General features: G+C 61.2%; 49 protein-coding genes, 2 tRNA genes and 1 pseudogene (1 of these 52 only partly in view). 25 read left to right on the top strand and 27 right to left on the bottom strand.

Annotated features, from left to right (window positions below):
- A protein-coding gene (locus PG897_RS20160; RefSeq protein ID WP_042007430.1) for a putative bifunctional diguanylate cyclase/phosphodiesterase crosses the window boundary here: on the top strand, nt 1-315 show its 3' end. 1,659 nt of this gene lie to the left of the window's left edge; 315 of the gene's 1,974 nt are visible here — the last part of the coding sequence; its start codon lies off the left edge, out of view; its stop codon occupies nt 313-315.
- A 78-nt stretch (nt 316-393) separates the two neighbouring features.
- Here PG897_RS20160 and rraB read toward each other — a convergent pair whose 3' ends face one another.
- Nucleotides 394-741 carry a ribonuclease E inhibitor RraB gene (gene rraB / locus PG897_RS20155; RefSeq protein ID WP_080628938.1) on the bottom strand — a complete coding sequence of 116 codons (348 nt, stop codon included), beginning with the start codon at nt 739-741 and terminating at the stop codon, nt 394-396.
- Nucleotides 742-1,205: 464 nt separating this feature from the next.
- Between rraB and PG897_RS20150 the strand changes: the two genes are divergently transcribed.
- The 3 genes from PG897_RS20150 (at nt 1,206) to PG897_RS20140 (ending at nt 3,776) form a co-directional block, all read left to right on the top strand.
- Nucleotides 1,206-3,437 carry an immune inhibitor A domain-containing protein gene (locus PG897_RS20150; RefSeq protein WP_236660678.1) on the top strand — a complete coding sequence of 744 codons (2,232 nt, stop codon included), beginning with the start codon at nt 1,206-1,208 and terminating at the stop codon, nt 3,435-3,437.
- Nucleotides 3,438-3,620: 183 nt separating this feature from the next.
- Nucleotides 3,621-3,696 (top strand) — tRNA-Phe (locus tag PG897_RS20145).
- A gap of 4 nt (nt 3,697-3,700) precedes the next feature.
- Nucleotides 3,701-3,776: transfer RNA gene (locus PG897_RS20140), tRNA-Asn, on the top strand.
- Between the two features lie 43 nt (nt 3,777-3,819).
- Here the strand turns inward: PG897_RS20140 and PG897_RS20135 are convergent.
- Complete coding sequence (locus PG897_RS20135; RefSeq protein ID WP_080631843.1) at nt 3,820-3,954, bottom strand: hypothetical protein; 135 nt, start codon at nt 3,952-3,954, stop codon at nt 3,820-3,822.
- Nucleotides 3,955-4,180: 226 nt separating this feature from the next.
- Here PG897_RS20135 and PG897_RS20130 point away from each other — a divergent pair, with 226 nt between their 5' ends.
- Nucleotides 4,181-5,458: an alpha/beta hydrolase gene (locus PG897_RS20130; RefSeq protein ID WP_201885143.1), complete on the top strand. Its 1,278-nt coding sequence runs from the start codon at nt 4,181-4,183 to the stop codon at nt 5,456-5,458.
- A 98-nt stretch (nt 5,459-5,556) separates the two neighbouring features.
- A complete protein-coding gene (locus PG897_RS20125) occupies nt 5,557-9,117 on the top strand; it encodes an ATP-binding cassette domain-containing protein (protein WP_270829310.1) in 3,561 nt (1,186 codons plus the stop codon).
- Between the two features lie 55 nt (nt 9,118-9,172).
- Here PG897_RS20125 and PG897_RS20120 read toward each other — a convergent pair whose 3' ends face one another.
- From PG897_RS20120 to trmB, 6 genes are all read right to left on the bottom strand, one after another.
- Nucleotides 9,173-9,382 carry a YgdI/YgdR family lipoprotein gene (locus PG897_RS20120; RefSeq protein ID WP_010632998.1) on the bottom strand — a complete coding sequence of 70 codons (210 nt, stop codon included), beginning with the start codon at nt 9,380-9,382 and terminating at the stop codon, nt 9,173-9,175.
- A 114-nt stretch (nt 9,383-9,496) separates the two neighbouring features.
- Nucleotides 9,497-10,678, bottom strand: coding sequence for a S8 family peptidase (locus tag PG897_RS20115; protein ID WP_201881354.1), 1,182 nt, complete (start codon nt 10,676-10,678; stop codon nt 9,497-9,499).
- A 119-nt stretch (nt 10,679-10,797) separates the two neighbouring features.
- Nucleotides 10,798-12,090, bottom strand: coding sequence for a sulfurtransferase (locus PG897_RS20110; RefSeq protein ID WP_017785962.1), 1,293 nt, complete (start codon nt 12,088-12,090; stop codon nt 10,798-10,800).
- 28 nt (nt 12,091-12,118) lie between these two features.
- Nucleotides 12,119-13,039: a glutaminase B gene (glsB, locus tag PG897_RS20105; protein ID WP_026142053.1), complete on the bottom strand. Its 921-nt coding sequence runs from the start codon at nt 13,037-13,039 to the stop codon at nt 12,119-12,121.
- 123 nt (nt 13,040-13,162) lie between these two features.
- Entirely contained in the window at nt 13,163-13,495 is a 333-nt protein-coding gene (locus PG897_RS20100; RefSeq protein ID WP_005297793.1) for a YggL family protein, read from the bottom strand.
- A gap of 14 nt (nt 13,496-13,509) precedes the next feature.
- Entirely contained in the window at nt 13,510-14,223 is a 714-nt protein-coding gene (trmB, locus tag PG897_RS20095) for a tRNA (guanosine(46)-N7)-methyltransferase TrmB (RefSeq protein ID WP_010632994.1), read from the bottom strand.
- A gap of 348 nt (nt 14,224-14,571) precedes the next feature.
- On the opposite strand from trmB, the gene PG897_RS20090 reads away from it, so the two are divergent.
- On the top strand, nt 14,572-15,639 hold the full coding sequence (locus tag PG897_RS20090; RefSeq protein ID WP_201881356.1) for a M28 family metallopeptidase: 1,068 nt from the start codon (nt 14,572-14,574) through the stop codon (nt 15,637-15,639).
- Between the two features lie 194 nt (nt 15,640-15,833).
- A complete protein-coding gene (locus PG897_RS20085) occupies nt 15,834-17,015 on the top strand; it encodes an aminotransferase-like domain-containing protein (protein ID WP_005297787.1) in 1,182 nt (393 codons plus the stop codon).
- A 66-nt stretch (nt 17,016-17,081) separates the two neighbouring features.
- Here PG897_RS20085 and PG897_RS20080 read toward each other — a convergent pair whose 3' ends face one another.
- Complete coding sequence (locus tag PG897_RS20080) at nt 17,082-18,614, bottom strand: EAL domain-containing protein (protein WP_054545481.1); 1,533 nt, start codon at nt 18,612-18,614, stop codon at nt 17,082-17,084.
- A gap of 246 nt (nt 18,615-18,860) precedes the next feature.
- Here PG897_RS20080 and PG897_RS20075 point away from each other — a divergent pair, with 246 nt between their 5' ends.
- A complete protein-coding gene (locus tag PG897_RS20075; RefSeq protein WP_139752202.1) occupies nt 18,861-19,766 on the top strand; it encodes a TIGR01777 family oxidoreductase in 906 nt (301 codons plus the stop codon).
- A 93-nt stretch (nt 19,767-19,859) separates the two neighbouring features.
- Here PG897_RS20075 and PG897_RS20070 read toward each other — a convergent pair whose 3' ends face one another.
- Nucleotides 19,860-22,307 (bottom strand): ABC transporter permease, encoded by a 2,448-nt coding sequence (locus PG897_RS20070; RefSeq protein ID WP_201881357.1) that lies wholly within the window; start codon nt 22,305-22,307, stop codon nt 19,860-19,862.
- Nucleotides 22,307-23,029: an ABC transporter ATP-binding protein gene (locus PG897_RS20065; RefSeq protein WP_201881359.1), complete on the bottom strand. Its 723-nt coding sequence runs from the start codon at nt 23,027-23,029 to the stop codon at nt 22,307-22,309. Before PG897_RS20065 ends, PG897_RS20070 begins: the two co-directional genes overlap by 1 nt.
- Here PG897_RS20065 and PG897_RS20060 point away from each other — a divergent pair.
- A complete protein-coding gene (locus PG897_RS20060; RefSeq protein ID WP_126881207.1) occupies nt 23,028-23,627 on the top strand; it encodes an arylesterase in 600 nt (199 codons plus the stop codon). The genes PG897_RS20065 and PG897_RS20060 overlap by 2 nt on opposite strands.
- Before the next feature lie 85 nt (nt 23,628-23,712).
- Here PG897_RS20060 and PG897_RS20055 read toward each other — a convergent pair whose 3' ends face one another.
- From PG897_RS20055 to PG897_RS20025, 7 genes and pseudogenes are all read right to left on the bottom strand, one after another.
- Nucleotides 23,713-24,657, bottom strand: a complete 945-nt coding sequence (locus PG897_RS20055) for a chemotaxis protein CheV (RefSeq protein ID WP_270829305.1) — start codon at nt 24,655-24,657, stop codon at nt 23,713-23,715.
- Between the two features lie 316 nt (nt 24,658-24,973).
- A pseudogene (locus PG897_RS20050) lies at nt 24,974-25,385 on the bottom strand (IS3 family transposase); the annotation flags it as partial.
- A gap of 116 nt (nt 25,386-25,501) precedes the next feature.
- A complete protein-coding gene (locus PG897_RS20045) occupies nt 25,502-25,690 on the bottom strand; it encodes a hypothetical protein (RefSeq protein WP_080628999.1) in 189 nt (62 codons plus the stop codon).
- A 57-nt stretch (nt 25,691-25,747) separates the two neighbouring features.
- On the bottom strand, nt 25,748-27,679 hold the full coding sequence (locus tag PG897_RS20040; RefSeq protein WP_017785684.1) for a putative bifunctional diguanylate cyclase/phosphodiesterase: 1,932 nt from the start codon (nt 27,677-27,679) through the stop codon (nt 25,748-25,750).
- Nucleotides 27,680-27,702: 23 nt separating this feature from the next.
- Nucleotides 27,703-28,200: a molybdopterin-binding oxidoreductase gene (locus tag PG897_RS20035; RefSeq protein WP_021464683.1), complete on the bottom strand. Its 498-nt coding sequence runs from the start codon at nt 28,198-28,200 to the stop codon at nt 27,703-27,705.
- 95 nt (nt 28,201-28,295) lie between these two features.
- A complete protein-coding gene (gene groL, locus PG897_RS20030) occupies nt 28,296-29,930 on the bottom strand; it encodes a chaperonin GroEL (protein ID WP_043170383.1) in 1,635 nt (544 codons plus the stop codon).
- 42 nt (nt 29,931-29,972) lie between these two features.
- Nucleotides 29,973-30,266 (bottom strand): co-chaperone GroES, encoded by a 294-nt coding sequence (locus PG897_RS20025; protein ID WP_005309514.1) that lies wholly within the window; start codon nt 30,264-30,266, stop codon nt 29,973-29,975.
- A gap of 181 nt (nt 30,267-30,447) precedes the next feature.
- Here PG897_RS20025 and PG897_RS20020 point away from each other — a divergent pair, with 181 nt between their 5' ends.
- Nucleotides 30,448-31,848, top strand: a complete 1,401-nt coding sequence (locus PG897_RS20020) for an MATE family efflux transporter (RefSeq protein WP_019839813.1) — start codon at nt 30,448-30,450, stop codon at nt 31,846-31,848.
- Between the two features lie 23 nt (nt 31,849-31,871).
- Here PG897_RS20020 and PG897_RS20015 read toward each other — a convergent pair whose 3' ends face one another.
- Nucleotides 31,872-32,348, bottom strand: coding sequence for an FxsA family protein (locus PG897_RS20015; protein ID WP_019839814.1), 477 nt, complete (start codon nt 32,346-32,348; stop codon nt 31,872-31,874).
- Nucleotides 32,349-32,798: 450 nt separating this feature from the next.
- Between PG897_RS20015 and aspA the strand changes: the two genes are divergently transcribed.
- From aspA to PG897_RS20000, 3 genes are all read left to right on the top strand, one after another.
- Nucleotides 32,799-34,241: an aspartate ammonia-lyase gene (gene aspA, locus PG897_RS20010; RefSeq protein WP_005309505.1), complete on the top strand. Its 1,443-nt coding sequence runs from the start codon at nt 32,799-32,801 to the stop codon at nt 34,239-34,241.
- Nucleotides 34,242-34,368: 127 nt separating this feature from the next.
- Entirely contained in the window at nt 34,369-35,688 is a 1,320-nt protein-coding gene (locus PG897_RS20005) for an anaerobic C4-dicarboxylate transporter (protein ID WP_005309503.1), read from the top strand.
- 200 nt (nt 35,689-35,888) lie between these two features.
- The gene (locus PG897_RS20000; protein WP_095592096.1) at nt 35,889-36,983 is read left to right on the top strand and encodes a porin; all 1,095 of its coding nucleotides are present in this window, start codon (nt 35,889-35,891) and stop codon (nt 36,981-36,983) included.
- Between the two features lie 61 nt (nt 36,984-37,044).
- On the opposite strand, the gene mdtH is transcribed toward PG897_RS20000, so the two are convergent.
- Entirely contained in the window at nt 37,045-38,238 is a 1,194-nt protein-coding gene (gene mdtH / locus PG897_RS19995) for a multidrug efflux MFS transporter MdtH (RefSeq protein ID WP_005309498.1), read from the bottom strand.
- A gap of 209 nt (nt 38,239-38,447) precedes the next feature.
- On the opposite strand from mdtH, the gene PG897_RS19990 reads away from it, so the two are divergent.
- Nucleotides 38,448-39,347 carry a LysR family transcriptional regulator gene (locus PG897_RS19990; protein WP_201885141.1) on the top strand — a complete coding sequence of 300 codons (900 nt, stop codon included), beginning with the start codon at nt 38,448-38,450 and terminating at the stop codon, nt 39,345-39,347.
- A 52-nt stretch (nt 39,348-39,399) separates the two neighbouring features.
- On the opposite strand, the gene PG897_RS19985 is transcribed toward PG897_RS19990, so the two are convergent.
- Nucleotides 39,400-41,178, bottom strand: a complete 1,779-nt coding sequence (locus tag PG897_RS19985; RefSeq protein WP_270829300.1) for a M4 family metallopeptidase — start codon at nt 41,176-41,178, stop codon at nt 39,400-39,402.
- Between the two features lie 352 nt (nt 41,179-41,530).
- On the opposite strand from PG897_RS19985, the gene PG897_RS19980 reads away from it, so the two are divergent.
- Together PG897_RS19980 and rimJ are read left to right on the top strand one after the other, a co-directional pair.
- Nucleotides 41,531-42,085: a GNAT family N-acetyltransferase gene (locus tag PG897_RS19980; RefSeq protein WP_201885140.1), complete on the top strand. Its 555-nt coding sequence runs from the start codon at nt 41,531-41,533 to the stop codon at nt 42,083-42,085.
- Nucleotides 42,085-42,636, top strand: a complete 552-nt coding sequence (gene rimJ / locus PG897_RS19975; RefSeq protein WP_017764726.1) for a ribosomal protein S5-alanine N-acetyltransferase — start codon at nt 42,085-42,087, stop codon at nt 42,634-42,636. Before PG897_RS19980 ends, rimJ begins: the two co-directional genes overlap by 1 nt.
- Before the next feature lie 99 nt (nt 42,637-42,735).
- Here rimJ and PG897_RS19970 read toward each other — a convergent pair whose 3' ends face one another.
- From PG897_RS19970 to PG897_RS19960, 3 genes are all read right to left on the bottom strand, one after another.
- Nucleotides 42,736-42,981, bottom strand: coding sequence for a hypothetical protein (locus PG897_RS19970; protein WP_005309486.1), 246 nt, complete (start codon nt 42,979-42,981; stop codon nt 42,736-42,738).
- A 309-nt stretch (nt 42,982-43,290) separates the two neighbouring features.
- Entirely contained in the window at nt 43,291-44,340 is a 1,050-nt protein-coding gene (locus PG897_RS19965; RefSeq protein ID WP_201885138.1) for an oxidoreductase, read from the bottom strand.
- A gap of 108 nt (nt 44,341-44,448) precedes the next feature.
- Nucleotides 44,449-45,612 (bottom strand): multidrug effflux MFS transporter, encoded by a 1,164-nt coding sequence (locus PG897_RS19960; protein ID WP_195879583.1) that lies wholly within the window; start codon nt 45,610-45,612, stop codon nt 44,449-44,451.
- 221 nt (nt 45,613-45,833) lie between these two features.
- Between PG897_RS19960 and rdgB the strand changes: the two genes are divergently transcribed.
- A complete protein-coding gene (gene rdgB, locus PG897_RS19955) occupies nt 45,834-46,430 on the top strand; it encodes an RdgB/HAM1 family non-canonical purine NTP pyrophosphatase (protein ID WP_201885137.1) in 597 nt (198 codons plus the stop codon).
- A gap of 133 nt (nt 46,431-46,563) precedes the next feature.
- Nucleotides 46,564-47,709: a radical SAM family heme chaperone HemW gene (gene hemW / locus PG897_RS19950; protein WP_201885136.1), complete on the top strand. Its 1,146-nt coding sequence runs from the start codon at nt 46,564-46,566 to the stop codon at nt 47,707-47,709.
- 253 nt (nt 47,710-47,962) lie between these two features.
- On the opposite strand, the gene PG897_RS19945 is transcribed toward hemW, so the two are convergent.
- The 3 genes from PG897_RS19945 to zntR form a co-directional block, all read right to left on the bottom strand.
- Entirely contained in the window at nt 47,963-48,181 is a 219-nt protein-coding gene (locus tag PG897_RS19945; RefSeq protein ID WP_043125097.1) for an alternative ribosome-rescue factor A, read from the bottom strand.
- A 127-nt stretch (nt 48,182-48,308) separates the two neighbouring features.
- Nucleotides 48,309-48,845, bottom strand: coding sequence for a dihydrofolate reductase family protein (locus PG897_RS19940; protein ID WP_201881448.1), 537 nt, complete (start codon nt 48,843-48,845; stop codon nt 48,309-48,311).
- On the bottom strand, nt 48,835-49,272 hold the full coding sequence (gene zntR / locus PG897_RS19935) for a Zn(2+)-responsive transcriptional regulator (RefSeq protein WP_005309469.1): 438 nt from the start codon (nt 49,270-49,272) through the stop codon (nt 48,835-48,837). Before zntR ends, PG897_RS19940 begins: the two co-directional genes overlap by 11 nt.
- Before the next feature lie 409 nt (nt 49,273-49,681).
- Here zntR and purH point away from each other — a divergent pair, with 409 nt between their 5' ends.
- The 6 genes from purH (at nt 49,682) to PG897_RS19905 (ending at nt 56,416) form a co-directional block, all read left to right on the top strand.
- Nucleotides 49,682-51,274: a bifunctional phosphoribosylaminoimidazolecarboxamide formyltransferase/IMP cyclohydrolase gene (gene purH, locus PG897_RS19930; protein ID WP_201885135.1), complete on the top strand. Its 1,593-nt coding sequence runs from the start codon at nt 49,682-49,684 to the stop codon at nt 51,272-51,274.
- Between the two features lie 110 nt (nt 51,275-51,384).
- The gene (gene purD / locus PG897_RS19925; protein WP_024941404.1) at nt 51,385-52,674 is read left to right on the top strand and encodes a phosphoribosylamine--glycine ligase; all 1,290 of its coding nucleotides are present in this window, start codon (nt 51,385-51,387) and stop codon (nt 52,672-52,674) included.
- A 255-nt stretch (nt 52,675-52,929) separates the two neighbouring features.
- Nucleotides 52,930-53,304: a cytochrome b562 gene (locus tag PG897_RS19920; RefSeq protein ID WP_005309462.1), complete on the top strand. Its 375-nt coding sequence runs from the start codon at nt 52,930-52,932 to the stop codon at nt 53,302-53,304.
- Entirely contained in the window at nt 53,285-53,851 is a 567-nt protein-coding gene (locus PG897_RS19915) for a cytochrome b/b6 domain-containing protein (protein WP_201885134.1), read from the top strand. The genes PG897_RS19920 and PG897_RS19915 overlap by 20 nt, the downstream gene beginning before the upstream one ends.
- A gap of 621 nt (nt 53,852-54,472) precedes the next feature.
- The gene (locus PG897_RS19910) at nt 54,473-55,699 is read left to right on the top strand and encodes a reverse transcriptase family protein (protein WP_270829295.1); all 1,227 of its coding nucleotides are present in this window, start codon (nt 54,473-54,475) and stop codon (nt 55,697-55,699) included.
- Nucleotides 55,700-55,738: 39 nt separating this feature from the next.
- Nucleotides 55,739-56,416, top strand: a complete 678-nt coding sequence (locus tag PG897_RS19905; RefSeq protein WP_270829294.1) for a retron Ec48 family effector membrane protein — start codon at nt 55,739-55,741, stop codon at nt 56,414-56,416.
- Nucleotides 56,417-57,030 lie beyond the last annotated feature (614 nt).

The raw sequence follows: 57,030 nt of genomic DNA, 5'->3' as shown, positions 1-57,030 counted from the left end.
CAGCTCGCCATCGACGACTTCGGCACCGGCTACTGCAGTCTGGCCTATCTGCCACGGCTGCAGGTAGCGACCCTCAAGCTCGACAAAAGCTTCACGCAGGAGCTGGTCACCAACCAGGCCACCACCGCCATCGTGCGCTCCGTCATCGGGCTGGGCCACGAGCTCGGCATCAAGATCACCGCCGAAGGTGTGGAGACGCAAGAGCAGCAGGCGTGGCTGGTGCAGGCCGGCTGCGACCGGTTGCAGGGCTACCTGTTCAGCCGCCCGCTGCCCCCCGCCGAGTTTGCCCGCTGCTACCAGTTGCCACAGGCGTGATGCTCACAACAACAAGGCCACCCGAGGGTGGCCTTGTTGTTTCTGGCGCGCAGCAGTAGCTGGCACACATCAGGCAACTTACTCCTGGAAGTAGGTGCCCCAGCCGTCGTAATCCACACCATATTTCTCGAGGATGGGCAGCATGGTGGCGATGTCCGCCACTATGGTCTCGATGTCCAGCTTGCACTCGACGGTGGCGTCGAAGCAGAAGATGGTGGCGCCGTCATCCAGCTCCATCTCTTCGGCATCGGTCACTTCGAAACCGGCCTTGAACAGGTCGACCGCCGCCTTCTCCAGCAGATCGAAATCCTGGCAGGCAAAGTGGTGCTCAATCTCGTACTCCAGATCCGGGTTGCTGCCATCGGCCAGCAACTCGTTGACGATGGCGGTGGTCTCTTCGCGCCACTCTTGCATATCAAGACTCATATTAACCCCAGATGCGACTGTGTTGTGATCAAATGCCAGCGCGGACGGTGCCATCTCGGCCATCTGCCGCCCCGCAGGCCCGGTTGCGGCAAAGCATACTCGCACAGCCCATCCGGCTCAATGCGGCAGACCAAGATAAGCCGTCGTCGGCAGCCACCCCAAATGGGGTGCCATCACAAAAGGTTAATAAAGGGTAATCTGCCGCCAAAACAGAATTGCTCCATATGGAGCTTTGCTCGGATGTGTCAAAACCACGCGACACCGCCAGCAAGCCGTTTGAAATCAGCAGGATCCACCAGCAGCGCGACGGTGACAAGGCCATCCACGGAGTGTATCAAGGGACGCGGGCAATCCATCGCCCGTACGGAAAGAGGAGCCAGTGAGGCTCCCTTTTTATCATGTGAAGGAGCACATAGATAATGCCTAAAAAAACAATAATGAGCCTGCTTGTCGGCTCAACCCTTATGATTGGAAACCATGCCATAGCCGCCCCGGTCCACGGTCCGTTCGATGCCCCCCTGGCCGACGAGGTGAAGGTGCTGGAGATGCTCAAGAAGAGCGGCCGCATCCCGACCCTGGCCTCCCCCGAGCAGGAGCAGGCGGCCCTCGCCAGCTACTATCGCGAGAAGTCGCGGGCCTATCAGGGCAACAGCGGTACCCTGGCGGTGAAAGAGGGCAAGGTGCGGGAGACCATCCTCAAGAAGATCCGCCTCAACGGCACCGCCCGTCCTGGCGATCGGGTGCCCACTCTGCTGCTCAAGTCCATCGAGCGGGAGCACTATCAGGGCAAGATGCGCAAGGACAAGATCCTCGCCATCCTGGTGGACTTCCCCGACTACCCGAAAAACAGCATCCGCCCCGAGCTCACCAAGATGTACTACCCGGATTACACCCCGGAGCACTACAACGACCTGCTGTTCTCGTCCAAGGGCTATGCCGGCCCGAACGGCGAGCAGTTCATCTCCATGCGCCAGTTCTACGAGCAGCAGTCAGGCAAGAGCTACAGCGTGCGCGGCCAGGTGGCGGGCTGGTATACCGCCAGCAAGAACGCCGCCTACTACGGCGCCAATGCCACTCCGAACACCATCCGGGAGCTGGTGAAGGAGGCGCTGATCCAGGTGGCGGGCGACCCCTCCATCGATCTGTCCGAGTTTGACCAGGAGGATCGCTACGATCTCAACGGCAACGGCAACCGGGACGAGCCGGACGGCCTCATCGACCACCTGATGATCTTCCACTCCAGCGTCGGCGAGGAGGCCGGTGGCGGCGATCTTGGCGAAGACGCCATCTGGGCACACCGCTGGAACCTGGGTGCCCCCTACCCCATCCCGGGCACCAGCAGCCCGAGCCAGAACTTCGGTGGCAAGTTTGCCGCCTACGACTACACCATCCAGCCCATCGATGCGGCGGCCGGGGTCTGCGCCCACGAATATGGCCACGATCTGGGGCTGCCGGACGAGTACGACACCAAGTACACCGGCAAGGGCGAACCGGTGGCGACCTGGTCCATCATGTCCTCCGGCTCCTGGGCCGGGGTCATCGGCGGCACCGAGCCAACCGGGTTCTCCGCCTGGGCCAAGGAGTTCCTGCAGGCCTCCCTCGGCGGCAACTGGCTGCACGGCAGCAATGTGCAGCTCGCCGATCTCAGCCCGCGCGGCAACGTCTACATGCTGGATCAGGCCAACGACAAGGGGCGCAACGACGACGTGGTGCGCATCAACCTGCCGGCCAAGCAGATCCCGCTCAACCCGCCCTACGCCGGCCAGTACGAGTACCACGGCGGCAAGGGCAACAACCTCGACAACCGCATGAGCCTCAAGCTGGATCTGAGCGGCAAACAGAGCGCCAGCCTCAACTTCAAGGCCTGGTATCAGATTGAAGAGGGGTACGACTACGCCAGGGTGCTGGTCAACGGCCAGCCCATCGCGGGCAACCTGACCACCAGTGACGATCCCAACGGGGTCGGCTTCGGGGTCGGCATCACCGGCAACTCCAATGGCTGGACCGATGCCGAGTTCGACCTCACCCCCTGGGCCGGTCAGCAGGTCACCCTGACCCTGCAATACCTGAGCGACGGCGGCGTGGCCGAGAACGGGCTGTTCGTGGACGAGCTGCAGATCCTCGCCGATGGCGACACCCTGCTGAGCGACGGTGCCGAGGGCAACTCCCCCTTCACCCTCGCCGGCTTCGTGAAGAGCGACGGCAACGAGGCCAAGGATCACTACTACCTGGCCGAGTGGCGCAACCATGCGGGAGTGGACAAGGGGCTGGCCCACATCAATGTGGCCGACCAGCTGATGCGCTACGAGCCGGGCATGCTGCTCTGGTACGTGGACAACAGCCAGGTCAACAACTGGGTGGGAGTCCACCCGGGTGAGGGCTTCCTCGGGGTGGTGGATGCGGATCAGCGCACCCTCAAGTGGAGCGACGGCGCCGTGGCCGGTACCCGCTACCAGATCCACGACGCCACCTTCAGCCTGGGCTTCCAGCAGCCGCTCAACCTCAAGCACCCGAGCGGCTCCCTGCTGCGCGACTTCTGGATCACCCCGAACCGGGTGTTCAAGGATTCCCGCAGCTACCAGAGCAAGGAGATCCCGGATGCCGGTCGCCTGCTGCCCGAATACGGGCTCAAGATCAGCGTCACCGGTCAGGCCCGTGACATGAGTACCGGGCGGATCATCGTCAGCCGCCACTGAGCACGACAGCCATGACAAGGGGCCCCAGGGCCCCTTTTTTCATCTGCCGACCCGCCGCCCAGGATGAAAACAGGCCAAACCGCCCAACAAACACCCTGATTGCTCACTTGTCGAGCGAACGATGCGACTATCTGCGCCATGCGGTTGACACATCCGTTCAGAAAGGGTTTAATGCGCGCCGTTGCCCAGATAGCTCAGTCGGTAGAGCAGGGGATTGAAAATCCCCGTGTCGGCGGTTCGATTCCGTCTCTGGGCACCACAATTCCTCCTTAGTTCAGTCGGTAGAACGGCGGACTGTTAATCCGTATGTCACTGGTTCAAGTCCAGTAGGAGGAGCCAAATTTGAAAAGCCCGCTCATCGAGCGGGCTTTTTTCATTCCGGTCAGCTGCCGTTGCAGGTTGCCAGCAGCAGGGTCGCGCCGCAGGTGGCACTGAACAGCAACAAACCGGTCTGCAGCATCCCCTCCGGGTTCACCCGTTTCTCTTTTTTGCGCAATCGTCTCCACCCAGGCTTCATCGCGCCCACCTCATCCTGTTACGACCCCTGCCCCGTCGGCAGGCGAGCCATCTTTGTGCAGCCGGCCCGCCACCGTCAACTCCCTTGCCGACAATAAATTCATCACCCTGCGGCCCCCCGTTTTCACTTGGCAACAATGTTAACAATTTGGAAAACCGGCGTGACCCGCTCCTGCGCCAGGGCTATGATGAGGCCGACGATTTTCCTACCCTCAGGGAGACCCCAGATGAGCAGCCCGTTGCGTTACGTGCTGGACGGCATCCATTGCGAGCCCCGCTTCTTCACCGTGCCCCTCGACCACCAGCGACCGGATGAGGAGGAGACCCTCACCCTGTTTGGCCGCACCCTCTGCCGCCAGGACAGGCTGCATGACGATCTGCCCTGGCTGCTGTTCCTGCAGGGCGGGCCCGGCTTTGGCGCCCCGCGCCCGACCGCCGCCAGCGGCTGGATCAAGCGGGCTCTACAGGAGTTTCGGGTGCTGCTGCTCGATCAACGTGGCACCGGTCACTCCAGCCCCATCAGCGCCGAGGCACTGGCCCAGCTCACTGGCCGGCAGCAGGCGGAGTACCTCGGCCATTTTCGCGCCGACAGCATAGTGCGCGACGCCGAGTACGTTCGCGAAGTGCTGAGCCCGGGTCGCCCCTGGAGCCTGCTCGGCCAGAGCTTCGGCGGCTTTTGCAGCCTCACCTACCTCTCCCTGTTCCCAGGCAGCCTGCACGAGGTCTACCTCACCGGCGGGGTGGCCCCCATCGGTCGCAGCGCGGACGAGGTCTACCGTGCCACCTACCAGCGGGTGGCAGACAAGAACCGCGCCTTCTTCGCCCGCTTCCCCCATGCCCAGGCCATCGCCAACCGGCTGGCCAACCACCTGCATAACCACGAGGTGCGCCTGCCCAACGGCCAACGTCTGACGGTGGAGCAGTTGCAGCAGCAGGGGCTGGATCTGGGTGCCAGCGGCGCCTTCGAAGAACTCTATTACCTGCTGGAAGACGCCTTCATCGGCGAGCGGATCAACCCCGCCTTCCTCTATCAGCTGCAGGCGATGCAGCCGTTCAACACCAACCCGGTGTTCGCCATCCTGCACGAGTCCATCTATTGCGAAGGGAGCGCCAGCAACTGGGCGGCCGAGCGGGTCAGGGGCGAGTTCCCGGCCCTGGCCTGGGCGCCGGGCAAGGACTTCGCCTTCACCGGCGAGATGATCTTCCCCTGGATGTTCGAGCAGTTCCGCGAGCTCATCCCGCTCAAGGAGGCCGCCCACCTGCTGGCCCAGAAGGCCGACTGGGGCCCCCTCTACGACCCGGTGCAGCTGGCCCGCAACCAAGTGCCGGTGGCCTGCGCCGTCTATGCCGAGGACATGTACGTGGAGTTCGACTACAGCCGAGACACCCTCAAGGGGCTTGGCAACAGCCGCGCCTGGATCACCAACGAGTACGAGCACAACGGCCTGCGGGTCGATGGCGAGCAGATCCTGGACCGGCTCATCCGCATGAATCGGGATCGCTGATCCCGCCGGGCTCGCGCCCGCAGCAAGACGACAATATCGAGGGCGGCCCATGAGCCGCCCCGCCCCCTGGAAGCAGCACAAAATAATAAGGACACCCATTGGATCATCCGGAAATATCGGCCGGCTGGCTGAGCCGCCTCTTCTATCACTGGACCGGCCCGTTGCAGCGCAAGGGGCTGACCGAGCCCCAGGTCAACCTCGACGATCTCTATCCCCTGTTGCCGGAAGACAGGCGCGATGGCCGCGCCGACGCCTTCCTCGCGCTCACCGCCGCCCAGCCGGTGCGCCCCTGGCCCATCACCGCCTTTATCTGGCGCCAGTATCGCGGCCGCATCGGCCTGCTCACCCTGCTGCAGCTGCTCGGCATGCTGGCCACCCTGGCCAGCCCCTGGCTGCTCAACCACAGCATGACCCAGCTTGGCACCGGCGCTGACACCGGCCACAAGCTGTTGCTGGCCCTGGCCTTGTTCGCCTCCGTGCTCGCCTCCGGCATGCTGGCGGAGCACTCGCTGCAGCTGGCACTCAAGATGCACATGCCCATCCGCCGCCTGTTGGCCGAGTCCCTGCTCGCCAAGGTGATGAAGCTGGGTGGCAAGAGCTTCGACGACCGGGCCGGTGGCCGGGTGCAGAACCTCATCAACCGGGACGTGTGGGACATCACCTGGATTCTGGCCGACCCCGCCATGCCGCTCACCATGCTGCTGCAACTGCTCGGCACCATCGCCCTGCTGGTGTGGCAGGTGGGCAGCGCCGGCCTGGTGGGCTTTGCGGTGCTCACCCTGCTGCTGCTCATCTCTACCCGGGTGGTGCGACGCATGAATCAGCAGGAGCAGCAGCTCAAGCGTCAGCAGGACGAGCGCAACGGCATACTGGCGGAGTACATCAAGAAGCTGCGGCTGGTGCGCCAGAACGGGCTCGGTGCCTTCTTCACCCGGGCCGCCGGCCACAAGCGCCAGCAGGAGCTGGGGGTGCTGGGGCGGGTGCTCAGGCTCGATGCCATCAACGAGAGCCTGATGTTGAGCACCCCGCTGCTGGTGACCCTGGCCACCTTCACCACCTATCTGGTCTCGGGCAGAGAACTCACCCTGCCCCAGGTGTTCACCACCATCGCCCTGTTCACCGTGCTGCGCATCCCCATGATGCGGCTGCCCTACCTCATCCGCACCCTGATCAACTTCAACACCGGCTTCAACCGGCTGTGCGAGTTTCTCAACAGCCCCGAGCAACACAGGGATCTCACCGACCCCAGCTTGCCGGTGGGCGGCCTGCGGCTCGACAACGTCACCGCCTTGCACCAGCAAAAAACCGTGCTGCAGGGAGCCAGCCTGTTTATCCAGCCGGGGGAACTGGTGGGGATCACCGGCGCCACCGGGGCGGGCAAGAGCTGCCTGCTGCACCTGGTCGCCGGCTTTGACGACAGCTTCGAGGGCAGCATCCGCCGCCACGGCCGGGTCGCCCATCTGGGCCACAAGCCCTGGCTGATGAACGACACCATCCGCAACAACATCCTGTTTGGCCAGCCCTGGCACGCCGAGCGCTATCGCTGGGTGCTGGGGGCCTGTGCGCTGGGCGCCGACCTCGAACTGCTCAGCCACGGCGATCAGACCCTGGTGGGCGAGCTCGGCACCCGCCTCTCCGGCGGCCAGCAGCAGCGAGTCGCCTTGGCCCGCGCCCTCTACGCCCAGGCCGACATCCTGCTGCTGGACAACCCCCTCTCGGCGCTCGACCCCATCGTCTCGGCCCAGGTGCTGCAGCGGGGGCTCGCCTTCAAGCCGGGGCCGACCCGGCTCCTTGTCAGCCACGACCCGGACGTGCTGGCTCACTGCGATCGGGTGATCCGCATCGAGCAGGGCGAACTGGTGGAGCTCGATGCCCACCAGCTGGCGGATCTTATCCAGCATCCCCAGCCCACCCCGCCGGTGCCGCCCCAGGAGGCGGAGCAGTTCAATGAAGAGAAGGTGGTGGAGGGCAAGGTGGACTGGGGGCTGTTCGGTTTCATGTGGCAGCGCCTGGCCGCCCCCGGCGCCATCCTGCTCGCCCTGCTGCTCACCCTGGGTCAGGAGGGGCTGCGCATCGCCTCGGATCTCTGGCTCGGCGGCAAGGCCGGGGTGACCGAGGTGAGCGAGCTGCTCGGCATCTATGTGCTGCTTGGAGCGGGCTCCCTCACCTGCATCATGGTGGTGCGGGTCATCAACTACAAACTCGGCCTCAAGCTGGCCTGGACCCTGTTTGACGGCATGCTGGGGCGCATCAGCCGCGCCCCCATGGCCTTCTTCGACAAGGTGCCGCAGGGGCGCATCCTCAACCGCTTCGACCGGGATCTGGGGGAAGCCCAGGAGATCCTGCTGTCGATGCTGATGGGGCTGTTCGGCATGCTGGTGTCGGTGGCGCTGCAGGTGGTGGTGATCGGCGTCAACATGCCGCTGTTGCTGCTCATCGCCCCCCTGGTGGGCTGGGCCCTCTACGTGCTGCAGCGCCGCTACCGGGCGGTGCAGCTCAAGCTGCGGCGACAGGCGTCGGTGCTGCGTTCGCCGCTCTATATCAGCATCAGCGAGACCATCCGCGGCGCCCCCGCCCTGCGCCTGGCCGGGGCCGAGCGCTTCGCGCTGGATCAGGTGCTGCTGCACTATGACAACAACCTGCGCAGCTGGTACACCACCACCTCCATCAACCGCTGGCTCGGCATGCACCAGACTCTGCTCTCCGCCGCCCTGGTGGGCGCCGTGGCGCTGATGGTGGCCTTTGGCAACAGCTCGCTGCTGGGGGCCGTGGCCATCACCTACGCCTTTACCGCCTCCGCCATGCTCAACTCCCTCATCCGCACCTTCGCCGAGGTGGAGCAGGTGATGAACGCGGTGGAGCGGGTGCGCGAATACAGCGAAATAGAGAGCGAGCGCCAGGAGGGGGAGGCCCTCGCCACCCCTCACCCCAAGGTGCGCTTCGACAACCTGGGGCTGCGCTATCCCCAGACCAGCCAGTGGGCGCTGCACAAGGTCAACTTCGAATTGGCCCCCGGCGAGAAGGTGGGCGTGTGCGGCCGTACCGGCGCCGGCAAGAGCTCGCTGCTGGGGGTGCTGCAGGCCATGTATCCCGCCACCCAGGGGGAGATCTACTACGGCGAGCAGCCGCTCTCCCGGCTGGCGCCGGAAGCGGTGCGCGATCTCTACGACACCGTCTCCCAGATCCCGCTCACCTTCTTCGGTACCCTGCGAGCCAACCTGGCGCCCCTGACCGAGCACGACGACGCGGCACTGGAGCAGGCACTGGCCCGGGTGGGGCTGGCCGAGCGCTGCGCCGGCCGGCTGGACGAGGAGCTCGACAAGCTGCAGCTCTCCGCCGGCGAGACCCAGCTGCTGGTGATCGCCCGCATCCTGCTGTCGCGCCGCCCGCTCATCGTGCTGGACGAGGCCACCTCGGACCTCGACCACGGCGGCATGCGCAAGATGGCAGAGCTGCTCTATCGCTACCGACCGGAGGCCAGCTACCTGGTGATCGCTCACCATCTGGAGCCGCTGCTGTCGGTGGACAAGGTGGTGGTGATGGAGGCCGGCACAGTAGTGGAGCAGGGTTCGCCGGTCAGCCTGCTGGCCAACTCCCACTCCCGTTTCCATCAGCTGTTCGTGGGTCAGGTGAACCGCCAGGTGCCCCAGACGGCCTGAGCACCAAAAATGACAAGGGCTGCCCGCGGGCAGCCCTTGTTGCTTGAGCAGAGCCTCAACGCTCCATGATCTGGGTGACGTCATCCTTCTTAATCATCACCTCCCGCCCCTCGGTGTCGTAGTAACGGTACATGCCGGTACTCTCATCCAGCTTGGGTTTGCTGTCGGTGGTGATCATCTTGCCATCCTTGGTGCTCATGATGTATTGCGAGCTGCACCCCGCCAACGCCAGGGCACACACCAGGATCATCATCAGTTGCTTCATCGCCTGTTTCGCCTCCCGCTTCACCCTCACCACGAGGGTGGTGACTGAAGCCTAGCTCAACCAGATGAGCCCGTTTGCCGCCCTTGCCGCAACGGGATCAACGCCAACAATCAGTTACTTGCGCCCACCCGGTTTGCTACTGCCACCGCCTCCGGTCCCGGACCCGCAGCCAAGCGCCAGCTTGTCAGCGGCCGCCTTCGCCTGCACCAGACCGTAGCCGAAGCTGTTGTCGCGCCCCAGAGCCCCCAGATCCTGGGCGCTGCTGCGCAGGGTCTGGCGCAGCTGATCGTTGCTGCACTCCAGTCGTTGTGACCAGACCAGCGCCGCCACCCCGACCACGTGCGGCGTCGCCATCGAGGTGCCGCTGTAGTAGGCGTACCCAGTCGGCACTGTGGAGAGCACAGAGACGCCGGGGGCGGCCAGCTCCACCTGATCGTTGCGCTGGGAGAAATAGGCCAGCTGCTTGTTGGCATCGATGGCAGCCACGCTCACCACGCTGCTGTAGGAGGCGGGATAGGACTTGCTGGTGTTGCCCGCATTGCCCGCCGCCGCCACGCTCAGCACGTTCTGGCTGTAGGCCTGGTTGAAGGCTCTCTCTTCGGTCTTGCTGGGTACGCTGCCCCCCAGGCTCATGTTGATGACCATGCGGGTGAAGCCGCGGCTGCTCATCCCCTGCTTGCAGGCATTGAGCGCCCCCACCAGGTTGGAGGAGTAGGCCCAGCCGTTGGCCCCGAACACCTTGACGATCTGCAGCGGCACGCTCTGGTTTGGCAACACCCCGAGCACGCCCAGATCATTGCCCCCCACTGCGGCTATGGTGCCCGCCACATGGGTGCCATGGCTGTTCTCGTCGCTATCCCAGTTGCCGGTACCGGCATCGTCATAACCCTGCACCTGGGGGCCGTGAGGCAAGTCCGGGTGACCACCGCTGTAGCCCGAATCTATGATGCACACCAGCACTTCGCTGGCGGCGGCATCACTCAGTTGCGGCGCCTGCACCATGGGAATGCCGTAGGGCAGGGTCTCGGCGCTGACATAGCGCTTGGCATCCGGCTCAACCCAGAGCACGTTGGGATTGTGCGCCAGCGCCGTGGCCGCCGCCGATGGCAACCAGAGTGCCAGGGCATTTTGCTCCTTCAGCGCCAGGGCCAGCTCGCCGCCCATCCCCTGGCTCTGGGCCAGTACGGCCGCCTCCGCCCCCGGCTTGAGCTGCACCAGATAACGCGCCCGCTCGGCGGCCATCGCCCCCTGTCCCAGCACGCCCGCGACCAGCAGGCCTATCCATATCCGTTTCATCAGTCACTCCTCACGTCGATCTGATATCCCTTCGCAAAAAGTGTAGTGTCCCCTCGCCCGAGCTACGAATGCGGCAACAAAAAGGCCGGACATGGGTCCGGCCTGCTCTGGATTATCAATTACTTGGCTGGCTTGCGCTCGCCGGTCACCGTGGGGTTCTTGGGATCGGCACTCCACTCGTACCAGCCGCCGTCGTAGACGCTGATCCGCTTCCAGTCCATCAACCAGGCGTAGAAAAAGGCCTCGGAGGCGCGCCAGCCGGTACCGCAGTAGAAGGCGGCCTGCTGGGTCGGTTCTATGTTCCACTCATCCCACATGGCAAGGATCTCGCGGGCCGGCTTCATGGTGCCGTCCGGGTTGTGGAAGTCGCTCATGCTGTTGGCATCCACACCACCACGCCCCCACTTGGCGCCCGGAATGTCGCCCTTCGGCTTGATGTAGCTGTAGCCGGAAGTGTTGCCGACGAACTCGTCCCAGGTGCGCACGCTGACCAGGGCGCCGTCGGGCTGCTTGAGCAGCTTTTTGGCCTGACTCAGGGTGGTGTAGTACTCGGGATGAGCCGGGATGGCGACGCCAAACTCCTTGGCTGGCTTGAAGGTGTTGGCCAGCCCGGTCTCGGTGCGCAGATGCTGCACGAACCAGGCATCCAGGCCGCCGTCCAGCAGCCGCACGTCCTCGACACCCGCATACATCATCAGGTGGGCCGCGCGGGCCGCCGCCATGGTGTTGCGACCGTAGAGGATGACGGTGGTGTCGTGGCGGATGCCGTTCTCCAGCAGCAGCTTTTTGAGCGCCTCGTCAGAGACCTTGTTCCACAGCGGCTCCTCTTCCAGCCGGTTGGTGTCGATGTAGCCGGCCCCCGGGATATGGCTCAGCAGATAGGCCTTGGGTGAACCCCACGCCACCTCGAACAGCTTCCAGTCGCCCTTGGGCGCAGCCACCACCGGCTTGCCCTCCTGCAGATCGGCCAGCCAGCGCGGATGGACCAGCTGCTGCCAGCGGGCCAGATGCTCGCGCGGCGCACTTTTCCAGCCCTGCAGCTCGAACAGCTGCTTGATGCCCTGCTGGCGCAGCAGGCGGGCCACTTCGGCCACCTCGCGCGGCGCACCGTAGAGCGCCACCGGCCGATCGGCCTGCAGCCCCTTGGTCGCCAGCGCCGCCGGCCACTCTTCATCACTGTACTTCCAGTCGGCGGAGAGGTTCTCGGCACCGGCCACGTGGCCGCCCTGCTGCTCGCCCTCCATGGGCCAGCCCTGGTAGAAGTAGCTGGCGCGGGTATCCAGAATGACCGCCGCCTTGGCCTTGGCGTCAGCCAGCGAGAGCGGTGGCAGCTCGGCAGCCAGGGTCGGCAGGGCATGCCAGAGCAACAAGGTCGCCAGGGTGGCCCGTAACAAGCTCATTATTCGTTTCATGGTGATCTCTCGATTCAGAGTGACAAGGTTAAAAAATGGAGCGGCCCAGACGCTCGGCCAGCAGTTCCAGCGCCGCCGTGCCCGCCAGCGAATTGCCCGCCTTGTTGAGCTCGGGCGACCAGACACAGACGCACAATTCACCCGGGATGAGGGCGATGATGCCGCCACCGACCCCCGACTTGCCCGGCATGCCGACCCGATAGGCGAAATCCCCCGCCTCGTCATAGAGGCCGCAGGTAGCGAGCAGGGCATTGACCTGCTTGGTGGTGCGGGCCGGCAGCAGCGGGGAGCTTTCTCCAAGCGGCACGCCGCGGTTGGCCAGATAGATGAAAGCCCGCGCCAGATCGACGCAACTCATGCGGATGGCACAGGCATTGAAGTAGCTCTGCAGCACCTTGTCCACTTCGTTCTCGAAGTTGCCATAGGCCTTCATCAGATAGGCGATGGCTGCATTGCGGGCAGAGTGCTGATATTCGGAGCGGGCCACTACCTGATCCGCCATAATGGCCGGGTTGCCCGAGAGGCGGCGGACCAGCTCCAAGGTGCGCTGACGCGGGGCGGTGAGGCGGGTTTCCAGCAGATCGCTCACCACCAGGGCACCGGCGTTGATGAAGGGGTTGCGGGGAATGCCCTGCTCGAACTCGAGCTGCACCAGGGAATTGAAGGGCTGACCTGAGGGCTCCTTGCCGACCCGGGCCCAGATCTCCTCTTCCTGATAGAGGGTGAGCGCCAGGGTCAGGCTCAAGGCCTTGGAGATACTCTGGATGGAGAAGGGCTCGAAGGCGTCACCTGCGGTGAACAACTCCCCTTCGACGGTACAGACGGCGATCCCGAGCCGATCGGCCGGCACCTGGGCCAGTGCGGGAATATAGTCGGCCACCTTGCCCTGTCCGAGCAGCGGGCGCACCTCATCCAGGATGCTGGCCAGTAATTCGGATGACAACACCATAAGCGATTCCATAACTAACGTGGAGATCCCATCACCACCGACAAAAATCCCGCCAGCGGCGGGACTTGTCTATCTGCTGTCGCAGGCTGTCGAACCGGGGCGCCTGCCACAGCCGGCCTGATATCAGGCGGGTTCGCCGTACCAGAGGTCGAACAGCTCGGAAACCACCACGGCTTCCATCCCCTTGCCTTCCAGCCAGGTTTTGACGGCGGCGCGGTCTTCTTCGCTGCATTTGCCCAGCTGCTGGGTGCAGATCATCCCTTCCCAGGCCAGGTGGCCAGAGCCGGCGAAGGCCAGTTTGCGGGGTTCGATCACTTCATCGATCATCGCATCGACTACGGCATCGATGGTCTCTTCGGCAGTGCCGACCGGGAAGTTGAAACTGATGTCGAAGCCCATTTCCTGGAATTCATCGACACGCAGTTTCTTGCGCAGGCGGCGGCTACGGTTGGCCATGATAGCTCCTTCAGTTAGTTGACACGTTTGAAAATCAGATCCCACACCCCGTGACCGAGACGGTGGCCACGTTGTTCGAATTTGGTCAGCGGACGCCAGTCCGGACGCGCCACCCAGTTACCGGTGGCGGAGGTGTTCTCGTACCCCTCGGCGGCGCTCATCACTTCCAGCATGTGCTCGGCGTAGTTTTCCCAGTCGGTGGCCATGTGGAACACGCCACCGATGGCCAGCTTCTGGCGAATGTCCTGGGCAAAGGCCGGCTGGACGATACGGCGCTTGTGGTGACGGCTCTTGTGCCAGGGGTCCGGGAAGAACAGCTGCAGGCAGGCGAGCGAGCCGTTCGGGATCATGTGCTCCAGCACCTCGACCGCGTCGTGGCAGATGACACGCAGATTGGTGACCCCCGCTTCCTGGGCGGTGCCCAGGCAAGCACCGACACCCGGTGAGTGCACCTCGATACCGATGAAGTTCTTCTCGGGGGCATTCTTGGCCATCTCCACCAGGGAGGCGCCCATGCCAAAGCCGATCTCCAGCACCACCGGGGCCTCGCGGCCAAACAGGGCAACCAGATCGAGCGGCTCCGGTGCGAAATCGATGCCCATGACCGGCCACAGCTCCTCCAGAGCCTTCTCCTGCCCTTTGGTCAGGCGGCCTTCGCGACGGACAAAGCTGCGGATCTTGCGCATGAACTTGCCGTCTTCGTTAAATACATCTTGGGTCACAGGCATAATCAAATTGCTCGTTTATTGCATCGGTCTGGGTCACAGACGACATAAATGGATTGCTAGCTATCTCGTCGTGCTGGTCACAGACGACCGAGATGAATTGCTCGTTGTTTCATCGCTCCACCTCGCCGATGAACGCGAAATTGCTCGTCATTTCATCGCTTGGCGAAACAGGGTAGCGAATTATCCCAAGATAGGCCCAAGGCGCAAGTGTTTCACGCAACAAATCCCCCGACACAGACCAATTCCGCCACCGCAATTGACAAATGCCACCCCGTTCACAGAATCTGCCGGGGCTCGGGCGCATCCTGACCTGCGCAAATAAAACCATACACAACAAAGGATTGCAGTATGAAACACACAGCATTGGCGTTTGCCATCACAGCCCTGCTGGCCGGGTGCAACACCTCCAGCAACGATTCACAGGCCCCCTCCGCCGCCGAGCAGGCCTATGAATACCTGGTGCAGCTGAGCTCCACCGCCGAGGGGATCGGCGCCAGACCCACCGGCAGCGAGGCCGAGACCCGTGCCGCCGCCTGGATCCAGGACCATCTGGCCGGCTGGGGCTACGAGGTGCAACGACAGCCCTTCACCTACACCCAGAGCGGAACCAGCAAGGCCTCCCAGAACCTCGTCGCCGAGCTCAAGGGCAAGAGCGACAAGGTGATCCTGATCGGTGCCCACTATGACAGCACTGGCGACAAACAGGGCTCCGAGGGAGCCACCGACAACGGTGCCGGGGTCGCAGCCCTCTTGGCAGTCGCCGAAGAGCTCAAGGGGCAGACCCTTCCCTACACGGTGCGCTTCGCCTTCTTCGGCGCCGAGGAGAACGGCCTCAACGGCTCCAAGGCCTATGCCGCCAGCCTCGACAGCGCCGCCGTTGCCAAGCTGCTGGCCATGGTGAACTACGACACCATCGCCGGGGGCGACCTTGTCTACGTTCACTCGGCCCACTCCAACGTGGCCAAGTACAAGTGTGCCGACCCGAGCCGCTACAGCTTCGATCCCAAGGTGCGGGATCGCCTGCTGGCCATCTCCAAACAGACCGCCACCCCGTTTGCCATTCATCCCAGCTATGATGGCTACCCTGAGGGGGAGACCGGCGGCTGGTCCGATCATGCGCCGTTCGCCTGTCTGGGGGTGCCCGTCGCCTACGTGGAGGCCACCAACTTCACCATCAACGGGGAAGATGGCTATGACGGCTACTCCCAGACCACCAATCCGGCGCTGTGGGACTGCTACGACGAGGCCACCAAGAGCGCCTGCGATCGGGGCAGCGAAACCCAGTGGGGCAAGATCTGGCATACCCAGTATGACCGTCTCGACAAGATGGCCGAGCTGTTCCCGGGCCGGGTACAGCAGCAACTCGGCGCCAACACCGAGCTGATGCTCCGCTTCCTCAGGGAGCCGGGTCTGTAACCCTGCCATCTCGCCGCTGAACCGGGGCTTTTGCGACTCGCGGCCTTCCCCGGCCGATAAAATTCGGGCAGGTGCCAAACCTGCCCTTTTTTATCGATTTTTGTTACAGCCATTGCCTCATTTTTTAAATCTGATACAAACGGATAACTTGGCGGTCGAATGGAGCGACCGCTCACCACGCCAGAGAGAATCCTATGCAGCCCTTTTTTGCCCAGCGCTTCGAGAAGGTAGAACCTTCCTTCATCCGCGAGATCCTCAAAGTTGCCGCCAATCCGGAGATCATCTCCTTCGCCGGCGGCCTGCCCAATCCGCACCTGTTCCCGGTCAAGGCCATCGAGCAGGCCTGCCAGGACGTGCTGCGCGAGCAGGGCGCCGCGGCCCTGCAGTATGCGGCCACCGAGGGCTTCGCCCCGCTGCGCCAGTACATCGCCGACCGCTATCTGGCCCGCCACGGCATGCAGGTCAATCCGGACAACATCCTCATCACCAGCGGCTCCCAGCAGGCGCTGGATCTGCTGGGCAAGGTGCTGATCGACGAGGGACAAGACCTCATCATCGAGGAACCTGGCTATCTTGGCGCCATCCAGGCCTTCTCCGTCTATCAACCTGCCTTCAAGCCCATCACTCTGGGTGAAGAGGGGCTGGATCTGGCGGCGCTGGATGCGCTGCTGGCGAGCGGCTCCAACGCCAAGCTGCTCTATGGCGTACCCAACTTCCAGAACCCGAGCGGCGTCTCCTACAGCCGCGCCAATCGCGAGGCGCTGGCCGAGCGGCTGGTACGCCACGAGCTGCTGATGGTGGAAGACGACCCCTACGGCGAGCTGCGCTTCGAGGGCGAGCATCTGCCCCCCATCGCCAAACTGGCGCCGAACAATACCGTGCTGCTCGGCTCCTTCTCCAAGACCGTCGTCCCGGCCTTCCGCCTCGGCTGGATGCTGGTGCCGGACTGGTTGCGCAAGAAGGTCACCATCGCCAAGCAGGCGACAGACCTGCACAGCAACGCCTTCAGCCAGCAGGTGCTGCACCGCTTCCTGATCGACAACTCGCTGGATGCTCACCTCGAGAAGATCAAGGAGGTCTATGGCCGCCAGCGCGCCGCCATGGAGGCCGCCCTGGCCCGTCACTGCCCGCCCGGCGTCAGCTATACCCGGCCGGAAGGGGGCATGTTCCTCTGGCTGACCCTGCCCGCCAGCGTCAGCGCCATGGCGCTGTTTGACGAGGCGATCAAGGAGAAGGTGGCCTTCGTACCGGGCGCCCCCTTCTATGTGCGCCCCGAGATCCAGAACACCCTGCGCCTGAGCTTCTCCTGCGTGGATGAAGCCACCATAGAGGAGGGGGTCAAGCGTCTGTGCCGCGCCCTCGCCCGCATGCTCTGACAGGCCTCGGGATGAAAAAAAACCAGCGACCAAGGTCGCTGGTTTTTTTATGGGTGGCGGGCTGGCTCAGGCCTTCGCCAGCAGGGCGGCAAACTCCTTCATCGGCATCGGCCGGCCAAAGAAATAACCCTGCAGGAAGGTCACCTGACGCGCCCGCAGATAGGCGGCCTGCACCTCGTTCTCCACCCCTTCGGCCACCAGTTGCAGGCCGAGCCGGGTCGCCAGATCGATGACGTTTTCGACGATATGGCTGGAGAGCGCGTCCGAGCCGATCATGCCGACGAAGCTCTGATCAATCTTGAGAAAGTCCACCTGGAACTGCTGCAGGTAGGTGAGGCTGGAGTGGCCGGTGCCGAAGTCGTCGATGGCGATGAAGACGCCCAGCTGATGCAGCTCGGCAAACAGCCGGTCGGTCGTCTCGTCCGCCACGATCAGCTCCCGCTCGGTCAGCTCCAGCACCAGCTTGACGGGGTTCTCCCGAAACGCGTTGATGAACTGGCGACAATCCTCCACCAGGCTCAGATCCTTGCAGTGACTGGCGCTGATGTTGAAGCCGAAGTGGAACCCTCTGGGCAGGCTGTGCACTCGGCCTGCGAACTGTTCGCGCACCTGCTCCATCAGCAGGCGGGTCATGGGCACGATGAGGCCGCTGTCTTCGGCCAGCGGGATGAAGCGATCCGGCGAGATGAGGCCCTGACGCGGATGCTGCCAGCGCATCAGCACCTCGCAGCCGCTCCAGTGGGCGTCGTCACCGGTCACCACCGGCTGCAGGTAGGGGATGAACTCCCGCTGATCCAGCGCCCGCCGCAGCTCCTGGGAGGGAGAGGTCGAGCGGCCGGTCAGCCAGTAGACCAGACAGCCCACCACCAACCCCAGCAGGGGATAGATGATGAGGCTGGCGCGGGAGTAGGTCCAAATATGGCTGCCGTACTCGTCATAGGAGAGCTCGGTGACGACCCGAAACGGGTACTTGCCGGAGATCTGCTCCAGCGAGCCCAGCACCACGGGCGGCACCTCGTCGTGGATCTGGCCGTTGGCCAGCATGCTCTGCGCCCCGATCACCAGGGTCAGCGGCGAGTTGCGGCTGAGCATGTCGAGGATGTTGTGCAGATAGTAACCGTCGACCCCGACCAGCACGCTGTACTCCCCCACCGGCTGGCGATAGACCACCAGAGGCCGATCCGGGGTCACCGGGTTGCCCCGCATCAGATCCAGCTGGCCGTTGGCGTAGTCGGCCAGCTTGAAGGGGCCATGATAGGAGCCATAGAGCGAGGTGCAGTAAACCACTTCCCCCCTGGCCAGGTTGACGGTGCGCACGTCCGGTATGGTGGCCACCTGATCCCGCAGCCCCTGCACCACCTCCTCGCAGGGGCGCCCGACGCTGCCCTCTACCATGGCGGCCGCCTGGTGAGCGTGATCCAGGGTGCGCTCCAGCATGTTGCGAGCATGGAGCAGGCGCTCTTCGGCATCCTGTTTCATGCCGGCAAAGGTCTGCCAGGAGACGATCAACACGCCGAGCAGCAGGGGCAGCAGGCCGGCCAGCAGTGCCGCCCCCAGCCGGGTATAAAACTGGCGCAACCTCAAACGACGAAACGGCATACTCCCCCTCGCGGCAACGGTGAAAAAGCGGACGAGTCTACTCCTATCCCCTTTCCTGACAAGCATCTTCTGATGCATTGGACAACAGGGCAAGGCGCCCCGTCAGGGCAGGCGACATGACGGCTTACACCCTGGGTGGGCGCCGCCCACGTCTGCAGTGACGATTATAATCTTTGCAAAAACAGTTGCTTGTTCATCTTGCGCAGGCCCACTAGAGTAGAGCCAACAGCGTCAGGGAGTCTGGATATGAAAATATTGATCACGGGCGGGACGGGCTTTATCGGTCGCCGCCTGGTGGCCCACCTCAAGGTGGCGCACGAGGTGCTGGTGCTTACCCGCCAGGGCAGCCGCGCCTACGATCTGCTCGGCCACGACGTCAAGCTGATCGATACCCTGGACCGGCTCGACAACCTCAACGACGTGGATGCGGTCATCAACCTGGCGGGAGAGCCCATCGCCGCCGGCCGCTGGAGCGAGCGGCGCAAGCAGCAACTCTGCGACAGCCGCTGGCTGCTGACCGAGCAGCTGGTCGATCTCATCAAGCTCTCCGACACCCCGCCCAGGGTGCTGATCAACGCCTCCGCCATCGGCTGGTATGGCCGCCAGGGCGATGCGCCGCTGGACGAGCAGTACCAGACCCCTCACGACGAATTTACCCATCAGCTCTGCCAGCAGTGGGAAACCCTGGCCCGCGAGGCCCGCAGCAAGCATACCCGGGTCTGCATCGTGCGCATCGGGCTGGTGCTCGGCACCGACGGCGGCGCCCTACCCAGGATGCTGCCTCCCTATCGCCTCGGCCTCGGCGGCCCCATGGGCACGGGAAACCAGATCATGAGCTGGATCCACATTCAGGATCTGGTGCGCGCCATCCTGTTCCTGCTGGATCACGAGGAGTGCGACGGCCTCTTCAACGGCACGGCGCCGCAGCCGGTCAGCAACCGCGAGTTCAGCCAGACTCTGGCCGGCACCCTGCACCGACCGCACCTCTTCTTCGTGCCAGCCCCCCTGTTGCAACTGCTGATGGGCGAGGCGGCCGATCTGCTGCTCACCGGCCAGAAGGTGCTGCCGACCCGTCTGCAGCAGGCCGGCTTCCACTTCACCTACCCGGAACTGCCCCAGGCCCTTGCCAATCTGCTCAGCACAGCCCGCTGACCGGGCTCATCAGCCAACCGGACAACAATCAGCCCGGCCATTGGCCGGGCTGATTGTTGTTGTGCCTCGCGGCATCCGCGCAGGATCTGGAGCTCAGAGCAGGCCCTGCCCCAGTCCCCGCAGCCGATCGCTCAGGGTGCCCGCCAGCAGTTGGCGCTGCATGCCCTGCCCGGCCAGCGTCACCAGCACGGCCCCCAGCAGCGGCAGACCGGCCCAGATGGCCCAGTGGAACTGCCACTGCCCCTCGAACCACCACCACTGCAGGCCGAAGGAGCATAGCTCGACCACCATGGCGGCGCACAGCCCCGCCAGCAGACCGCTGGCAACCAGCTCCCAGCGCAGCATCTTCCTGAGCAGCTCGCTGCCGGCCCCCAGGGTGCGCATCAGCAGCAGCTCCCGGCGCCGGTGGGCCATGCTGGCCTGGGTCTGGGTCAGCAGCACCAGCAGCGCCGCCACCGTCACCAGCCCCAGCATCAGCCCCAGCGCCCGGCTCACCTGATCCGACACCGCCGTCAACCGCACAATCAAATCGTCCACGTCGATCAGGCTCACCGTGGGGTGCCGGCGGATCAGCTCCACTTCGGCCACCCGGCCCTGCTCCGGCAGACGATAGCTGCCGAGCCAGGTCTGGGAGAAGGGAGCCAGCACGTCCGGCGAGAAGATCATGTAGAAGTTGGGGCGCATGTTGTCCCACTTGATGGCCCGCAGGCTGGTCACCTTTGCCTTGAAGCTGCGCCCCTCGATGGTAAAGCCCAGGGTGTCGCCGAGGGCGATGTCGAGCCGCTTGGCCAGATCCTTGTCCACCGATACCTGGCCGGGGCCATCCAGCCAGCGTCCTGCGGTCAGGGTATTGTCCGGCGGCAGGGTGGCGGTGGTGGTGAAGTTGAGCTCGCGATTGACCCCTTCGCGGCCATCTTCATCCGTGTCGCGCACCGCCTCGCTGGCGATGCTGACCAGCCGGCCGCGCACCATGGGGTAGAAGTCCGAAGTCACGGCCCCCGCCTGGCGCAGATCGGCCAGGATCCCCTCCCGCTCCCCGTCTGCCACGTTGACCAGGAAGCGGTTGGGGGCATCCGCCGGCAGCCGGGCCGAAAACTCGCCGAGCAGGTCGACCCGCGCCGCCCACAGCAGACCGAACAGCATGAGTGCCAGCGCAAAGCCCGCCAGCTGGAACAGACCACTGCCCCGCTCGCGGGAGAGGTGGCTGATGGCCAGCCGCAGCGCATGGGGGCCCTGTACCCGCCGCCCCAGTCGCAACAGCAGGGAGGCGATCACCGCCAGCAGCCCCATCAACAGACCCATGCCGCCGATCAGCCCCAACGCCAGGGTCGCGTCGGCGGTGAAGCCCCACACCAGCCCAAACAGGCCGAGCAGCGCCACCGGCAGCGCCAGCCAGGGCGGGATCCCCGCCTCCAGCTCGCGGCGCAGCACCCTCAGCGGCGGCACCTTGAGCAGGCGCAGGAAGGGCACGAAGGCCAGCAGCAGGGTGATGAAGAAGGCCACCGCCAACCCCAGCGCAAAGGGTCGCCACGACGGCGGCGGTAGATCAGCTGGCAGCAGGTTGCCCAGCAGATGCAGGGTCAGCCACTGCATGGCGCTGCCCGCCACCAGACCGAGCAGGGCGCCCGCCAGGGTCAGCGACAGCAGCAGGGTGCCCATCAGTTGCCAGAGCGTGCGCCGCGACGCGCCGAGCGTCTTGAGCAGCGCCACCATGTTGGTCTGGCGCTCGGCGAAGTGACGCACCGCGATGCCCATGGCCAGCGCCCCCAGCAGCACTCCCGCCAGGGAGGCGAGCCGGAAGAAGCGCTCGGCATTGGCCAGCGAGCGTCCCACCTGGGAGACCTGGTCATCCGGCTTGATCAGCTTCTGTCCCGCCTTGAGTCTGGGTTTGAGCCAGCGTTCATACTCGGCCACCTGCTCGCGGGAGCCCTTGAACAGGTAGCGCCACTGCTGGCGGCTGCCTGGCAGCAGGGCGCCGGTCGCCTCCACATCGGCGCTGTGGATCAACGCCCTCGGCGCCAGCAGGAAGGGGCTGAAGCCCTGATCCGGCTCCTGACCCAGCACTCCCGCCACCTTGAGCACCGTATTGCCCACTTCCAGCTCATCCCCCAGCTTGGCCGCCAACAGCTGCATCACCCGGGCGGAGAGCCAGATCTCGCCAGGCGCCGGTGCCCGCTGCGGGGTCAACTCCAGCTTGCCGTAAAAGGGGAAATCCTCAGGCACGGCGCGGATGGACGCCAGCTGCAGGGCATCCCCATGAAACAGCATGCTGTTGAAGCTGACCGTGGTCTGCACCGCCAGACCCGTTTTGGCCGCCTGTTCGAGCCAGACGGCCGGCGCCGGCGTGGCCGAGCGCAGCGCCCGGTCGGCACCGATAAAGTCTCGCCCCGAGGCTTTGAGCCCGGCATCCAGCCGATCAGCCACCAAGGCCACGCTCAGTACACAGGCCACACTCAGCGCCAGCGCCAGCACGAACCAGCGCAGCTCGCCGTTGAATCCTTCGCGCCGCAACAGGCGCAATCCCAGTCGCCACTGACTCATCACAGCTCCCTGACTCTTGCTGCAGAGGCGTCTTCGGATGCTGACGCATCCGCCTCCAGTCGCCCCGCCGCCATCACCAGCTGCCGCTGGCAACGCCGGGCCAGGTCGTGATCATGGGTCACCACCACGAGCGTGGTGCCGTGCTCGCGGTTGAGCTCGAACAGCAGCTCGATCACCCGCTCCCCGGTCTTGCTGTCGAGGTTGCCGGTGGGCTCGTCGGCCAGCAGCAGACTGGGTCTCGTCATAAAGGCGCGGGCGATGGCCACCCGCTGCTGCTCGCCGCCGGAGAGACGCGGTGGCAGATGGTGCAGCCGTTCACTGAGGCCGACCGCCGCCAGCAACTCGCGGGCCCGCGGCTCGCAGCGGGTCTCGCCGCGCAGCTCGGCTGGCAGCATGACGTTCTCCAGCGCACTCAGGGTGGGCAACAGCAGGAAAGACTGGAAGATGAACCCCACCTGCTCGGCCCGCAGCCGGGCACGCCCCTCCTCGTCCAGTTGCAGCAGCGACTGGCCGAGGATCTCGATATCCCCCTGGCTCGGCAGATCCAGCCCGGCCAGTAGCCCCAGCAGGGTGGACTTGCCGGAGCCGGAGGCACCGACCAGCGCCACCGTTTCGCCGCTATTGACTTGCAGGTCGATCCCTTCAAGGATGGTGAGGCTTTCCTGGCTCAGGCGCACTGTCTTGCCCAGGCCCTTGACGTTGATAATGGGAGTTGAATTCATGACGCGTTTCCTGTTTGCCTTGTGCTGCCTGGTGTCATCGGTGCAGGCCCAGACCTTGCTGGTGCTGGGCGACAGCCTGAGTGCGGGTTATCAGATGCCGGCGGAGCAGAGCTGGCCTGCCCTGCTCAATCAGAAATGGCAGCAGCAGGGGGGTAAACATCAGCTTATCAATGCCAGCATCAGTGGTGAAACTACGCAAGGGGCGCTGGCTAGATTACCCGCCCTGCTCAAGGAACATCAACCGGACTGGGTGCTGATCGAACTGGGTGGCAACGATGGGCTACGCGGGTTTGCACCGACCATCACCCGGGACAACCTGGCCAAGATGGTGGCCCTGACCAAAGCGCAGCAGATCAACACTGTACTGACCCAGATCCAGCTGCCCCGCAACTACGGCGCCCGCTACCTGCGCCAGTTCGAGCAGATCTTCCCGGAACTGGCCAGCGCCAATCAGCTGCCGCTAATGCCCTTCTTCATGGATGATATTGCGCTGCGCCCTGAACTCATGATGAACGATGGCATCCACCCCACCGCCGCCGCTCAGCCGCAGATCCGCGACCGGGTGGCCAGCTTCATCGAGCCGCTGCTGACCCAATGAACCCGCCATGGCGCCTCGTCCGCCATCCGGGTCTAACGGCCCAATAAAAAATCCCGCCTTGGCGGGATTTTTTATTGCTCCTGAATCAGCGCTCCAGGATCTGGCGCAGCCGCTCCTGAGCCACGCCGACCAGCAAGTCTGGCTGGAACTTGGAGATGAAGCGATCGCAGCCCACCTTCTTGACCATGGCCTCGTTGAAGTTGCCGCTCAAAGAGGTATTGAGGGTGATGAAGAGATCGGACATGCGAGCATCGCTGCGAATTTCGTGGGTCAGCCGGTAGCCGTCCATCTCCGGCATCTCGGCATCGGTGATCATCAGCAGGATCTCGTCGGTCACCTTCTTGCCCGCATCGCACCACCCCTTGAGCAGATTGAGCGCCTGCAGGCCATCCTGGCATTCGATCACCTCCAGTCCCAGCTGGCCGAGGGTCTCGCGCACCAGGTTGCGGGCCGTGCTGGAGTCGTCGACGATGAGCACCTTGCGGCCGTGCATTTCCGGCAGGATATCCCGATCCAGCACCTCTTCCGAGATGCGGATGTCGTAGGTGATGATCTCGGCCAGCACCTTCTCCACGTCGATGATCTCGACAATCTGATCGACACCGTCCTCCGGAATGCGGGTGATGGCGGTCAGGTAGTTCGCCCGCCCGGCCGAGCGCGGTGGCGGCAGTATGTCCTTCCAGGTCATGTTGACGATGTTGGCCACCTGGCCGACCAGAAAGCCATGAATGGTGCGGTTGTACTCGGTGATGATGAGGTTGGATTCGGCATCGATGGGCATGGGGCGCATGCCGATGGCGCTGCGCAGGTTGATCACCGGAATGGAGGTGCCACGGATGTTGGCCACCCCGCTGATGTTGTGGTGTGCACCGGGCATCTTGTTGAGGTGAGGCAGCTTGACTACTTCCCGTACTTTGAACACGTTGATCGCAAACAGCTGCTGGGATCCCAAACGGAACATCAACAGCTCCAGGCGGTTCTCCCCTACCAACTGGGTACGCTGATCCACCGAATCCAATATGCTCGCCATATAAAGCCCTTACGTCCGTTGCCCGAGTCTCGCCATAGTATAGAAGGGTCAGAATCCCAACACGACCCGTATTCTTATCCTATGTCGGCCAGATGATGGCTGAACTTGATTAAAAAAAGCGAGACCCCGCTCGCGCCCATGCTCTCTTCAAGCCTGTCAGTAATTATTCATCTCAAGACTTACTATTCCAGGTCAACTCGGAAAGGAAACAAGGGGTTCACCCAGTTCTATTGCATGCATAGTTCTGAAAGAGGTTTATACATTTTCAGCTAACTTTTTGTTACTCAGCCGCTTGATGCGCCGCATCGGGGATGATTAGGCCACTACAAACCCTGACGATGGTCAGCCTGTTGGCTTGCTGCTGCGAGAGGATCTGCCGGGTCGCTTTTTACGATAGAAACGCCGTAGTCATTCTTCAGTACATCGACAACTGCCTCAAAGAACTGGGCCTTCTGGCTCATCTGCGCCAGCTGCTGCTCGAGCTCCTTGATACGCTGTTCAGGCGTCAGGTTGTCGGGGTCAGGCATGGTGATACTCCTGCCGGCTAGCACAGAAGCCCCTTGGTTCTAATCCTTCCGACCATGTTTACGCAACCATACCAGAACGGTGGAGCGATCCTGAATGCCGTAATGCGACTGTGCCTGTTTGTAGGTGAGCTCGCCTTTTTCAATCTGTTCGACCAGCGCCAGTTTAAAAGTCAGCAAGTAATCGAGCTGTGTTCGTTTCACACCTTATCCCATCAGAAGCTCCATTTATTCGGGAAAGAAGGTGTAAACCATATTCAGGACGTGACACAGGTATAAAAAAAGCCCCCATCGACGAGATGGGGGCTTTTTCGTTAGGGTCAGACGCGAATATCGATTTTACTTCCCAGAGAAGCGTTGGCCGATGTCGGTGCAACCGGTGCTGATTGAGCCGCTGTTTGCAGCAGTTTCAATGCAGATTCACCTTCTTGGGTCTGCTGTTTCTTGGCCAGGCTGGCCGTCATCAATGCAGAACCAAATGACGCAGATGCAGAACTAGATATATCCATGGTGTACCTCCTGCCCTAAGACTATCGGCCATCTTAGGCCAGACATGAGCACTTTGGCTAAATTAAATACGCCTTGTCGGGTTGACGCCGCTCCAGCCACTCCTCTTCCATCTCCAGCAGGGTCTGATAGACCTTCTCCGCCTGCTCCGGACGGCTGAACAGATAACCCTGACCATAGAGATGGATGTCGGTCAAGGTGCGCAGCACGTCGAGCTGGGCCTGGGTTTCAATCCCTTCGCACACCAGACTCTTGCCCAGCATGGAGCCCATCCGGCAGATGTTGGCGACCAGCTCGGACGCTTCGATGGAGGTATCGATCCCCTGAATGAAGGAGCGATCGATCTTCACCTTGCTGACCGGCAGTTTCTGCAGATAACTGAGGGACGAGTAGCCCGTCCCGAAGTCATCCAGCGCCAGCTGTACCCCTTGCTGGTTGAGGTCCTGCATCAGCTGCAGGGAGTTTTTCACCTCGCGCATGGTGGTGTCTTCCGTCACTTCCAGCACCAGGCTGGCAGCCGGGATATGGTGGTCCATCAGCGCCTTGGCCACCAGCTTCAGCAGGTTGCGCTGATACATGCCGGGAGAGATGTTCACGCACATCTGCAGATCCACCAGGCCCAGCTGCTGCCATTGATAGAGCTGCTCACAGGCGGTGTTCAGCACCCAGCTACCCAGCTTTTCGGCCAGCTGAAACTCTTCGGCGACCTGGATCACCTCGTTGGGCGGGATGAAACCAAGCTCAGGGTGACGCCAGCGCAGCAGGGCCTCGACCGCCTCGCAGCGGCCGCTTTCCAGGTTGACGATGGGCTGGTAGTAGAGCTCGAGCGCATTGTGCTCCAGCGCCATGATCATGTCGCTGGCCAGATGCTTGCGGCGCGCTGTCTCATTGAGCAGCGAGCTGTCGTAGATGACGTACGGCACATGGGTCTTGCGGCTGTGGAACAGTGCCTGCTCGGCCCGGCTGAGCAGTTCCTGGGCTTGTTTACTGTCCATCGGGAAGAAGGCGATGCCGATGCCCACCTCCAGCCGGAATGGATAGTTGTCGATGATGATGTCCTGCTTGAGCGCGTGCAGCAGACGGGCTACCAGCTCCCTCACCTGACGCAGATCACTGCTCTCGCGCTGGATCATAGCGAACTGGTCACCGCCAAGCCTGGCCACCCACTCACCGTTTTCACACAGGCCGCGCATCCGTTTCGCTAGCTCCTGCAACAGGAAGTCACCGGTGTTGTAACCGAACTTGCTGTTGATGTCGCGAAAGTCATTGATGTCCACCAGTACCAGACCAAACGGCGTCTCCTTGCTGGCGTAGGATTCCATCTTCTCAAGCAGGGCCAGACGATTGGAGAGCCCGGTCAGGGGATCTATCCGTGCCACTCTGAAATGGCGGCGCGCCTCGCGGATCAGCAGACCGCTCAGCAGCATCACCGACAACACCAGCCCGGATACCATGAACAGCAGGGCATTGCGCAACTGGCCGAAGCGCTTGTCATTGCCCGAATAGACATTGATGTTCTTCTGCATCACGGAGGCGAGGGAATAGGAGAGTGGTTCCTGCAGAGGCGACAGCCGCATCATGATCTGCTGATAATCCGGCGTTCCCGACTTCAGGTTGGTGATGTTGGGCTCCATCTCGCGGATATTGCTTTCGATCAACTGCACAAGCCGCAGAGTCTTCTGCTTGTCCTTCATGCTCTGACGCAGCTGGCCGCTGAGCAGGATGGGGGTGCGGCTCCAGAGGATGTCGTAGCGCAACATCAGGGTATCGTGATCGATACCACCATAATGGTAAATCTCGACGGAGTTGAGGAAGCGCCCCAACTCCAGTTGCAACTGCATCAGGGCCCAGGAGACGTCATAGGTATACTTCTCCATCACCCGGGTCGCATTCTGTATTTGTGCGAGGCAATACAGAGTGCTCCCGGTGAACAGCAGGATGGATAGATAAAGAACGATGAGTAAAGGCCACGCCTTGGTCTTTGCTTTCACTCGTGCTCCCAGAAGCCACTACATCAATGCTGAATATCAATGGCATTCAATTGCCAAATCATCATGTCGGTAAACTCCGAGCGTTTCAGCTCGGGATATTGATCCAGCGGTAGGATAAACCAAAGCGGTCCCTTATTCCGTACCCGCATGGTGACCCCATCATCTTGCCAGGCCAGAATCGGGTCGTATTGCTTGACCTTATCCCAGTTGAGCCTGATCTGAAAACTGTTCAATGCGGTCAAGGTGATCGCCTTGCCATCCGCGCCGACGGCGGCCAGCAGATCGGCCAGCTTGGGGCCCACATATTTGTGCGGCTTGTCGACCCAGGGGTTGGCGGTCACGATCTCGTGCTGCGGCAAGGCTTTGAGCATCGCCAGATCGAAGGAGACCACCCCTTCGGTCGCTTCCGCCGGTTGTACATTGCCGGTCACCTTCAGGATGACGGGACCTTGCGGCGTTTCCAGCGCCATTACCGGCATGGCCAGAGAAAACAGTAATGAAATCAAACCCAGTACACGCATGTTCACCTCGGATAAAGTCACTGACAATAGACTCAGTCTAGTCGCCATAAAAAAAACGGCCCGCAAAAGCGAGCCGTTTGGTAACCCGGGCTGAATTACATCATGCCCATGCCACCCATGCCGCCCATGTCAGGCATGGCAGGGGTATCTTTCTTCGGCAGCTCGGAGACCATGCACTCGGTGGTGATCATCAGACCGGCAACGGAAGAGGCAAACTGCAGGGCAGAACGGGTCACCTTGGTCGGATCCAGGATGCCCATGGCCAGCATGTCGCCGTACTGTTCGGTGTAGGCGTTGTAGCCATAGTTGCCTTCGCCGTTCTTCACCGCGTTGGCGATGACGGAGGCCTCTTCACCGGCGTTGATGACGATTTGACGCAGCGGAGCTTCCATGGCGCGCAGAGCAACCTTGATACCCACGTTCTGGTCTTCGTTGTCACCACGCAGACCGGTCAGTTTGGCGGCAACGCGCACCAGCGCCACACCACCACCGGCAACCACGCCTTCTTCCACCGCAGCGCGAGTCGCGTGCAGGGCATCGTCGACGCGTGCTTTCTTCTCTTTCATCTCGACTTCAGTGGCAGCACCCACCTTGATCACCGCAACGCCGCCAGCCAGTTTGGCTACGCGCTCTTGCAGCTTCTCGCGGTCGTAATCGGAAGAGGTCTCTTCGATCTGCTGACGGATCTGGGCCACACGGCTCTCGATCAGGACTGCATCACCCACGCCATCGATGATGGTGGTGTTCTCTTTGGTGATGACGATACGCTTGGCACGGCCCAGGTCTTCCAGGGTCGCTTTTTCCAGCTCCATGCCCACTTCTTCGGAGATCACGGTACCGCCAGTCAGGATGGCGATATCCTGCAGCATGGCCTTGCGACGGTCACCGAAGCCCGGCGCCTTGACGGCAGCCACTTTCACGATGCCACGCATGGTGTTGACCACCAGAGTCGCCAGCGCTTCACCTTCAACGTCTTCGGCGACGATGATCAGCGGCTTGCCAGCCTTGGCCACGCCCTCCAGCACCGGCAGCATTTCGCGGATGTTGGAGATTTTCTTGTCGACCAGCAGGATGAAGGGGTCGTCCAGCTCGACGGCACCGGTTTCCGGCTTGTTGACGAAGTACGGGGAGAGGTAGCCACGGTCGAACTGCATACCTTCAACCACAGCCAGCTCGTCTTCCAGACCCTGACCGTCTTCTACAGTGATGACGCCGTCACGGCCCACTTTGTCCATGGCTTCGGCAATCAGCTTGCCGACTTTCTCGTCGGAGTTGGCGGAGATGGTGCCTACCTGAGCGATGGCGTTGTTGTCTGCGCAGGGCTGAGACAGCGCTTGCAGCTCGGCAACGGCGGCTACCACGGCCTTGTCGATACCGCGCTTCAGATCCATCGGGTTCATGCCGGCGGCAACGGCCTTCAGGCCTTCGTTGACGATGGCCTGGGCCAGTACGGTCGCGGTGGTGGTACCATCACCGGCGGCGTCGTTGGCCTTGGAAGCGACTTCCTTGACCATCTGGGCGCCCATGTTCTGGAACTTGTCTTCCAGTTCGATTTCGCGAGCGACGGAGACGCCATCCTTGGTGATGGTCGGAGCGCCGAAAGATTTGTCCAGCACCACGTTGCGGCCTTTCGGGCCCAGGGTCACCTTGACGGCATCGGCCAGGATGTTGACGCCTTCCAGCATCTTGATGCGGGCTTCGTTGCCAAACTTGACTTCTTTAGCTGCCATTTTGTTCAGTCCTTCAATCAATTCTTGGGGGAAAGGGGTGGATTACTCTTCGACAATCGCCAGGATGTCGGTTTCAGACAGGATCAGCACGTCCTGACCATCCAGCTTCTCGGTCTTCACACCGTAGCCTTCGTTGAAGATCACCTTGTCACCAACCTTGACGGCGAGGGCTTTGACGTCGCCATTATCCAGAATTCGGCCAGTCCCCACGGCAAGAACTTCACCACGGGTGGACTTCTGGGCCGCCGTACCAGTCAAGACAATGCCGCCAGCGGATTTGGCTTCAGCTTCGATGCGCTTGATGATGACGCGGTCGTGCAGTGGACGAATTTTCATCGATAACTCTCCCAAAATGAGTCTCTGTGTTGCTTTGAGGAATGGCCATTCCTGGCCAAATTAGATATGTCTCCGATGTGGGGTACGTTTGTTAACCCTTCAAGGGCAAATACAAAAAAAATATTTTCACGTACTATGAAGGTCTTCGATGGATCGCCCGAGTCCCGGTCAGGAAACCGGTTTGTGCTGCCAGCAGCCAGAACTCCGCCAGATGTACAGAGACCAGCCCGTGACCCGACCCAATCCCCTGCTGACAGCCCCCATGACGTCCGTACTGCTGCGCATGACGGGCCCCATGATCCTCGGCATCGTCGCCATCCTCGCCTTCAACCTGGTCGATACCTTCTTCATCGGCATGCTGGGCACCCAGGCGTTGGCCGCCATCAGCTTCACCTTTCCGGTCACCTTCGTGGTCACCTCGCTGGCCATGGGGCTGGGGGCCGGCCTCTCCGCCGTGATGGGTCATGCCCTCGGCCAGGGCAAGCATGAAGAGGCCGCCCGCATCACCACCGACAACCTGTTCCTGGCGGTGCTGCTGGTCACCCTCATCGCCGTGGCGGGGGCGCTCACCATACACCCTCTGTTCCGGCTGCTCGGTGCCAGCGATGCGCTGATCGCCCTCATCTACGACTACATGCTGATCTGGTATCTGACCGTCCCCATGCTGGTGCTGCCCATGGTGGGCAATGCCGCCATCCGGGCCACCGGCGATACCAAGACCCCGAGCCTGGTGATGACAGTGGCCGGGCTGGTCAACGGCGTGCTGGATCCCCTGCTCATCTTCGGCATAGGCCCCTTTCCCGAGTGGGGGATCCGCGGCGCCGCCATCGCCACCTCCCTCTCCTGGCTGATGGCCATGCTGGTCAGCCTCTATATATTGCGCCACCGCGAGGGCCTGCTGCGCTGGCGCCTCTCCCCGCGCCCGCAGCTGCTGGCCCACTGGCGCGCCCTGCTGCACGTGGCCGTGCCTGCCTCCTTCACCAACATGCTCAACCCGCTGGCCAATGCGGTGCTGATGACCATCTTCGCCGGACTGGGCACCGAAGTAGTGGCCGCCTACGGCGCCGCCTCGAGAGTCGAGGCCCTGCTGCTCATCGTGATGATGGCGCTCTCCTCGGTGCTGGCTCCCTTCATCTCGCAGAACTGCGGCGCCGGCAACCCGGCCCGCGCCAAGGCGGCGCTGCAGCTCTGCATGCGCTTCGCCCTGCTGTTCCAGCTGGCGGTCTACGCGCTGACCTGGCTGCTGGCCCCCTTCATCGCCGATCTGTTCAGCGATCACCCGCAGGTGGTGCGCCTCATCGTGCTCTATCTGCACCTGGTACCCATCGGTTATGGCTTTCAGGGCATGGTGATGCTGCTGGCATCCGCCTTGAATGGCGTGAGGGCATCCAGCATCTCTTTTCTGTTCAACGGCTTGCGATTGTTTGTCTTCTTGCTGCCAGGAGCCTGGCTGGGGGCAAAACTGGGGGGAGAACAGGGGATTTATCTGGGGATCCTGCTGGCGAACCTGGCGGCGGGCACTCTGGCCTGGTGGTATGCCCGCCACCGCTTCGAGCAGTTGTGCCATCAGGGCAAGCCCTGATGGCCCGGGATTGAGCGCAGCGCTTACTCCTTGCGCTCGAACTCCCCTTCGATGGTGGTACCGGCGCGCGGGGATTGACCCGGCTGGTCACTGCCAGGCACCTCGTCGAACGGCTGCTGACGGCCCTGAAAACCGCCCATCTGCATTCTGAACTGGTTGCTGCCGATCAGCTTGTCAGCCAGCTTGTTGCGCAGCCAGGGTTGCAGCAGCAGGATGCCGAAGAAATCGGTCACGAAGCCCGGGATGATCAGCAACAGACCGGCCAGCGCCAGCATCATGCCCCCCATCACCTCACGTCCCGGCATCTCCCCCTGCTGCATCTTCTGCTGCGCATTGAACAGGGTCTTGATCCCTTCGCTGCGCACCAGAGAGGAGCCCAGCACCGCCGTCAGAATGAGCAGGCCGACGGTCGGCAAGGCGCCGATCACGGAGCCCACCTCGATCATCACGGTGAGCTCGAGCACCACCAGACCGACCAACAATAGAAACAACTTGCCCATAACAACCTCAGTGCGGGTGAATGTGAATGAACCGCCGGCGAGACCAGACAGCCGTCGATGCCGCTGCCAACCCGCCATGATATCGGTTCCTGCTGATTAAAATGGGGGTCAGCGCGCACTTTTCAAGTGCGGAGGGTGACGCAGCGCCGGATCCGCAGAAAAACCGGCTTGCCGGACTGTGATTGAAGTCATTGTTCTGTCAAAGTTAATCGGTCGATTGCAATATCTGTTTAATGACCACAAGTTATTTGAGGTTGTCTCAAATTTAGTGATCCAGGTCTAATATCAGATACCTCAATTGGGGTAATATCGACGTCAGTAATGAAGGAGGCAAAAAAGGCCTCCAACCGCCCCACTCGATGTGTGGTGCTTCAGGATGAACCGTGCGTAAGGAACTCGCGACCACTCGGTGAGGATCGTTTCCATTTATCTGATTTCTGAGGCATTACAATGAGCGACATCAAGAACGTCCGCATTGAAGAAGACCTGCTGGGCACCAAAGAAGTTTCCAACGACATGTACTACGGCGTACACACCCTGCGCGCCGTCGAGAACTTCAAGATCAGCTCTCAGAAGATTTCTGACGTTCCGGAATTCGTCCGCGGCATGGTGCTGACCAAAAAGGCCGCCGCGCTGGCAAACGGCGAGCTGGGCACCATCCGTCCTGAAATTGCAGACAAGATCGTGGAAGCCTGCGACCTGATGCTGAACACCGGCAAATGCTTCGACCAGTTTCCGGTCGACGTTTACCAGGGCGGTGCCGGCACCTCCGTCAACATGAACACCAACGAAGTACTGGCCAACATCGCCCTCGAGCTGATGGGTCTGGAAAAAGGCCGCTACGACGTCATCAACCCCAATGACCATGTCAACAAGTGCCAGTCCACCAACGACGCCTACCCCACCGGTTTCCGCGTCGCCGTGGTGAACAGCACCGACACCACCCTGTTTGCCCTGGAAGCGCTGATCGCCGCCTTCGATGCCAAGGCTGCCGAGTTCAAGAACATCCTGAAGATGGGTCGTACCCAGCTGCAGGACGCGGTGCCCATGACCCTGGGTCAGGAGTTCCACGCCTTCGCCGTCACCCTGCGCGAAGAGATCAAGTCCATCAAGCGTTGCCAGGAGCTGCTGCTGGAAGTGAACCTGGGCGCCACCGCCATCGGTACCGGCCTCAACACCCCGCCCGAGTACTCCGCCCTGGCCATCAAGCGCCTGGCCGAGATCACCGGTCGCGCCTATGTGCCTGCTGAAGATCTGATCGAAGCGACCTCCGACTGCGGTGCCTACGTGATGCTGCACGGCGCCATCAAGCGCATGGCGATGAAGCTCTCCAAGATCTGTAACGACCTGCGTCTGCTCTCCTCCGGCCCGCGCACCGCACTCAAAGAGATCAACCTGCCGGAAATGCAGGCTGGCTCCTCCATCATGCCGGCCAAGGTCAACCCGGTCATTCCGGAAGTGGTCAACCAGTCCTGCTTCAAGGTCTTCGGCAACGACGTCACCATCACCTTCGCCGCCGAAGCCGGTCAGCTGCAGCTGAACGTCATGGAGCCGGTGATCGGTCAGGCGATGTTCGAATCCCTGAGCCTGATGGAAAAGGCCTGCATCTCCCTGCGCGAGAAGTGCGTGGAAGGCATCACCGCCAACCCGGAAATCTGCATGAACCATGTGCTGAACTCCATCGGTATCGTGACCTACCTGAACCCCTTCATCGGCCACCACGAGGGCGACATCGTCGGCAAGATCTGTGCACAGACCGGCAAGAACGTCCGTGAAGTCGTGCTGGAACGCGGCCTGCTGACCGCCGAACAGCTGGACGAAATCCTCTCCATCGAGAACCTGATGAACCCGCAATACAAAGCCAAGCGTTACACCCGCGAAGCTACTGTATAAGCGAGCAAATGGGCCGGGATCATCCCGGCCCATAGAGTCAGTTCCCGATAGGTCTTGCCCAGCCCCATCGGGAATTGGCTTTTCTGCCAAATAAAACCTAAAAAAACTGGAAAATGGAGTGTTCACTATGATTGGAATCGAGTTGCTCGTCGTGCTCGCCGCTATCTATCTGGGGGCCCGGATAGGCAGCATCGGCATCGGCTTTGCCGGTGGTTTGGGGGTACTGGTGCTGACCTGGGGCCTCGGGGTGCAGATCCCGAGCGATCAGCTGGTCACCTACATCCCCTGGGACGTGATCATGATCATCGCGTCCGTCATCTGCGCCATCGCCTGCATGCAGCTGGCCGGCGGGATGGACTACCTGGTGCACCTGGCCGAAAAAGCCCTGCGCAAGAACCCCAAATACATCACCTTCGCCGCCCCTGTGGTCACCTACCTGATGACCATGCTGGCCGGTACCGGTCACACCGCCTTCTCCACCCTGCCGGTGATCGCCGAAGTGGCCAAGGAGCAGGGCATCCGCCCGTCCCGTCCGCTCTCCATCGCGGTCGTCGCCTCCCAGATCGCCATCACCGCCTCGCCCATCTCCGCAGCCGTGGTCGCCTTCTCCGGCATGCTGGAGCCGTTCGGTGTTGACTACCTGACCCTGCTGGCCATCTGCATCCCCTCCACCTTCATCGCCTGCATCCTCGGTGCCTTCGTCGCCAACATGCTGGGCAAGCCGCTGGACCAGGACGAAGTCTACCTGGAGCGCAAGGCCAAGGGGCAGATCAAGCTGCGTGGTACCACCCAGCTCGAGATCAAACCCTACGCCAAGCTGTCGGTCTGGATCTTCATCGCCGCCATCGTGGCCGTGATGGCCTATGCCACCGCCATCTCCGGTAAAGTGGGCCTCATCACCAACCCGCCGATCCCCCGTGACGGCGCCATCATGGGCATCATGCTGGCCGCGGCCACCATCATGACTCTGGTGTGCAAACTGGACGTGACCCAGGTCACCAACATGCCCACCTTCAAGTCCGGTATGTCCGCCTGTATCTGCGTACTGGGTGTGGCCTGGCTCGGCAACGTCTTCGTGAAGGGCAACATGGATACCATCCAGCTCATCGCCGGCGACCTGCTGAACCAGTACTCCTGGCTGCTGGCCGTGGTGCTGTTCTTCGCCGCCATGCTGCTCTACTCACAAGGCGCCACCACCAAGGCCCTGATGCCGGCCGCCTTGGCACTGGGTGTCAGCCCGCTGACCGCCATCGCCTCCTTCGCCGCCGTGAGCGCCCTGTTCGTGCTGCCCACCTACCCGACCCTGCTGGCCGCAGTCGAGATGGACGACACCGGCTCTACCCGCATCGGCAAGGCCGTGTTCAACCACCCCTTCTTCGTACCGGGTGTGGCCACCATCGCCATCGCCGTAGCGCTCGGCTTCTTCTTCGGTGGCATGATGCTCTAAACAGCATTTAATTCCACAAATGTTCAAACGGCCCTCTCTGGGCCGTTTTTTATGCCTGCCTTTCTGGTCAAACCATTAATTAATCCTTGTCCGCTTCAGTTTCTATCAAGGTTCACAGGGCTACTCTGGGCTATCGGAACAGAAACCGATCAACAGGGCCGAGCACAGGTCCGACAGTGTTTACACCAGAGGAACGAACAATGAAAAAAACAGCATTGACCATGGCCATCTCCAGCCTGCTGCTGGCCGGTGGTGCGCAAGCCGCGACCGTTTACAACCAGAACGACACCAAGCTCGACATCGGTGGTCGCGCCCAGGGCATGTACTACGGCACTGATGACAACGGTTCTGAAGGCGACGCCAGCTACCTGCGTCTGCACATCGCCGGCGAAACCAAGATTGCTCCGGAAATGCAGGCCTTCGGCTTTGCCGAGTACAACCTGCCGACCTCCGGTTCCGACAATGACGAGCTGCGTTATGCCTACGCCGGCATCAAGCACGATCGCTTCGGTGCCTTCAGCTACGGTCGTCAGGACGGCCTGTTCACCAAAGCCGTGAACAACTACACCGACGTGCTGCCCGAGTGGGGCGGTGACGGCCTGGGCAAGGACACCGAAGTGTTCGGCACCGGTCGTACCAACGGCCTGGCTCAGTACATCTACACCTATCAGGGCCTGACCCTGGGTGCCCAGTTCACCGGCAACAACGATCCGCAGAACGCCGATCGCTCCAACCTGACTGGCACCAACAACACAACCTGGAATCCGAAGGGTTCCGCCGAAGGCTTCGCCGTGTCCGCCAACTATGACTTCGACATGGGCCTGAGCCTGGGTGCCGCCTACAACCAGGCCGGCAAGACCGACGAGCAGGCTGCCAACGCCTCCTTCGGTGGCGACAGCGACGCCAAACTGTACGGCGTGGGCGCCAAGTACGCCGTCGGCGACCTCTACCTGGCTGCCACCTACTCCCACGGTGAAGACCACATGTACGTCAGCACCTTCAACGGTTACGCCGAGAAGATGGATGGCTACGAAGCCGTGGCCCAGTATGCCTTCGGCAAGTTCAAGCCGTCCGTGGCCTACCTGCGCACCGACGTGAAAGACGATGCACGCGGCATCGATGATACCGCCACCGAATACGTCTCCATCGGTGCCTGGTACAACTTCACCGACAACTTCAACGCCTACGTTGACTACAAGATCAACCTGCTGGACAACGTCAACGGCACCCACACCAACTCGCTGGGCAAGAACACCGACGACGTGGTCGCCGTGGCCCTGCAGTACAACTTCTAAGTCTTCCTGTAGCCTACTGTATTTTTTACCGGCCGCTTGCGGCCGGTTTTTTTATGCCCGTTCAGACATTGACCCGCGCCAGACTCGACTCGCGATGAAAGCAGTTGGCCAGCAGCAGCAAGGTGGTCACGCCCACTGTGCCCAGCACCAGCCAGGGCAACCAGGGCTGCCCCTGAGCCATGGCGTAGTCATGCAGGGCGCCGCCCCCCACGTAACCCGTCATGCCTCCCAGCGCCAGCCCTAGCCGGCTGAAGCCCATGTAGCTGCCGCGCGCCCCCGGCTGCGCCAGCTTGGTCATCAGGGTCTCCCGCGCCGGCTCGGCGATGACGATCCCCAGATAGAAGCAGGCCAGCAGCATGAACACGGCTGGCAGGGTGTTGGCAAAGGCCACCAGCCCGATGCCGGTGGTCATCAGCAGTACCCCGGCCATCAGTCGGCTCTCCAGCTTGAAGCGCCGCTCGCCATAGCGCGCCAGCGGATAGAGCAGCGCCAGCGAGATGGCGGTTTCCAGGGTATACATCCAGCCCACCGCCGTGGTACTGCCCGCCATCTGCTTGACCAAGATGGGGAAGATCAGCATCACCTGCACCCAGAGCGCGTAGTAGCCGCTCAGGATCAGTACTAGCCGGCAGAATGCCTTGTCGGCCAGCACCTGGCCGAGACCGGCGCGGATCGGGGTCGGCCGCACCGAGAGCTTGTAGGGGGGCAGGATCAGCAGGTTGCACAGGGCGGCGCAGACAAACAGGCCGGCCCCCAGCAGACAGACGTATTCGAAATCGAAGTTGAGCAGCCAGCTGCCTAGCAAGGCCCCCACCACGGCGCCGGCGCTTTCCAGCATCATCAACAAGGAGATGTAGCGACCCCGCTCCCGCGGCCGGGTGAACTTGATCACCAGCGCCGCCCGGGGCGGGTCGAACAGGCAGCCGCCGAGCCCCGAGATAATGCAGGAGAGGATCAGCTCCAGCCCGCTCTGGGCATAGGCCAGGCTGGCAAAACCCGCCGCCCGCAGCAGCATGCCGCCCACGATGAGCGGGCGCGCCCCGAACTTGTCCGCCAGCGAGCCCCCCAGAATGCCCAACCCCTGCTGGGTCAGCTGGCGCAACCCCAGCGCCAGGCCGACCACCCCGGCCGCCCAGCCGAGCTGATCCACGAAGCGCAGGCTGATCATGGGCATCACCACGAAGAACCCCAGGATCACCAAGAGGGAATCCAACGCCAAAAACCACCGCCCCAACCGCCTCGCCCGATCCACCATGACTACCCGTCCCCTGCTGCTCTGATGACATTCATATCGATTACTGCTCGTCGCCCGAATGACGCCGTCACCAAACGGACTCAAGGTGCTGCAAGCCCCTGAGCCGGTGTGGCAATATGCCAAAGCACAACGATTGATACTGCTATTCTGGAAGGACGCCAGATATAGTGGTAGCCGACAACTGGCTATATTTCATATTGGATTATCTTATGGCTATGACCCTCGACGATCTGCAGTTGCTGCTGGATGTGGTCAATCGCGGCAGCTTCAGCAAGGCGGCGGCCGTGCGCGGCTGGTCGCAACCCATGGTGAGCCAGCGGATCGCCGTGCTGGAGCAGGATCTGGGCCAGCCCCTGTTTCGCCGCCACCGGCGCGGCGCCACCCCCACCCCTGCCTGCGAGCAGTTTCTGCCCTCGGCGAGCGCGGCCCTCAGCGCGCTGGAAGGGGGCCGGCTGGCCATGCAGGGGGCACCGGCCCTGCCGCGCATCCGGCTCGCCTGCCTGCCCTCCCTGACGACAGTGGTGTTCGGCCCCCTGTTGCTGGCACTGGTCGACGAGACCTTCGAGATCCGCTGCAACACGGATCACTCCGGCATCATCATGCAGGAGCTGTTGACCGGCGAGACCGACGTCGGCTTCATCCTAAAGTGCCCCGCCATCGCCGGCATCCAGCTCGAGCTGCTCTATCGCTCCCCCATCATAGCGGTGGCCTGCGCCACCCATCCGCTGGCCGGGCGACAGGGGTTGACCCTGCAGGACATCGCCAACGAGCGGCTGGCGCCCCAGCAGTGGGGCACTGGCTGCGACGAGCTGATCCTGCAGTTGCGTCTGCTGCGCCAGGTGGCGAGCCCGCTGCACGCCATCCAGCCCGCCAGCGCGGCGCGGGAGCTGGCGCTGGAACACGGCTTCATCACCCTGATGCCGGCCCTCGCCATCGCCCGGGATCTGGAATTTGGCCGACTGGTGCAGCTGGACGTGGTGGATCTGCCACCGGATCACTGGGACGTGATGATGGCCTGGCGCAGCGGCAAGCGCCCCAACCCCGCCAAGGAGCGGGTGCTGGAGGCAGCCCGTACCCTGGCCGCCCGCTGGGCGGGCAAACCCGCATAAAAAAAGCGCCGGACAAGTCCGGCGCTTCACTGTTGTCAACGGCCACTGGTGATCAGTAGCTGGCCTTGAGGGTCACCCCGGAGAAGGCGCTGAAGGCGCTCAGCTGCACGTTCCAGGTCCCCGCCTTGGGCGAGTTCAGGGTGCAGGTCTCGGCGTTGCCGCTCTTGTACGGACGGCAGTCATAGCTGCTGCTGGTCGGCACGCTGCCGAACTTCACATAGAGGTCCGCATCGCCGGTACCGCCGCTGCTGGCGATCACCAGTTGGCTCTTGCCGGCCGGCACGTCGATGGTGAAGTTCAGCTTGCCACCCTTGGCAGCGGAGAGACCGGTCACCGGTACCCCGTTTTGCAGCACGCTGCCAGTGGGTGGAGTGGTACCGCCACAGGTGGCATTGACCCCGACCGTGGTAAAGGCGGCCGCCACGTCAGTCACGCTGTAACCGAGATCGGTCGCCGCCTTGGTCACGCCACAAGCGCCCTGATCGAAGGTGGTGTTGGCGCCCCAGTAGAGACGGTTGGCCAGCACGAACACTTCGAAGGCCTTGCGGGTATTCCAGCCGCTGGTATTGGCCAGCAGGTAGAAGGCGCGGTTGTAGACACCCGAGCTGTGGTGCACGTCGATGCCGTCATAGTAGTCGCTGGCATGGCCGATGGAGCTGCCGTCCCGGGTCGGATCCTCGAAGTAGCGCAGGGAGCCGTTGCCCTTGAAGATCTGGGCACCCACCAGCCAGTCGTTGCTGCCCTTCATGTAGTTCTCGGCCGCTTCCCCCGCCATGTCGGAGAAGGCCTCGTTGATGCCGCCCGACTGACCGGAGTAGACCAGCCCGGAGTTCTGCTCGGTAAAGCCATGGCTCACCTCGTGGGCTGCCACGTCCAGGCTCACCAGCGGATAGAAGGTGGTGGCGCCATCACCGAAGGTCATCTGGCTGCCGTCCCAGAAGGCGTTCTCGTAGTTGCGGCTGTAGTGCACCCGCATCTTCAGCTTGAAGGTCAGCGGCGCCGTGTTGTACCAGTTGCGGTACATGTCGAACACCACGTTGCCGAAGTAGTGGGCATCGTTGAGCGGCGAGTAGGCACCGTTGATCTCCTTGACCGTGTTCTCCGGGCAGGTGAACTGGTGGATGGTGCCGCCCGTGGTGGCGTGATTCATGTTGAGGGTGTCAACGTTGGCACTGGTCATGCGGCAGTTGTCATCCACCTGCAGCGGGCCGAAATCGGAGCCGTAGAAATATTTGCCGGTCTTGATGTTGCCGCCCGGGCCGGTGGCATCCTTGTGGTTGATCCCCTCCCAGCGCTTGAGCTCGTTACCGGTCTGGGCATCGATCATCACGAAGGGACGGCTCGGCTCTTCGCTCGCCGCCAGCCAGGAGACCAGATAGACCAGATAGACCAGCTTGGCCTGACCCGCGTCATCCTGCATCACGAACAGCTTGACCCGCTCGTTGCTGCCCTTGGCCCCGGCCCGCGCCTTGCTGGCGGCATCGGCCGGCGACAGGGCCGCGGTCGGGCTGGCCAGATCGGCATCGATCTGGCGCAGGATCTGGCCGGAGACCTGGCTGATCTGGCCACCGAGGGACTGCTCGGCCACCAGCACCTGACCCCAGACCGGGATACCGTGCCAGGTCTGCTCATAGCGCACCCGCTGCTGGCCGTTTGGCAGCTTGACTGCCCGCACCTGGCGGAACTCGCCATCCCCGGCCAGCGCGCTGACGCCGGCGGCACCGCTCGGTGCTCCCTGAATGCCGGCAACCTGATGTACGTCAACCTGTTCTGCAGCCAAGGCTGCGCTTCCCCAGCAGGCCAATACAACGGCCAAATAGACTTTGTTCATCCGTCTTTTCCTTAAGTCGATGAAGATTACACGCCGGGTCCGTTGCCCAGCGCTCCTACACTAGTTGGCGCGATCGGAATTGCTGCCTGTCATATGTGACAGCCCAGCATGAATCCATAGCAGAATCTGCTGTTGCCTGTTTTTGGTAGCGTAAAGAGCCGAAAAAATGGCGAATAACACCAGGAAAGGCCGAACAATGACAAGGCGCCCCAATGACGGTCGGAGCCGCCCCTCCATATGGGGATAGCGCAGCCTTGATAACGGCTGAAAGTCCTTGGCTAACAATGGGTTGATTGGCTACATTGGCGGTTCTACGGCCCATTGCGGGCCCCTGCTGCAACGGGAGGTGCGGATGTTTTCATGGCAACTGGATGACGAGCTGGCGCTGCTGTTCCTGCAGCCCGACATGGCCAGCGAACTCTTTGCCCTCTGTCGGGAGAATCGCGACTACCTGACCCAGTGGCTGCCCTGGCCCCCCTACATTCAGCAACCCGCCGACAGCGCCACCTTCATCCGCCACGCCATCGAGAAGTTTGCCCGCGGCGAGGGGCTGACCACCGCCATCGAGTATCAGGGGGAGGTGGTCGGCGTCATCGGTTACAACCAGATCGACAAGGCGCTGGCCAAGGTCAGCATCGGCTACTGGCTGGCCGAACGCTGGCAGGGCAACGGCATCATCACCCGCGCCTGCCAGGCCCTGATCCATCACGCCTTCGAGGAGATGGGGATGGAGAAGGTGGAGATCAGCGCCGCCACCGACAACGAGCCCAGCCGGGCCGTCTGCGAGCGCCTCGGCATGCAGCAGGAGGGGATCACCCGCCGTGCCGAGCGGCTGGCCGACCGCATCGTGGATCACGTTCACTACAGCCTGCTGCGCGACGAGTGGCTTGGACAGAGGGATCACTGATGGCACTGCCACACCTGTGCACGGCCCGCAGCCGGCTCACCGTACTGCCCCCCGAACGGGCCGATCTGATGCTGGATTTCTATCTGCGCAACCGCGCTCACCTCACCCCCTGGGAGCCCAGCCGGGACGAGAGCTTCTATACCCTGAGCCACTGGCACGGCCGGCTGCGCGACAGCTACGGCCAGTTCTTCAACGGCAGCGGGGTGCACCTGGTGGCGCTCGAGCCGGACGGCGAGCAGGTGATCGCCACCTGCAACTTCACCAATATCCTGATGGGTGCCTTCAAGGCCTGCCACCTGGGCTACGCCATCGATCAGGCCCACCAGGGACAGGGGCTGATGCAGGAAATCGTCGGGGCCGGCATCGACTATCTGTTCCGGGAGCACGGCCTGCACCGCATCATGGCCAGCTACATGCCGGCCAATCAGCGCAGCGGCGCCCTGCTCGAGCGGCTCGGCTTCGAGCGGGAGGGGTACGCCAAAGAGTACCTGATGATCAACGGCCGCTGGGAGGATCACATCCTCACCTCCCGCCTCAATCCGGCGTGCTAGCCGGCGAGTGTCCAGCACAAGGCGGGGAGCTGGCCCGAGCGGACATAAAAAACGGGCCCGAAGTTACCTTCGGGCCCGTTCTTCAGATGAGGTGCAGGCTTAGTTGGCCTTGGCATCGCTCACTGCGGCTTCTGCCTTGGTGGCTACGTCAGCGGCAGCCTTCTCAACGGTTGCAGTCGCTTCGGAAGCAGCCTTCTCTACGGTAGAGGTGGCTTCGCTAGCAGCTTTCTCAACAGTTGCAGCAACGTCGGCGGCCGGAGTAGCGGCCGGAGCGGCGGCTTCTTCTTTCTGACCACAAGCGGTCAACATCAGACCCAGGATACCGGCTACCAGTACTTTGTTCATGTGCATACCCTCAGAAAAATATGGAGAGATGGTTGGTACAACCATCACAGTGCGTCCTTTCACCCGGTGAAAAACCCATATGCCGGGAGCCAAGAGGCGCGCGAAATATATCCCCATACGCGCCCAATGAAAACGAGTATCACAATGATATTTTCTCGTTGGCTGGATGAAAAGAACTACTACAACGACAAACATTAATACAAAACACTGTAAATGGCGCAGTTTTGTACAATAGAACGCCACAGGCCCCGTGATGGCTGGCAATAAACGGCTATTGCATGGTGCCGGCCATCACGCGCGGACCCCGCCTCAGTCAGACAGGATCTGACAAGCCAGCCGCTTACCCTCGCGGGCGCTGTCGCGGGCCAGGTCCAGCAGCGCCATCACCGCCAGCGCCTCGCCGGCCGGCACCGGGTTGTCGCCTTCCCCACGGATGGCGGCGCAGACGCCGCGATAGTAGGCGCCGTAATCCCCCGCCTCGCCGGCCACGCTCTGCTGCTGCAGCTGACCATCGCGGATCCGGCTGAGCTGGCCGGGTTCGTTGTCCACGCCCCAGTCTGCCGCCGGCGGCCGCATGCCGAGCTTGAGCTGCTCCTCCTGCACATCCATGCCGAACTTGATGAAGGACCCCTCGCTGCCGTGGATGACGAAACGCGGCATGGTGGCCGACACCAGGCAGCTGCCGTGCAGCACGACCCGCATCTCGCCATAGCCCAGCACCACATGGAAGTAGTCATCCGCCAGGGCGCCGGGGCGCTGCTGGGCCAGATCCGCCTGCAGCCAGTCCGGCTGACCGAACAGCTGCAGCGACTGATCGAGGATATGGGGGCCGAGATCAAACCAGAGGCCGGAGCCCGGGCCACCCGCCTCGCGCCAGCGCTGACGCACCTCGGGACGATAGCGATCAAAGTGGGATTCGAACTGGGCAACCTGGCCGAGCGCCCCCTCAGCCAGCAGGCGGCGTACGGTGAGAAAGTCCCCGTCCCAGCGCCGGTTGTGGAAGATGCTGAGCAGTCGCTGCTGCTTCTCCGCCAGCTCGACCAGCGCCTTCGCCTCGACCAGATCCAGGGCGAACGGCTTGTCGATCACTACGTGCTTGCCGGCCAGCAGCGCCTCGCGGGCGATGGGGGCATGGGTGTCGTTGGGAGTGGCGATCACCACCAGGTCGACCGAGGGGTCCGTCAGCACCTCGGCCAGCGAACCGACCCGGCAGTCGGGCAGATCGCTCTGCACCTTGGCGGCATCGCGGCTCACCACCCAGCCGAGGGAGAGCCCGGGCGTGCTGGTCAGAAACGGGGCGTGAAAGGTTTGGCCTGCAAAGCCGTAACCCACCAGGGCGGCATTGATTGTGTGGCTCATCCGGTTTTCTCCACGGGTAGCTGTGTCATGAGATGCAGGCAAACCTTTGGCCTGCCAAAAGAGAAGGGGGCCCAAGGCCCCCTGAGTGTGCCCATCAGAGCACAGGATTTATTGCAAACACAAGCGCCGGCCCTGGCGGGTCATCAGCACCAGCAGCGGGGGCAGCAACAGCCACATGTGCAGTGCCAGCTGGTTCAGCGGGTCGTGCATCAGCGCGCCGATGAAGCCCACCAGCGCACCGGAGCCGCTCATCTGGAACAGGCCGAGCAGGGCGGCGGCGGTACCGGCGCAGTGACCGAATGGTGCCAGCGCCATGCCGGCGGCAGAACCCAGGATCATGGCAAAGCCGATGCTGGAGAGGAACACCGGGCCCATCATGGCCAGCGGATGATCGATGTGCATCGACAGGCTCAGGGAGATGGCGGAGAGCAGCAGCACCAGCAGACCGATGCGCAGGGTGCGTCTTGGCCCCACTCTGGCGATGAAACGGGGCGCCAGGAAGCAGGCCAGGATGTTGAGCGCTGCGTTGGCCGCAAACCAGTAGCTGAAGCCGCTCATGTCCAGCCCCAGCCGCACCATCAGTTGCACCGGCGCCGCGGTGACATAAGCCAGGATCACCGCCATCGCCAGCATGCACAGCGTCGCGTTGAACAGGAAGCTCGGGGAGCGCAGCACCGGGCTGTAGCGCGACCAGCTGATGAGCGGGCCGCCGCTGCGGGTCTCTTCCGGTCGGGTCTCCGGCATCCGCCACAGCAGCCAGCTGCCGACGATGGCCGCATAACCGGCCATGAACCAGAAGTTGGCCGACCAGCCCGCCTTGGCGGTGAGCCAGCCACCGAGCAAGGGGGCCAACGCCGGAATGAAACAGATGGCACCGTTCAGGTAGGAGATCATCTGACCGCTCTTCTTGGGGCCGTAGCTGTCACGTACCACCGAGAAGGCGGCCACCGAGGTGGCACAGGCGCCGAGGCCCTGCAGCACCCGCGCCAGCATCAGCTCGCCGAGGCTCGCGGCAAAGCCGGCACCCAGGGCGCTCAGACCGTAGAGCAGCACACCGCCGAGGGCGATGGGCTTGCGCCCGTAGCGGTCGGCCAGCGGCCCCACCAACAGTTGCCCCAGTCCCATGCTGAACAGGAACCAGGTAATGGTGCCCTGCATCAGGGTCACCTCGGCGCCCAGCTGCTCGGCCATCTGCGGAATGGCGGGCAGGTAGATGTCGATGGCCAGCGGACTGAACAGCACTAGGAGTACAAGCAGAAGAATCAATGGCATCAGTCACCTCGTGGCATGGGGAAATGGATTGGGGCGCGAGTCTACTGACTCACAGTAATGAATTGAAATGGTATTTAATCACTTCTGTTATTCCATTCAGGAAACATTCATTTTATTCACATCTTGCCATGACCCCGGTGAGGGTGATCCAAGGCAATTGGCGCTTTTCCTGGACGCCAGCCCCGCATAGAATGCGCAGATTATTTTTGCGGAGGTGCTCGATGAACAAGCTTGTCCTGGCAACAGGGAACCAGAAAAAGGTGAAGGAATTGGCCGCCATGCTGGCCGATATGAAGATCCAGGTGATCCCACAGAGCGAGTTTGCGGTCTCCGATGCCGACGAGACCGGCACCACCTTCGTCGAGAATGCCATCATCAAGGCCCGCCACGCCGCCCGCGTCACCGGCCTGCCGGCGGTTGCCGACGACTCCGGCCTGGAAGTGGATCTGCTGCACGGCCGCCCCGGCGTCTACTCCGCCCGTTTTGCCGGCGCCGGTGCCAGCGACAAGGAGAACATCGACAAGCTGCTGGGCGAGCTGAAAGGGGCCCCCGAGTACCTCAAGAGCGCCCGCTTCTGGTGCGTGCTGGTCTACATGCGCCACGCCGACGATCCCACCCCCGTCATCTGCCAGGCGAGCTGGGAAGGGATGATCATCGACGAGCCGCGCGGTCAGCACGGCTTCGGCTACGACCCCGTGTTCTTCGTCCCCGATCACGACTGCACCTCGGCCCAGATGCCGGCCGAGCTCAAGAACCAGCTCAGCCACCGTGGCCAGGCCCTGGCCAAGCTCAAAGCGGCCCTGGCGGCGGTCAACTAAAGCACTGTCTCCCGCCGCGTTGTCATCTACAATGGGGGCCGTCGGCCCCCGTTTCGTTCGCGGCGCCCCGGCCCGTTGTCATCGACGACAAGTGCAACCCGACCCCTTTTGATTGTTGAATACTGGAAACCCCATGCTGCAACTGCCGCCCCTCTCCCTCTATATCCACGTGCCCTGGTGTGTCCAGAAGTGCCCCTACTGCGACTTCAACTCCCACGCCCAGAAGGGGGAGCTGCCCCACCTCGAGTATGTGGCCGCCCTGCTGGAGGATCTGGAGCAAGACCTGCACTGGGCCCAGGGGCGCCCCCTCTCCTCCATCTTCATCGGTGGCGGCACGCCGAGCCTGCTCTCCGTGGAGGCCATGCAGGTGCTGCTGGACGGGGTGCGCGCACGCATCGAACTCACTGCGGACTGCGAGATCACCATGGAGGCCAACCCGGGCACGGTGGAGGCGGACAAGTTCGCCGGCTTCCAGCGGGCAGGCATCAACCGCATCTCCATCGGGGTGCAGAGCTTCCAGCAGGAGAAGCTGACCCGCCTCGGCCGCATCCACGGCCCCGAGGAGGCGCGCAAGGCCGCCGAACTGGCCCACGCCATCAAGCTTCCTACTTTCAACCTGGATCTGATGCACGGCCTGCCGGATCAGAGCCTGGACGATGCACTCTACGACCTGCAGCAGGCTATCGACTGTGCGCCGCCGCATCTCTCCTGGTATCAGCTCACCATAGAGCCGAACACGGCGTTTGCCTCCAAGCCGCCCAAACTGCCGGAAGATGACACCCTGTGGGAGATCTACGAGCAGGGCCACGCCATGCTGACCGCCAAGGGCTATCAGCAGTACGAGATCTCGGCCTATGCCAAGGCGGGCTACCAGTGCCGCCACAACCTCAACTACTGGCGCTTCGGCGACTATCTGGGGATCGGCTGCGGCGCCCACGGCAAGGTGACGGATCTCGCCAACCAGCAGATCCTGCGCACCGCCAAGGTGAAGCACCCGAAAGGCTATCTGGATCCGAGCCGTCCCTATCTGGACGAGCAGTGGCAAGTGAGTGCGGACGATCTGCCGCTCGAGTACTTCATGAACCGGTTCAGATTGTTTGAACCGGCCCCCAAGGCGGAGTTCGAGGCCTACACCGGCCTTGAATTGGAGCGGGTAGAAACCATGCTGACCATCGCCCAGAGCAAGGAGTTGATCGAAGATCTCGGCGACAGCTGGCAGCTCACCCCCCTCGGCCATCGCTATCTCAACGTGCTGCTCGAACTCTTTATGGACGAGTGAATACGGGTTCACTCTCTTGCGGCAAGAGAGTGAATCAGCACCAGCGAATAGAAAAACAATCAGGGCGCCATTGGCGCCCTGATTGTTTTGGTTCCAAGAACTGTTCACGGTCTGTCGCGAGAGGCTGTCAGCAAGGTGAAGAGCAGCGCAGGAACCGGAGTGTGTAAGTACACATGAGGATTGCGAGCAGCACATGAGCCTTGATCACGGCCTCGCAGCAAGATCGTGGACAGGTGCCAAAGCAGGAACCCGCTCAGCAGCAGACGCTTACCATCTGCTGTTGGCCGGGCTCCCACCGCTTGCCGTGCTTGGCCTTGCGCTGATAACTGCCCTTGCCCTTCTTGCTCGGTTCGACCCGGGCCTGGAACAGGGGGGAGGTCACCAGTGCCTTGAGGTGGTTGTCCTGAATGATGCCGCGCAGATGTTCGCAGGCGGGCTCGGTGGTGACCCGGGTCACCTTCTTCTTAGCCATATCGGCTCCTTGATGGGATTGTCGTGTTTGCCCAGCGCCCCTGCCCCCACAGAATCGGGGCAGGCGGCGAAAAACGCGCCGATTGTGCGCCTCTCTCGGCCCGCCTGCAAGAGTGCTGGCGGGATCCTCAGGCCGGTTGATAAACGACCCGCACCAGCCCGCTCGGCAGCACGGTGCTCGACACCGGTACCAGCGCGCCGGGCAGCGATCCTGCAAAGAGCGGCACCCCACGCCCCAGGGTGACCGGCACCCAGAACAGGATCAGCTCGTCCACCAGCGCGGCCTGCAGCCCCTGCCTAACCACCTCACCGCCATCCAGATAGAGGTGGCGGCTGCCCACCTGCCACAGCTCGTCCAGCACCTGCGCCAGCGCCCCCTGCCGAAAGGAGACATGCTCACGGAGAGCGGCGGGTCTGTGGGTCAATACCACCACCGGCTTGTCACCATAGAACCATTCGGGAAAGGCGCTCACAATGTCATAGGTGTTGCGCCCCATCAGCAGGGTATCAGTACTCGCCATCAGCGCGCCGTAGCCGGTCTCTTCCTGGGAGTCGCCGTTGTAGGGTTCAAGCCAGGCCAGATCGCCCCCCTCCCCGGCAATGAAGCCGTCGAGGGAGAGGGCGAGAAAGGCGGATACCCGGGGCCGGCGCAGCTCAGTGCTCATGGTCATGGTGCTCGTGGCGGGAGGGAGCGCCGGATTCCAGGGTCTCGAGGATGGCGCAGTGCTCCGCCGAGCGCGGGCCGCCGCAGCAGATGTTGGAGAGCTCCCGCAGGTTGTCGCGAAAACGGGTCAGCTCGACGATCTTCTGCTCCACCTGTTCGAGCTTGGTGTCGGCCACCGCCTTCACCTCCTGGCAGGTGACCTTGGCCTTGTTGGTATCGAGATCCAGCAGTTCGCCGATGTCGGCCAGCGAGAACCCCACCGACTTGGCGCGGATGATGAACTCCAGCCGCCGCTTGTCCTGCTCGCCATAGAGGCGATAGCCGGACTCGTTGCGAATGCCTGGCGAGATGAGACCATTCTTCTCGTAAAAACGCAGGGTATCCGCCTTCACCCCGCACGCCTTGGCCAGCTCCCCGATCCGATACATGCCTTTTCTCCCGTTGAATTTGCCACACAGCTACAACCGGCCCCCACTATCGCCCCTTTACCCGGCGATTGCCAGTCGGCAGCGGGAAAGAGGAGGCGGCCACCCTTTTGCCATCAAAACACTGAAAAGACAAACGTTTCACAAAAAACCACCAGAAAACGTTTAACACCGCACCAGACAAGGCTTTGTCACTTTAAAAAATCCACCACGGGTCACATTTTTTGTGTAGAATACGCGCCCACAAGAGAGCGACGCGTCAAGCGGGTATTTCCTAAAACGCTTTTGCCTGGCGGCAGGTTTCAGGCGAGAGCGGTTTGCGAAATCCCCCACTTCCATTTATTTGGGGACTCTCTGTGTTGAGCCTCGCCTCCCATGGAACGGTCCCCGTTATGCTGAGGACGATAGTGTGATGGAACAAGCTCGACCCATTCGCCGTGCACTGCTGAGTGTGTCTGACAAGACTGGCATCGTGGAATTTGCCAAGGCACTCAACGAGCGCGGCGTGGCCCTGCTCTCCACCGGTGGTACCGCCAAGCTGCTGGCCGAGGCGGGTCTGCCGGTGACCGAGGTCTCCGACTACACCGGATTCCCCGAGATGATGGATGGCCGGGTCAAGACCCTGCATCCCAAGGTCCACGGCGGCATTCTCGGCCGTCGCGAGCAAGACGACGCCATCATGGCTCAGCACCACATCTCCCCCATCGACATGGTCGTGGTCAACCTCTATCCCTTCGCCGCCACCGTCGCCAAGCCCGATTGCACCCTGGCCGATGCGGTCGAGAACATCGACATCGGCGGGCCGACCATGGTTCGCTCCGCTGCCAAGAACCACAAAGATGTGGCCATCGTGGTCAAGGCTGCCGACTATGACCGCGTCATCCGCGAGATGGATGGCAACGGCAACAGCCTGAAACTGGCCACCCGCTTCGATCTGGCCATTGCCGCCTTCGAACACACCGCCGCCTACGACGGCATGATCGCCAACTACTTCGGCACCCTGGTTCCCTCTTACGGTGACAACAAGGAAAGTGACGAGGAGTCCCGCTTCCCGCGCACCTTCAACAGCCAGTTCATCAAGAAGCAGGACATGCGCTACGGCGAGAACAGCCACCAGGCCGCCGCCTTCTATGCCGAGGAGCAGGCCGCACCGGGCTCGGTGGCAAGCGCCATCCAGCTGCAGGGCAAGGCCCTCTCCTACAACAACATCGCCGACACCGACGCGGCGCTGGAGTGCGTCAAAGAGTTCGACCAGCCGGCCTGCGTCATCGTCAAGCACGCCAACCCGTGCGGCGTCGCCATCGGCAGCGACCTGCTGGCGGCCTACGAGCGTGCCTGGCAGACCGACCCCACCTCCGCCTTTGGTGGCATCATCGCCTTCAACCGTGAACTGGATGGCGCCACCGCCAAGGCCATCGTCGAGCGTCAGTTCGTCGAGGTGATCATCGCCCCCACCGTCAGCCAGGCTGCCCGCGACGTGGTCGCCGCCAAGCAGAACGTGCGGCTGCTCGAGTGTGGCCAATGGACCGCGCCGGCACAAGGCTTTGACTTCAAGCGCGTCAACGGCGGCCTGCTGGTGCAGGAGCGCGACCTTGGCATGGTGACGCTCGGGGATTTGAAGGTGGTCAGCAAGCGTCAGCCCACCGAGGCCGAACTGAACGACCTGCTGTTCTGCTGGAAAGTGGCCAAGTTCGTCAAATCCAACGCCATCGTCTACGCCAAAGACGGCCAGACCATCGGTGTGGGCGCCGGCCAGATGAGCCGCGTCTACTCGGCCAAGATTGCCGGCATCAAGGCCGAGGATGAAGGGCTGACCGTGGCGGGCTCCGTCATGGCCTCCGACGCCTTCTTCCCGTTCCGCGATGGCATCGACGCCGCAGCCGCCGCCGGCATCTCCTGCGTCATCCAGCCCGGTGGCTCGATGCGCGATCAGGAGGTGATCGACGCCGCCGACGAACACGGCATGTGCATGCTGTTCACCAACATGCGCCACTTCCGTCACTGATGGATCAGGGCCGCTGGCGGCGGCCCTTTTGTTGTCTCTTTTCACCTGGCTATTTTCACCGGCGAAGGCCCCTGGCCCGCCCGTGACCACGAATAGAAGCGAGCGATACGATGAAAGTACTGATCATTGGCAACGGCGGCCGTGAACACGCCCTGGCCTGGAAGGCCAAGCAATCCCCTCTGGTGACCCGGGTCTTCGTCGCCCCCGGCAATGCCGGCACCGCCCACGAAGGAAGCATCGAGAACGTGGCCATCTCGGCGACCGACATCCCGGCCCTGCTGGCGTTTGCCAAGGAGCAGCGCATCGGTCTGACCATCGTCGGACCGGAAGCACCACTGGTGAAAGGGGTGGTCGATGCGTTCCGCGCCGAGGGGCTGGCCATCTTCGGCCCGACCGCCGCCGCCGCCCAGCTGGAAGGCTCCAAGGCCTTTGCCAAGGACTTTCTGGCCCGTCACGCCATCCCGACCGCCGAGTACCAGAACTTCACCGAGGTGGAGCCGGCACTGGCCTACCTGCGCGAGAAGGGCGCGCCCATCGTCATCAAGGCTGACGGCCTGGCCGCCGGCAAGGGGGTCATCGTTGCCATGACCCTGAGCGAGGCGGAAGAGGCGGTACGCGACATGCTCTCCGGCAACGCCTTTGGTGACGCCGGGGCCCGGGTGGTGATCGAGGAGTTCCTCGAGGGGGAAGAGGCGAGCTTCATCGTCATGGTGGACGGCGAGCACGTGCTGCCGATGGCCACCAGTCAGGATCACAAGCGGGTGGGCGATGGCGATACCGGCCTCAACACCGGCGGCATGGGGGCTTACTCCCCGGCCCCCGTGGTCACCGACGAGGTGCATCGCAAGGTGATGGAGCGGGTGATCATGCCGACGGTGCGCGGCATGGCGGCCGAAGGCAACGTCTACACCGGCTTCCTCTACGCCGGTCTGATGATCGATGGCCAGGGCAATCCCAAGGTGATCGAGTTCAACTGCCGCTTCGGCGATCCCGAGACCCAGCCCATCATGCTGCGCATGCGCTCCGATCTGGTGGAGCTCTGCCTGGCGGCCTGTGCCGGCAAGCTGGATCAGGTCGAGGCCATCTATGACACCCGCGTCGCCATCGGCGTGGTGCTGGCCGCCGGCGGTTATCCCGGCGACTACCAGCAGGGCAAGCCCATCAGCGGCCTACCGGTGGAAGAGGCGAGCGGCGAGAAGGTATTCCACGCCGGCTCCCGCATGGAAGGCGACACCGTGGTCACCGCCGGGGGGCGCGTACTGTGCGCCACGGCCCTCGGCCACACGGTCGCCGAGGCGCAGCAGCGGGCCTATCAGCTGGCCGGGCGCATCAAATGGGACGGCGTCTTCTACCGCAACGACATCGGCTGGCGCGCCATCGAGCGTGAACAGCAGCAGTAATGAACAGGGCCCGCAAGGGCCCTCTCTTTAGCTTGCCCTCGGCCAGCCTGGCAGCATGGATCATATGGCATGGTTCGATCGACTCAACATCCTCCTTGCATCTCCCCTCTCCCTGTTACCCTTTGTGACAAAAAACAGCAATATTCACAAACAGTTCACGTACTGTCATGGCATCATGCCTGTGATGAATCCAGATAAGGGTTCATAAGAAGCCACATAGAATCGATAAGCATGTCGTCTAAATAAGGAAATCCCATGTTGAAAACTGTTCGCCCCCTGTTGCTGCCCCTGATGTTTGGCCTGATGACCCTGCCCGCCATGGCCGGTGAGCTGGAGCAGCCGATGAAGAAGATCGGCTTCAACTACAAGCAGGCGGTCAAGGCCGAGGATGCTGCCACCATGGAGAAGTACATCAACGAAATGAAGGCACAGTTCGACATCGCCAAGCAGAAGAACATGCCGGCCGCCAAGAAAGAGAAGTTCCTGGAAGGCATGAACGAAGTGCAGACCGAACTGGATGCCAGCCTGGCAGCCCTCAAGGCGGGTGACGAAGCCAAGGCGCGCGAGCACCTGGCCAAGGTCAACGACCTGAAGAAGGAGTACCACAAATATGCCAAGCAAAAAGGCTGATCCCTTCCACTGGGATAGTCTGGTCCGCCTCACCCACTGGGGTGTGGCGGCCATCTGTATCGGCAACCTCTGGCTCAACGAGGCGGGCGAGGAGTGGCACGAGCGGCTGGGTTACCTGGCCATCGCCCTGATCAGCCTGCGCCTGGCGTGGGGGCTCTCGTTTGCCAGGGGTCATGCCCGGTTGCGAGCCCTCATCCCAAGCCGGGAAGATTTTCGCCAGCAAGCGGTGGAGCTGCGCGAGCGCACGCCACCGGCTCCCGGCCACCACGGCAGCGGCAAGCTGGCGGTATGGACGCTCTGGCTGCTGATCCTGGCCACCGCCGGCACCGGCTGGTTCCAGAATACCGAGATGGGGTTCGAACTGGGGGCTGACGACTGGCACGTCTGGTGCACCTGGGCCCTGCAGGGGATGATAGCGCTGCACCTGCTGGCCATCCTGCTCACCTCCTGGCGCCAGCGCAGCAATCTGGTAAGGCGCATGTTGCCCGCTCGGCGACGCCCAAGCGCCCCCGAGCAGGCCCCCATCCAGCAGGATCAGGGCTCCTGACCCAGTTTGAGGCGAAACGCCAGCAAGCAAAAAGGCCACTCATGATGAGCGGCCTTTTTAGGAAATTTGGTGGCCCCTGCCCGACTTGAACCGTTATGTAGCACTTAATAATACAGAAAAAATCAAAGCCAAAGGCTTTTCGCGGCTAACCAATTGATTTTAAATGATTTACTTTGACTGTTTGAGTGTTCTATACCCGCTTATAGTCTGCACTGCCAATGCGCCTTTAAAGCCTCTAGTTCTTTTTCCATAACCCTTCACTAGGAGACGTAAAAGTAAAAATCTCTTTTATATGTCATTTATCACTTACACCTATGTTGTTATTGATTGAGCAAAAAATACATGCGATCATAATGCCACGGTAGCGTATCGCTATCCCAAAATACTGGATACTAAAAATGTTTGCTTAATGCTCATCAGATAATGTGGTGAGCGCGGTTCATCATGTGAATGATGTATCGCTTGTGCAAGGCCACCCCATCGCCACGCTCACGAGCGTAGCTCTTGATACGCCTAGCCGCAACCCGATGAAGGTAAGCAGCAAGCATAATCCAGTTAATTGGCTTCATCGGTGAGCAACCTATTGTATGGGCAGGCTAGGCGTATATCTATAAGGTATTTATGGAAAATACTTTAAATTTTAGAAAAAGATACCCATCATCCATTGGCAATCTGGAAAACCTTCTGTCTGCGTTAGATATAACAGAGCAAGAATACATAGAATTTAATGCTCTACCTCTCGAAGAAAGATACAAAGAATTTCATATTCCTAAATCTGATGGGACATCAAGACATGTATATTCACCACATAAGCTTGTCAGAAAAATCCAACGGAGAATTGTCAGGAGAATCTTCAGAAGTCCAGCCAGGGAAAAATGGGAAATAATAAAACAAAATGGCGGCGCTATTATTTGGCCATCTTATATTTATGGCTCAGTTCCAAATGACTTTTATGACAATAAATCTATATCGAAGGATTATGTAGCATGTGTAAGTAACCACTGCGGATGTAAATCCGTATTAAAAGTCGATATTAGAAATTTTTTTGACAACATCACGCCAGAATTAGTTTTCAATGTATTCAACAAGCTTTTGAAGTATCCAAGAGCAGTTTCTAATGCCTTGGTGAATATTTGTTGTCACAACGGAATGTTAATTCAAGGAGCGTTAACTTCAAGTTATATTGCTAGTGCTGTACTTTTTCAAGATGAGCCATCTACAGTTAATCGTCTCAGAAGAAAAAGGCTGGTCTATACTCGGCTAGTTGATGATATAACTATATCTAGTTATAACGTTGATCAAGATTTTTCTTTCGCATTGGATATTGTTCGTGAAATGCTGAACAAGAATAATTTACCTCTTAATGAAAGTAAAACTTTAGTGTTAAGAGAGTCAACGTCTGATATATTAATTCATGGCTTAAGAGTTTCATTTAAAGAACCAAGGTTACCAGCTGATGAAATATCTAGAATTAGAGCTAGTGTTAAGAACCTAGAGTCTCTGGCGACCAATGCTGATTACCGTGTGAGTTTAGACTACAGAAAAAGTTTTAATAGATGCCTAGGAAGGGTAAACAAGTTAAAGAGATTAGGGCACACCCAGTACCTACCTCTTAAGAAGCGAGTGGTTAATATTCTTCCCCTTCCATCAAGAATGGACATAACCAGGCTAGATTCATTTATTTATAAATTAGAGCAGTGGTATGTAAATCACAGTGAAGAGTATTGGTATAGAAGACTGTTTCATAAAGCATATTACGACTTAAAAATATTGAATAGAACATTCAAAGCGTCAGCATCGCGCTTTAAGTCTCGATTAAGAAAAATCAAGCCGGAGTGTAATGATTAAATGAAGTCCTCTAGCGATAACGTTTTTTTTAAGAAATTAATGAAAATGCTGATTACATCGGTATTATCGATATTTTTATTATGTATACTTTATGTTTTGTTTGTAAAAGGATTATACAACAAATCATTTTGCCTTGATGCTGAATGTGTAGATAATTTTCTGGCGGCGTATGCTGTAATACCATCAACTATAAATGCAGTTGTCCAATTTTTTTCATATATATTTGCTATAGCCGGTGTTTATTTCGCACTAAAAACATACATTTCAAACCTTGATGCATTAAAAACAAATATCCATTTATCCCACCAAAATACCTTTAGAAGCTACATGGAGATGGAGGTATCAAAGTTTGATAGGATATCAGGTAGAAGTTTAAATGTATTTAAGTGGTATAATTTAGCTTTCCCTGACTCTCCCGCAGGAAATATAAATGTATCCCAAGAATACATTTCTGTAATTAACGAAATAAACAGCAATATTGATGATTCTAATAATGAGTCTTCACTATCTGCTGACGGAGTTTGTTTTGAATACAGGAAGCATCAAGGAAAGATGATAAAAACATTTAACAAGCTTGGGATAAAAATAAGTAGAATGCCGAGAAATAACTTCTATGAAATTGAAGGTGCAGTATTAGATTTTATACAACAAGTAAATCTTGAATTTTTCAGGTTAGATCCAAAAGTATGTAACATGATGAATCGGCGTTATCACTGAGCAAAACTTAATGGTGATGAGATGACTTATAATCATCTTGGGCACGGTTACTTTGTATAATAATACTCGCATAGCATTTAGTGTTAATAATAACCTATACGTATAAAATTACTTGGTGAGTGGTAAATTACGATCAGACATTTATATTCACTATTTTATCTGCTCCGGGGGTGTAGGCTTACGAGAAAAATGTAAAAAATTGTCACCTTGGGATGGTTGATCGTTCCTTGGCAAGGACGCTACTCCTCTACAGCATCAATCATAAAGATGATGTCCTAACACATAAACTCATGCAATCTATCCCAAAAAGGTGCACACGAATCAGTGCCTTATGTTGATGATGGTGTAGGTAATTAGATAGAACAGATTATTTAGTAATTCTCCTTAGCATGCACATCTGATGAACTGGCCACCTATTCGGCATCTAACACTTGGCTAGGAACACGCCGTCAATTCATATGCAATTTAGCGTATATGTATAATTTGTTTTTTAACAAAATCAACCTAATAGCATTCCATCTTTTATTTTAAATGTAATACGCGAATTCAACTTCGAAGTGCGACACTCGCCTATGCCGCCTGACGGTACTCTTCGAATACCTTGACAGGCTGCC

Origin of the sequence: Aeromonas sp. QDB20, from assembly GCF_027707805.1 — a bacterium.
In the GTDB taxonomy this organism is placed as follows: Bacteria; Pseudomonadota; Gammaproteobacteria; order Enterobacterales; family Aeromonadaceae; genus Aeromonas; species Aeromonas dhakensis.
The sequence above is the reverse complement of the archived record's forward strand: the minus strand, read 5'-3'. Positions and strand labels throughout refer to the sequence as shown.

Excerpts from the sequence above, each read along its gene's own strand:
- rraB (WP_080628938.1), bottom strand. The coding sequence starts at position 741 with ATGAGTCTTGATATGCAAGAGTGGCGCGAAGAGACCACCGCCATCGTC.
- PG897_RS20150 (WP_236660678.1), top strand. The coding sequence starts at position 1,206 with ATGATTGGAAACCATGCCATAGCCGCCCCGGTCCACGGTCCGTTCGAT.
- PG897_RS20135 (WP_080631843.1), bottom strand. The coding sequence starts at position 3,954 with ATGAAGCCTGGGTGGAGACGATTGCGCAAAAAAGAGAAACGGGTGAAC.
- PG897_RS20130 (WP_201885143.1), top strand. The coding sequence starts at position 4,181 with ATGAGCAGCCCGTTGCGTTACGTGCTGGACGGCATCCATTGCGAGCCC.
- PG897_RS20120 (WP_010632998.1), bottom strand. The coding sequence starts at position 9,382 with ATGAAGCAACTGATGATGATCCTGGTGTGTGCCCTGGCGTTGGCGGGG.
- PG897_RS20115 (WP_201881354.1), bottom strand. The coding sequence starts at position 10,678 with ATGAAACGGATATGGATAGGCCTGCTGGTCGCGGGCGTGCTGGGACAG.
- PG897_RS20110 (WP_017785962.1), bottom strand. The coding sequence starts at position 12,090 with ATGAAACGAATAATGAGCTTGTTACGGGCCACCCTGGCGACCTTGTTG.
- glsB (WP_026142053.1), bottom strand. The coding sequence starts at position 13,039 with ATGGTGTTGTCATCCGAATTACTGGCCAGCATCCTGGATGAGGTGCGC.
- PG897_RS20100 (WP_005297793.1), bottom strand. The coding sequence starts at position 13,495 with ATGGCCAACCGTAGCCGCCGCCTGCGCAAGAAACTGCGTGTCGATGAA.
- trmB (WP_010632994.1), bottom strand. The coding sequence starts at position 14,223 with ATGCCTGTGACCCAAGATGTATTTAACGAAGACGGCAAGTTCATGCGC.
- PG897_RS20090 (WP_201881356.1), top strand. The coding sequence starts at position 14,572 with ATGAAACACACAGCATTGGCGTTTGCCATCACAGCCCTGCTGGCCGGG.
- PG897_RS20085 (WP_005297787.1), top strand. The coding sequence starts at position 15,834 with ATGCAGCCCTTTTTTGCCCAGCGCTTCGAGAAGGTAGAACCTTCCTTC.
- PG897_RS20080 (WP_054545481.1), bottom strand. The coding sequence starts at position 18,614 with ATGCCGTTTCGTCGTTTGAGGTTGCGCCAGTTTTATACCCGGCTGGGG.
- PG897_RS20075 (WP_139752202.1), top strand. The coding sequence starts at position 18,861 with ATGAAAATATTGATCACGGGCGGGACGGGCTTTATCGGTCGCCGCCTG.
- PG897_RS20070 (WP_201881357.1), bottom strand. The coding sequence starts at position 22,307 with ATGAGTCAGTGGCGACTGGGATTGCGCCTGTTGCGGCGCGAAGGATTC.
- PG897_RS20060 (WP_126881207.1), top strand. The coding sequence starts at position 23,028 with ATGACGCGTTTCCTGTTTGCCTTGTGCTGCCTGGTGTCATCGGTGCAG.
- PG897_RS20065 (WP_201881359.1), bottom strand. The coding sequence starts at position 23,029 with ATGAATTCAACTCCCATTATCAACGTCAAGGGCCTGGGCAAGACAGTG.
- PG897_RS20055 (WP_270829305.1), bottom strand. The coding sequence starts at position 24,657 with ATGGCGAGCATATTGGATTCGGTGGATCAGCGTACCCAGTTGGTAGGG.
- PG897_RS20045 (WP_080628999.1), bottom strand. The coding sequence starts at position 25,690 with ATGGATATATCTAGTTCTGCATCTGCGTCATTTGGTTCTGCATTGATG.
- PG897_RS20035 (WP_021464683.1), bottom strand. The coding sequence starts at position 28,200 with ATGCGTGTACTGGGTTTGATTTCATTACTGTTTTCTCTGGCCATGCCG.
- groL (WP_043170383.1), bottom strand. The coding sequence starts at position 29,930 with ATGGCAGCTAAAGAAGTCAAGTTTGGCAACGAAGCCCGCATCAAGATG.
- PG897_RS20025 (WP_005309514.1), bottom strand. The coding sequence starts at position 30,266 with ATGAAAATTCGTCCACTGCACGACCGCGTCATCATCAAGCGCATCGAA.
- PG897_RS20015 (WP_019839814.1), bottom strand. The coding sequence starts at position 32,348 with ATGGGCAAGTTGTTTCTATTGTTGGTCGGTCTGGTGGTGCTCGAGCTC.
- aspA (WP_005309505.1), top strand. The coding sequence starts at position 32,799 with ATGAGCGACATCAAGAACGTCCGCATTGAAGAAGACCTGCTGGGCACC.
- PG897_RS20005 (WP_005309503.1), top strand. The coding sequence starts at position 34,369 with ATGATTGGAATCGAGTTGCTCGTCGTGCTCGCCGCTATCTATCTGGGG.
- PG897_RS20000 (WP_095592096.1), top strand. The coding sequence starts at position 35,889 with ATGAAAAAAACAGCATTGACCATGGCCATCTCCAGCCTGCTGCTGGCC.
- mdtH (WP_005309498.1), bottom strand. The coding sequence starts at position 38,238 with ATGGTGGATCGGGCGAGGCGGTTGGGGCGGTGGTTTTTGGCGTTGGAT.
- PG897_RS19990 (WP_201885141.1), top strand. The coding sequence starts at position 38,448 with ATGGCTATGACCCTCGACGATCTGCAGTTGCTGCTGGATGTGGTCAAT.
- PG897_RS19985 (WP_270829300.1), bottom strand. The coding sequence starts at position 41,178 with ATGAACAAAGTCTATTTGGCCGTTGTATTGGCCTGCTGGGGAAGCGCA.
- PG897_RS19980 (WP_201885140.1), top strand. The coding sequence starts at position 41,531 with ATGTTTTCATGGCAACTGGATGACGAGCTGGCGCTGCTGTTCCTGCAG.
- rimJ (WP_017764726.1), top strand. The coding sequence starts at position 42,085 with ATGGCACTGCCACACCTGTGCACGGCCCGCAGCCGGCTCACCGTACTG.
- PG897_RS19970 (WP_005309486.1), bottom strand. The coding sequence starts at position 42,981 with ATGAACAAAGTACTGGTAGCCGGTATCCTGGGTCTGATGTTGACCGCT.
- PG897_RS19965 (WP_201885138.1), bottom strand. The coding sequence starts at position 44,340 with ATGAGCCACACAATCAATGCCGCCCTGGTGGGTTACGGCTTTGCAGGC.
- PG897_RS19960 (WP_195879583.1), bottom strand. The coding sequence starts at position 45,612 with ATGCCATTGATTCTTCTGCTTGTACTCCTAGTGCTGTTCAGTCCGCTG.
- rdgB (WP_201885137.1), top strand. The coding sequence starts at position 45,834 with ATGAACAAGCTTGTCCTGGCAACAGGGAACCAGAAAAAGGTGAAGGAA.
- hemW (WP_201885136.1), top strand. The coding sequence starts at position 46,564 with ATGCTGCAACTGCCGCCCCTCTCCCTCTATATCCACGTGCCCTGGTGT.
- PG897_RS19945 (WP_043125097.1), bottom strand. The coding sequence starts at position 48,181 with ATGGCTAAGAAGAAGGTGACCCGGGTCACCACCGAGCCCGCCTGCGAA.
- PG897_RS19940 (WP_201881448.1), bottom strand. The coding sequence starts at position 48,845 with ATGAGCACTGAGCTGCGCCGGCCCCGGGTATCCGCCTTTCTCGCCCTC.
- zntR (WP_005309469.1), bottom strand. The coding sequence starts at position 49,272 with ATGTATCGGATCGGGGAGCTGGCCAAGGCGTGCGGGGTGAAGGCGGAT.
- purH (WP_201885135.1), top strand. The coding sequence starts at position 49,682 with ATGGAACAAGCTCGACCCATTCGCCGTGCACTGCTGAGTGTGTCTGAC.
- purD (WP_024941404.1), top strand. The coding sequence starts at position 51,385 with ATGAAAGTACTGATCATTGGCAACGGCGGCCGTGAACACGCCCTGGCC.
- PG897_RS19920 (WP_005309462.1), top strand. The coding sequence starts at position 52,930 with ATGTTGAAAACTGTTCGCCCCCTGTTGCTGCCCCTGATGTTTGGCCTG.
- PG897_RS19915 (WP_201885134.1), top strand. The coding sequence starts at position 53,285 with ATGCCAAGCAAAAAGGCTGATCCCTTCCACTGGGATAGTCTGGTCCGC.
- PG897_RS19910 (WP_270829295.1), top strand. The coding sequence starts at position 54,473 with ATGGAAAATACTTTAAATTTTAGAAAAAGATACCCATCATCCATTGGC.
- PG897_RS19905 (WP_270829294.1), top strand. The coding sequence starts at position 55,739 with ATGAAAATGCTGATTACATCGGTATTATCGATATTTTTATTATGTATA.